Raw genomic sequence first — 51,014 nt, 5'->3', positions numbered from 1 at the left:
TCACCGATCATCTACTACGGCGACGAGATCGGCATGGGCGACAACATCTGGCTCGGCGACCGCGACGCGGTCCGCACCCCCATGCAGTGGACCCCGGACCGCAACGCCGGATTCTCCTCCTGCGACCCCGGCCGGCTCTTCCTCCCCACGATCATGGACCCGGTCTACGGCTACCAGGTCACCAGCGTCGAGGCCTCCATGGCCTCCCCCGCCTCCCTGCTGCACTGGACCCGCCGGATGATCGAGATCCGCAAACAGAACCCCGCCTTCGGCCTCGGCACCTACACCGAACTGCCCTCCTCCAACCCCGCCGTCCTCGCCTTCCTCCGCGAACACGACGACGACCTGGTGCTCTGCGTCAACAACTTCTCCCGCTTCGCACAACCCACCGAACTCGACCTGCGGGAGTTCAAGGGACGGCACCCGGTCGAGCTGTTCGGCGGGGTGCGCTTCCCCGCCATCGGCGAACTGCCGTACCTGCTGACCCTCGGGGGCCACGGCTTCTACTGGTTCCGGCTCACCCGAGTCGCATCCCGCATCGGCCGACGACTGTGAGCGTGGGCCGGCGTAAGGAGGCGTCACCATGACGAAGACCGCATTCCTGCGCCCGCGGAGCGCGCCCGCCGAGCCCATGGAGTCGCTCACCGGGCTGCTGCGCGACTGGCTGCCGCTGCAACGCTGGTTCGCCGGCAAGGACCGGCCCGTCACCGACCTCGATGTGCTGTCGATGACGGAGCTGTTCCCGGGCTGTCTGCACGTACTGGTGCACGCCGCTCACGGCGGAGTGCCCGCGCCCGGCGGGGCCACCCCGGCGGGTGACTGCTACCAGTTGCTCCTCGGTGTACGGGAGCGTCCTTCGCCTCGACTCGGCAAGGCGCTCATCGGCAGGGTGCCGGACGGCCGGCTGGCCGGGATGACCGTCTACGACGCCCTCCACGACCCGCGCGCGGCCCAGCTGCTCCTGGAGCGGTTGCGCAGCCCCGGCACCGCGGGCCCGCTGCGATTCGAGTGCGACGGTGCCCAGCAGGTGCCCACCGGCCTGGTGCCCCGGCTCATGACCGCCGAGCAGTCCAACTCCTCGCTGGTGTACGGCGACGAGTACATCCTGAAGGTGTTCCGACGCATCCAGCCCGGCGTCAATCCGGATCTGGAGGTGCCGGGGGCCCTGGCCCGCCAGGGCTGCCATCGGGTCCCCGCCCCGGTGGCCTGGCTGCGCACGACGCATCCCTTCCGGGCAACGCTCGGGGTGCTCCAGCCGTATCTGCGCAACGCCTCCGACGGCTGGACGCTGGCCCTCGACGCGCTCGCCTCCGGTGACGACTTCACCGCGCAGGCGCACGCGCTGGGCCGGGCCACGGCGGATGTCCATCTGGCGCTGTCCTCGGCGTTCCCCATCGGTGCCCCCGGGGAGAACGGGCGGACGGCGGCGGCGATGACCGAACGGCTGACCGCCGCCGCGCACGCCGTGCCCGCGCTCCAGCCGTTCGTGCCGGGGCTGCGGGCCGCGTTCGCCGCGCTGGCCACCTGCGACGCCGGCCCGCCCGCCCAGCGGATCCACGGAGATCTGCATCTGGGGCAGGTGCTGCGGGCCGGGCGCGAGTGGTTCGTCATCGACTTCGAGGGCGAGCCGTCGCGGCCGCTCTCCGAACGGCGCAGCGCCCACTCACCCGTGCGGGACATCGCCGGGATGCTGCGTTCCTTCGACTACGCCGCCCGTCAGCGCCGGCCCTGGCGTCCGGAGTGGGCGCGTCGCTGTCGCGAGGCCTACTGCGCGGGCTACGCCGCCCGCGCCGGCTGGGATCCGCGCAAGAAGCACGGCCTGCTCCGCGCCTATGAGACGGACCGGGCCGTGTACGAGGTGCTGTACGAGGCCCGGCACCGACCCGACTGGCTGCCCGTACCCATGGCGGCGATCGAGCGCCTCGCCGTGAGAGGAGACTGAAGCCGTGGCCCTGCATGACTCCCCGCTTCCCGAACCGGCCGGGCCCGTCCCGTCCGCCCCCGCGGCCCCGGGGGCCGCACCCGCCCTGGACCCGGCCGTCCGGGGGCGCCTGCTGGCGGGCGCCCACCACGATCCGCACGCCCTGCTCGGCGCCCATCCGGTGCCCGGCGGTGTCGCCTTCCGGGTGCTGCGCCCCTTCGCCCGCGAGGTGGGCGTGATCGTCGACGGCGGTCGCACCCCGCTCGTCTCGGAGGGCGACGGCCTGTTCTCCGTCGTCCTGCCGCTGGACCGGATCCCCACGTACACACTGACGGTGGCCTACGGCGACGACGAGGCCGTGGAGACGCACGACCCGTACCGGTTCCTGCCCGCGCTCGGTGAGTTCGACCTGCATCTGATCAGTGAGGGCCGGCACGAGGAGCTGTGGACGGCGCTCGGCGCGCACCCGATGACCCACCAGGGCGTCACCGGGACCCGCTTCACCGTGTGGGCGCCCAACGCGCAAGGGGTCCGGGTCGCCGCCGACTTCACCCACTGGGACGGTACGGCCTTCCCGATGCGCTCCCTCGGCTCGTCCGGGGTGTGGGAACTGTTCCTGCCGGGCGTCGGCGAAGGCACCTGCTACAAGTTCGAGATCCATTCGCGCCACGGGCACCGGTTCCTCAAGGCCGACCCGATGGCGCGCCGTACGGAGGCGCCGCCGAACACGGCGTCCGTGGTGACGGCCTCGCACTACGAGTGGGGCGACGCCGAGTGGTTCGCGACGCGGGGCAGGACGCCCGTGCACGAGGCACCGTTCTCGGTGTACGAGGTGCATCTGCCCTCCTGGCGCCCCGGACTGACGTACCGTGAACTCGCCGGGGAACTGCCCGCGTACGTCCGCGACATGGGTTTCACCCATGTGGAGCTGATGCCGGTCGCCGAGCACCCCTTCGGCCCGTCCTGGGGCTACCAGGTCACCGGGTTCTACGCGCCCACCGCCCGCCTCGGCACCCCGGACGACTTCAGGTACCTGGTCGACGCCCTGCACCGGGCCGGCATCGGCGTGATCATGGACTGGGTGCCGGCGCACTTCCCGAAGGACGACTGGGCGCTGGCCCGTTTCGACGGGGAGCCGTTGTACGAGCCCGGGGACTCCCGGCGCGCGGAACACCCCGACTGGGGGACGTACACCTTCGACTTCGCCCGCACCGAGGTGCGCAACTTCCTGGTCGCGAACGCCGTGTACTGGTGCCAGGAGTTCCACATCGACGGGCTGCGGGTGGACGCCGTCGCTTCGATGCTCTACCTGGACTACTCGCGCGCGGACGGCGGCTGGGAGCCGAACGCCCACGGCGGCCGGGAGGACCTGGCCGCGATGGCGTTCCTGCAGGAGATGAACGCCACCGTCTACCGGCGCTGCCCCGGCGTGGTGACCATCGCGGAGGAGTCCACGGCGTGGGGCGGCGTGACCCGGCCCACCGACACCGGCGGTCTCGGGTTCGGGCTGAAGTGGAACATGGGCTGGATGCACGACTCCCTGGAGTACGTCTCCCACGAGCCGGTGCACCGCAAGTACCACCACCACGAGATGACGTTCGCGATGGTGTACGCCTACAGCGAGAACTTCTGCCTGCCCATCTCGCACGACGAGGTGGTGCACGGCAAGCAGGCGCTGGTGTCGAAGATGCCGGGCGACTGGTGGCAGCGGCGCGCCACCGTGCGCGCCTACCTGGCCTTCATGTGGGCCCATCCGGGCAAGCAACTGCTGTTCATGGGGCAGGAGTTCGCGCAGGGAGCGGAGTGGTCCCAGGAGCAGGGACCGGAGTGGTGGCTGCTCGACGACGGGTACCACTCCGCCGGTGACCACCGCGGGGTGCAGGACCTGGTCCGCGATCTCAACGCCCGCTACCGGGCGACCCCGGCGCTGTGGCAGCGCGACACCGACCCGTCCGGTTTCCGGTGGGTGTCGGTCGACGCCGCCGACGACAACGTCTTCGCGTTCCTCCGGTACGACGCCCAGGGACGGCCGCTGCTCGCGGTGTCGAACTTCTCCCCCGTGGTCCGCCACGACTATCCGCTCACCGTCGGCGACGACGTGATCGCCTGGCAGGAGGTCCTCAACACCGACGCCGCGCGCTACGGCGGCGGGGACGTCACCGACCCGGCCCCCGTCAAGCCCGAGGACGGCCGTCTCCGGCTCACCCTGCCCCCGCTCGCGACGGTGTGGCTGGCTCCCGTCCCTCTGTGAGACCGGCGACGACGCCCAGGTGTCCCAGGCCCCCGGCGGGGCATTCGGGACCGTACGGCCGAGGGTGTCTCGGCGTCGTCGCGGCAGGTCGCAGAAGGGCGGACACGACGTGCGCACCGTGGGAGTGGAGGAGGAGCTCCTCCTGGTCGATCCGGAGACGGGCGAACCGCGGGCGATGTCCTCGGCGGTGCTCGCCCGGGCCGAGCGGGACGACGCGGAGCAGGACGTCTTCGAGAAGGAACTGCACGAGCAGATGCTGGAGTTCGCCACGCATCCGCAGTCGTCCATGGAGAGCCTGCACGCGGAGATCGTCCGGTGCCGCGGGGAGGCCGCCCGTCACGCGGGGGAGATCGGCTGCGCCGTCGCCGCGCTCGCCACGTCGCCGCTGCCGGTCAGCCCGTCCATCGGGGTCAACCGGCGCTACCGCTGGATGGAGGAGCAGTTCGGCATCGCCACCCGGGAGCAGCTCGTCATGGGCTGCCACGTCCATGTCTCCGTCGAATCCGACGCGGAGGGCACCGCGGTCGTCGACCGGCTGCGGCCCTGGCTGTCGGTGCTGGCGGCGCTGAGCGCGAACTCGCCGTTCTGGCAGGGTCGTGACACGGGATACAACAGCTACCGCAGCCGCGTCTGGCAGCGCTGGCCGTCGGCCGGCCCGACGGAGATCTTCGGCTCGGCCGATCGGTACCACCGGCGGGTGGCCGACATGGTGGCCACCGGCGTCATCCTCGACGAGGGCATGATCTACTTCGACGCCCGGCTGTCCCAGCGGTATCCGACGGTGGAGATCCGCGTCTGTGACGTCTGTCTGCACGCGGAGACCGCGGGGCTGATCGCCACCCTGGCCCGAGCGCTGGTGGAGACCGCGGCGCGCGACTGGAGGGCGGGGCGGGAGCCGCTCGATCCAGGCGTCAGCCTGCTCCGGCTGGCCGCCTGGCAGGCGGCCCGCGCGGGTCTGGCCGGCGAACTGCTCGACCCCCGGACCATGCGGCGCACGCCCGCCGAGGCGATCGTCCACGGTCTCCTCGATCACTGTGCTGAGGCCCTGGAGGCCGCCGGGGACCTGGAGAGCGCGCGCGAAGGGTGCGCCCGGCTGCTGCGCGACGGCAACGGCGCCCGGGTGCAGCGGGATCTGATGCGGCGCACGGACAGTCTGAGGGATGTCGTCACGGAGTGCGTACGGCAGACCCAGGCTTAGCGGGTGGCCGGCGGGTCGCGCCGGTGTCAGAGGATCAGGACCAGGGCGTAGACCAGGAAGAAGGCCGCGACCACGACCGCCAGGGCGAGGATCGCGGTCAGCGGGCCCCTGGCCCAGCCCTTGCCCGGATTCTCCGCCTGATGAGGGCCCGCCTCGGGCATGCTGCTCTCCGCGGGCGGGGTCTCGCCCGGGGGTACCCCGCCGCCCGGTTCGAGGCCGGTGCTGCGTTCCGGTTCGGGATCTGGGTTCACGTAGCTCATGCGGTCCGGGTCCCCCGAAAGCGGCGAGATCATCAGTGCGGACACACTTGTCGCGATCCCGGCGCGGGAACGGGCCGGCTCGACTACATTCAGGCACCGCCGATGACCGTCCTCACCGGCCGAGTCACACCCCGTACATGTCAGGAGCAGTGCATGAGCGATCTCGCTCTCGCTCCCCCGTCCGCCACGCCCCTGACCGGCGGTCTCGCCGACAGTCTCTTCGCGAGGGCGGACGAGAGCCCGAACCTGCCGGTGCTCGCCCGCCGCACCGCCCCGGACTCCTCCACCTGGGAGGAAATCACCGCCGCGGAGTTCCGGGACCGGGTCGTCGACCTGGCCAAGGGCCTGATCGCGTCCGGGATCTCACCGGGCGCGCGGGTGGCGATCATGGCGCGCACCCGCTGCGAGTGGACCCTTCTGTGCCACGCCCTGTGGACCGTGGGTGCCGAGGTCGTGCCGATCTACCCGACCTCCTCGCGCGATCAGGTGGAGTGGATCCTCAGGGACTCCGCCTGTGTCGCCGTCCTGGTGGAGGACGAGCAGAGCGTGATGACGGTAGGGTCGGTGTGCGCCTCACTGCCGCGTCTGAGGCACGTCTGGCAGCTGGACGCGGGCGGGCTGGAGCAGCTGGCGGCGCGCGGCGAGTTCATCCCGTCGGCCACGGTCGACTCCATGCGCCGGATCGTGCTGCCGGACTCCACGGCCGTGATCGCCTACACCTCCGGGACCTCCGGCCATGCCATGGGCTGTGCCCTGAGCCACCGCGGGATGGCGTTCATCTGCGACACCCTGCTGGAGGGCTGGGGACACACCGCGGCACCGCCCGGCGAGCAGGGCGCCGTTCTCGCCTTCCTTCCGTTCTCCCATGTCTACGGTCTGATGATCCAGAGCCTGTGCGTCCGCGGCGGCCTGCTGATGGGGCACGAGCCCGATCTCAGCGGGGAGTCGCTGTCCTCGGCCCTGCGCACCTTCCGGCCCACCTATCTCTACGCGGTTCCGTCACTGCTGGAGAAGGTCTACAAGAACTTTCTGCGCACCGCGCAGCAGCAGGGCCGCGGAGCCCTGTTCGAGCGGGCCGCGGAAACGGCCCGGGACTTCGCCACCGCGGTGGAGCGGCAGCGGCTGGGGCGGGGCTCGGGGCCGGGCCTCGACCTGAGACTGCAGCACGCCCTCTACGAGCGCGCCGTCTACCGCAGGCTGCGGGCCGCGCTCGGCGGCCGGGTGCGACGGGCCACCTCCGGCGGTTCGCCGCTCAACCGCGACCTCTCCCTCTTCTACGAGGGCATCGGCATCTACGTCCACGACGGCTACGGGCTGACCGAGACCAGCGGCGGGGTGACGATGCAGCCGTTCGGCCGGGAGAAGTCGGGCACCGTCGGGCAGGCGCTGCCGGGCATCGGGATCCGGGTGGCCGACGACGGGGAGATCCTGGTGCGCGGCCCGTCGGTGTTCCAGGGGTACGTGGGCGACGAGGCCGCCACCCGGGCGGCGCTGCGCGGCGGCTGGCTGGCCACCGGGGACCTCGGGCGGCTGGACACCGAGGGCTACCTCACGATCACCGGCCGCAAGAAGGACATCATCATCACGAGCAGCGGCAAGAGCGTGGCCCCGGCGGCGCTGGAGCAGCGGCTGCGGATGAATCCGCTGGTCCATCAGGCCGTGGTCGTGGGCGACAACCGGCCGTGTGTGGGCGCCCTGGTCACCCTGGACCCGGACTTCGTGGCCCACTGGCGCGGCACCCTGTCCCTGCCGGGCGACGCGCCGACCCGGGAGGCCCGGGAGGAGAACGCGCTGCGGGAGGAGATCGCGCGGGCGGTCGCCGCGGCCAACAGCAGCGTGTCCCGCTCGGAGTCGATCCGGGTGTTCCGGGTGCTGCCCGAGCCGTTCGACGTGTCCAACGGTCTGCTGACGCCGTCGATGAAGCTGCGCCGGGACGAGATCGTGCAGCGCTACGCGACGGAGATCGACGCGATGTACCAGTCGCGGACCCGGCCGGGGCGCGCCGGGGCGGCCGAGGAGGTTCCCGGCTGGGAGGACTCGGACAACGTGTTCCGTTGAGCGCCCCGGGGCCCGGTGGGCCGGTGGCGGGTTTGTACACGATCCTGCACGGGCATGCGGGCGCGTAGGCTCCGCCCTCACGGGAACCCACAGACGGGAGGATGCAGACAGACGCGGACGACCGCCCCGCTGTGCCGGGGCCTGGAAGGCGAGATGGCACCCGAGCCGTATGGGGACAGGACACTGGCCGGCGAGGAGATCGCGAGCCGCACCGCCAGCTTCCCGGGGAAGCTGCGCGACGTGACGGACGCACGCCTGGTCGCGGAGGAGTTCCTCTTCGATCTGGCCCGTGTGTCGGCGCCGTCGGCTCCGGAACACTGGGACGACATTCTCCTGGTGGTCACGGAACTGGCCGCCAACGCGGTGCAGTACGCACCGGGCCCCTTCCAGCTGCGGCTGCGCAGGACGTTCGACGGGGTGCATGTGGTGATGCACGACACCAGCACCACCGAGCCGGCTCCCCGGCCCTTCCATCCGGGCAGCGGCGGCGGCGGAATCGGCTGGCATCTGGTCCATACGCTGTGCGATCAGGTCAGTGTCGTCGCCGACGACCGCGGCAAGGACATCCACGTCTTCCTGCCGTGGTGAGCCGACGGGCCCCGGAGCTCAGCCGACGGGCCGCTCGCGGGGCGGCAGCCGGTGGTAGTAGTCGCCGACCGCGGTGAGGTACGCCACGTCCATGGTCTCGCTGTCGGTACGGAACCGGGGCGCCGCCTTCACCTCGGCCCGGGTGCAGGACACCGTCAGCCTCCGCTCCCCCGCGTCCACGGCGGCGATCGTGCCGACCGGCACCAGAAGACTGCGGCCGAACACCCACACTCCGGTGTCGACGACGAGATGCCGCATCCCGTGATGGTCGGCCTGCCGGTCGACATGGCCGATGGTGCCGTCGCTCGCGAGGACGGTGTAACCCGTCAGGTCCTGCTCCGCGAGGTGAAGCAGGTCCGGCGCGTAGGACCAGATGCCGTCGATGGTCACTGCTCGTTGCCTCCCCGGTGAACGTGCACTCCGCGAAGTGAGCGGGTCCGGCGTCCCCGCCCGCCCTCCTCCACTGCAGCAAATACCCGGCGGACGCCCGTACATTCGAAGGGCGCCGACCGGAAATCCTGCGCCGGTGGTCCGGCGCCACGCGCTCGGCGAAACCTGGTCCAGTACCCGCCAGAATGCAGGACATGCCTCCGCGCCGCGACTTTTCCGGACCGGTTTCCGGGGCCCTTCGGCGCTTTGTTCCGCGCCCTCGTCGTGGGTTAGCCTTCGGCGTATTTTCTCATCGCGCACATCCGTGAACTGCGGAAACGCGCACTGACTCTGCCGGAACGAGGGTGCGCATGACCAGCAAGAGCACCGAGGGGACCGACGCCGCTCCGGGGGACGAGGAGCTGAAGCGGCTCCTGGCGGGACTGACGGCCGTGCGGGACGGGGACTTCGGCACCCGGCTGCCGGACGACGCCGACGGCCTCATGGGGGACATCGCCAAGGTCTTCAACGGCATGGTGGACCAGTTGTCGGTGTTCACCTCCGAGGTGACGCGCGTAGCCCGCGAGGTCGGCACCGAAGGGGCGCTGGGCGGGCAGGCACAGGTGCCGGGGGTCTCGGGCACCTGGGCGGACCTGACGGACTCGGTGAACGCGATGGCGGGCAACCTCACCGCGCAGGTCCGCAATGTGGCCCAGGTGACGACGGCCGTCGCCAAGGGCGACCTCTCGCAGAAGATCACCGTCGACGCGCGCGGCGAGATCCTGGAACTCAAGAACACCATCAACACGATGGTCGACCAGCTCTCCGCCTTCGCCGACGAGGTCACCCGCGTCGCCCGCGAGGTCGGCACCGAGGGCCGGCTCGGCGGCCAGGCCGATGTGCAGGGCGTCAAGGGCACGTGGCGCGACCTGACCCACTCGGTGAACTTCATGGCGGGCAATCTCACCGGTCAGGTGCGCAACATCGCGCTGGTGGCGACCGCCGTCGCCAAGGGCGACCTCTCGCAGAAGATCACCGTCGACGCGCGCGGCGAGATCCTGGAACTCAAGAACACCATCAACACGATGGTCGACCAGCTCTCCGCCTTCGCCGACGAGGTCACCCGCGTCGCCCGCGAGGTCGGCACCGAGGGCCGGCTCGGCGGCCAGGCCCAGGTACGGGGTGTGTCCGGCACCTGGAAGGACCTCACCGACAACGTCAACGTGATGGCCTCCAATCTGACCGGTCAGGTCCGCTCCATCGCCCAGGTCGCGTCCGCCGTGGGCCGGGGCGACCTGTCGCAGCGGATCAGGGTGGAGGCCGCCGGTGAGGTCGCGGCGCTGGCCGACGTCATCAACACGATGGTCGACACGCTGTCGGCCTTCGCCGACGAGGTCACCCGCGTCGCCCGCGAGGTCGGCACCGAGGGCCGGCTCGGCGGCCAGGCGCACGTGCCCCATGTCGCGGGCACCTGGCGGGATCTCACCGACAACGTCAACTCCATGGCCAACAACCTCACCGGCCAGGTGCGCAACATCGCGCTGGTGACGACCGCCGTCGCCAGGGGCGATCTGTCGAAGAAGATCGACGTCGACGCGCGCGGCGAGATCCTCGAGCTGAAGACGACCATCAACACGATGGTCGACCAGCTCTCCGCCTTCGCCCAGGAGGTGACCCGCGTCGCCCGCGAGGTCGGCACCGAGGGCCGGCTCGGCGGCCAGGCCGAGGTCGAGGGGGTCTCCGGCACCTGGAAGCGGCTCACCGAGAACGTGAACGAGCTGGCCGGCAACCTCACCCGGCAGGTGCGGGCGATCGCGCAGGTCACGAGCGCCGTCGCCGAGGGTGATCTGACGCGCTCGATCGCCGTCGAGGCGTCCGGCGAGGTCGCCGAGCTCAAGGACAACATCAACGCGATGGTGGAGTCCCTGCGCGAGACCACCCGGGCCAACCAGGAACAGGACTGGCTCAAGACCAACCTCGCCCGGGTCTCCGGCCTGATGCAGGGACACCGCGACCTGCCCGTGGTCGCCGAGCTGATCATGGACGAGCTGGTGCCGCTGGTGTCGGCCCAGTTCGGTGCGTTCTATCTGGTGGAGGACGGAGCCGACGGGCCCGAGCTGCGGCTCGTCGGCTCCTACGGCTACCCCGACGACAACGGCCGGCCCACCCGTATCGCCTTCGGCCGCACCCTGGTCGGTCAGGCCGCCCGCAGCCGCCGCCCCATCACGGTCGACGAGCTGCCGCCGGACTACATGACCATCTCCTCCGGGCTCGGCCAGGTGGTGCCGACCGCGCTGGTGCTGCTGCCCATCGTGGTCGAGGGCCAGGTGCTGGGCGTCATGGAGCTGGCCTCGGTGACCCCGTTCACCCAGATCCACCGTGATTTCCTGGTCCAGCTGATGGAGACCATCGGCGTCAACGTCAACACCATCGTGGCCAACGCCCGAACCGACGAGCTGCTGACCGAGTCGCAGCGGCTCACCGCCGAACTGCAGGAACGCTCGGCGGAGTTGCAGTCCCAGCAGGAGGAACTCCAGCACTCCAACGCGGAACTGGAGGAGAAGGCCGCGCTGCTGGCCGCGCAGAACCGGGACATCGAGGCGAAGAACCTGCAGATCGAGCATGCCCGGCAGGAGCTGGAGGCACGCGCCCAGCAGTTGTCGCTGGCCTCGAAGTACAAGTCGGAGTTCCTGGCGAACATGAGCCATGAGCTGCGCACCCCCCTGAACAGCCTGCTGATCCTGGCCCAGTTGCTCGCCCAGAACCCCTCGCGCAATCTCAGCCCGAAGCAGGTCGAGTACGCGCAGATCATCCACTCGGCGGGCTCGGACCTGCTGCAGCTGATCAATGACATCCTCGATCTGTCCAAGGTCGAGGCCGGGAAGATGGACGTCAGCCCCGAGCGGGTGGAGCTGCGCCGGCTCGTCGAGTACGTCGAGGCCACGTTCCGGCCCATGACGACGCAGAAGAGCCTGGACTTCACGGTGACGACGGCCGCGGGCGCGCCGGCGGACCTGCTCACCGACGACTCCCGGCTGCGGCAGGTGCTGCGCAATCTGCTGTCCAACGCGGTGAAGTTCACCGAGCGCGGCGGGGTGGAGCTGCGGATCGAGCCCGCGCCGGACGACGAGGTGCCCGCCGGGGTGCTGCGGGGCGGGCCGGTGGTGGCCTTCCGGGTGCGGGACAGCGGTGTCGGCATCCCGGAGCAGCATCTGGAGTCGATCTTCGGCGCCTTCCAGCAGGCGGACGGCACGACGAGCCGCAAGTACGGCGGCACGGGACTCGGTCTGTCCATCACCCGGGAGATCGCGCATCTGCTCGGCGGCGCGGTCACGGTGGACAGCGTCGCGGGGCAGGGCAGTACGTTCACCCTGTTCCTGCCCGTCGCCCGGCCGGACTTCGAGGATCTGCTGCGGTCCACCCGGATCGCGGACCACGGTCCGGCCCAGGAGCCGGCGGACCCGTCGTCCCGGCACGTGCCCGCGATCGAGACGGGTACCGGATCCGGGCAGCGCCCGCGGCGGCTGCTGGTCGTCGAGGAGCGCCCCCGGGGCCTGCTGACCCTGGTCGCGGAGAGCGTGGTCCAGGACGTCACGCGGGGCGAAGGCACCTCCCGGCCGTCGGTCGACATCATCACGGCCGTCGGCGCCCAGGAGGCGGCCGGTGCGCTGGCCGCCGATCCGTGCCACTGCGTAGTGCTGGAGCTCGGCATGGAGACGGAGGCCGCCCGGTTCCTGGAGGCGCTGCGGGGCGACTCCGCCCTGGCGAGCGTGCCGGTGCTGGTGCACAGCGGGCACCGGGCCGACGCGGCGACGGAGGAGACCCTGCGCTCCCGTGCCGAGGGCACGGCGCTGGAGTTCCTGTCCAGCCTGGACGAGCTGCGCGAGCGCATCGCCCTGCACCTGTCAGCCGAGGAGCCCGGCGACGTGCTGTCACTGGTGCGCGGTGACGAGGCGCACCGGACGACCCCGCAGACGGTCGTGGACGGGTCGTTCTCCGGCCGGACGATCCTCGTCGTCGACGACGACGCGCGCAATCTCTTCGCGCTCAGCGGGATCCTGGAGCTGCACGGCTTCCGTGTCCTGCACGCGGAGAACGGTCGCACCGGCATCGAGAGACTCGTGAGCAACCCCGACGTGGCACTCGTGCTGATGGATGTGATGATGCCCGAGCTGGACGGCTACGCCGCCACGGCGGAGATCCGCGCGATGCCGCAGTACGCCGAGCTGCCCATCATCGCCGTCACCGCGAAGGCGATGCCCGGGGACCGTGAGAAGAGTCTGGCCTCGGGGGCCAGCGACTATGTCACCAAACCGGTCGACACCGAGGCCCTGATCGCCTGTGTCCGCCGCTGGCTGCCCGCATGATCCCCGCCGCAGGTCCCCGCAGCCGCCGAGGAGCGTGCGCACCGTGAGCATCAGGGAACATCCGGACGAACAGCACGAGCCCCGGCTCGGCCACGCCCCGGCGGGGCCCGCCGGGGTGTCCGCCGACTCGCCCGTGGGCAGGCTCGCCGCCACCGTGGACCGGCTCAGCCGTGAGGTGCGGGCCGCGCAGGCGGAGGCCGAGGGCCGGGCACTGATCGAACTCGCCAAGGGCATCCTCGTCGAACGCCTGGGGTGCGGTCCCGCGCAGGCCGACCGCCAGCTCTCCGAGCTGACCGAGCAGGCCGGAACCAACCGGCTGGAGTTCGCGGTCGAGGTCATCAACCAGGCCGCCCGGGACCGAATGTCCGAGGTGACGGACGCGTTCCTGGCCGCCACCCGGGCCGCCGAGGAGGCGGATTCCGAGCGCGCGGCCGTACGGCTGCGCGCGGCCGAGAGCGGGGCGCTGGCGGCGGACGACACCCAGGCCGTGGCCGCGTCCCTGCTCGAACAGGCGCTGCGCCCGCTGGGCGCGGTGGCCGTGGCGATCTGGGCGGCCGGCGCCGACGGGTCGCTCACCCTGGCGGGAAGCGCCGGGTTCTCCCCGGCCGAGGCGGAGCGCTGGCACTACGTACCGCCGGACGTGGCGACGGTCGCCCGGTGCGCCCTGGCGGAGCGCGACGGCCTGTGGATGGCGTCGACGGCCGACCGCGGCCTGCCCAGCGTCGGCCGGCACCACCATCCGGACGGGGGCAGGGCCGCCGTGCCCGCCGGCACCGGAGGGCGGGTGTACGGGGTGCTGGAGATCCTCTGGCCCACTCCGCTGCCCGAGCAGCCGCCGCAGATCGTGCGTCAGGTGGAGGCGCTGGCCGAGCTGTGCGCGCACACCCTGGAGACGTACACGCCACCGAGCGGCCCGGCCCGGCAGCCGCGGGTGCCGGGCGACGCGGCGGAGCTGATGGATCTGGCCGACGGGCTGTACGACCCGGCCCTCGTCCTGGTGCCGCACCTGGACGCCTCCGGGAACCTGGTCGACTTCCGCATCCAGCACGTCAACGGCCGCTTCCTGGACCCGGCCGGCCGGCCCCGTGCCATGGTCAGCGGCGTGCTGCTGCTGGAGGCGTATCCGATGGCCGCCGGGGAGAGCGAGCTGTTCCAGCGGATCGAGCGGGTGTACGCCACGGGTGAGCCGTTCCGGGCCCGGCGCATGAATCTCACCGCGCTGGTCGACCAGGTGCCGCTTGCGGCGGTCGCGGACATCAGCGTCAGCCGGCACGGCGACGCGATCCTGTTCATCTGGCGCATCGAGGACGAGACGGCACGGCTGGCGAGCCTGCTCCAGCACGCCCAGCGGCTGGGCCGGATCGGCGGTTTCGAGGAGAACCTGCTGACCGGGGAGATCACCTGGAACGATCAACTGTTCGACCTGTACGGGCGCTCACCGTCGACCCTTCCGGTGCCGCTGGAGGAGCTGCCCACGCACGCCCATCCGGACGACGCCGTCGCCATCGGCCGGTTCCTGCGCACCCTGCTGCACCAGCGGCGGCCGGCCTCGGTGGCATTCCGGCTGCAACGGCCCGACGGGGTGACCCGGCACATCCGGGTGGTCGCCGAACCGGTGCTGGACACCGACGGCCGGCTGCTGACCACCCGCGGCGCCTACCAGGACATCTCCTCCCAGCACTGGACGGAGGTGGCGCTGGCCGCCACCCGGGACCAGCTCGCGCACACCGAACAGCACGCCAGCGAGCGGGACCGGCTGGCGCTGCAGCTGCAGCGCGCCATCATGCCGCCCACGCAGGACCCGTTGCAGGTACCCGATCTGGACGTGGCCGTGCGCTACCGGCCGGCCGAGACCGAGCAGCTGGTGGGCGGCGACTGGTACGACGCCGTGGTGCTGCCGTCCCGGCTGGTGCTGCTGTGCGTGGGTGATGTGGCCGGCCACGGCATCGAGGCGGCGACGAGCATGGTCGTCCTGCGCAACGCGCTGCGCGGCCTCGCCGTCACCGGGGCGGGCCCCGGACAGCTGCTGGCGTGGCTGAACATCGTGACGCACCATCTGACGGGCGGCGTCACCGCCACCGCCGTCTGCGGCCTGTACGACCCGGCCTCGCGCACGCTGCGGTGGGCTCGGGCGGGTCATCTGCCGCCGGTGCTGGTGCGGGGTTCCGAGGCCGCGCCGCTGCCGCTGACCGGCGGGCTGCTGCTCGGTGCCGTGCCGGAGGCGTCGTACGAGGAGGCGGAGGTGCAGCTGGCCGCCGAGGACAATCTGCTGATGTACACGGACGGTCTGATCGAGCGCCGGGACTGTTCGGTGGAGGAATCCCTGTCGCACCTGCTGACCACCGCCGCCGCGTTTCCGGCCACGCTCGACCAGCGGCTCGACCGTCTGCTCACCTACAGCAGGTCGGACACGGACGACGACACCTGCATCGTGGGGATCCGCGTGGGATGAGCGACGTCGCCCGGACGGCGGGCGCGCGGAGGCATGAGGGGGCGATTCGGGGGTACGCGCGGCTGCGCGACGAAGAGCTTGATCACCTTGTTGGAGGTACTCGTGCACATTGCCCAGGACCCGTTGTCCGTTGAGGTGACCCTTCCACGTGAGGACGTGGCCCTTCTCACGGTGGAGGGGTACTTGGACGTCGACACGGCGACCGAGTTCCAGCACCACCTGGCCAACCAGCTCCATCACGGCCGCCGGCACTTTCTGCTCGATCTGTCGGCGGTCCCCTTCATGGACTCGTCCGGGATGAACATCATTCTGCGCGTGTACCAGGAGGCGAGGGAGCTGCCGGGGAGCGTGCACATCATCTCCCCCACCCCCGCCGTGCGCCGCATCCTGGACCTGACGGGGGTGAGCATCACCGTTCCGGTCTCGTCGAGCGTCGAGGAGGCGCTGGAGCGGGTGGACCGGCAGCCGGACACGCCCCCGGCCGAACCGGAATCCTGAGGACACCCCGCACCCTCCGGTGCCCCAGGCGGGCTCGGCGCGAGACGACGACGAGGAGAGGAATCAGGTGCCGCAGCACGAAACGGGCGGGACACCCGGAACACCGGCGCAGGAGGTCAGGGACTTCCTGTGGCGGCGCGGCGAGCAGATCGCCCAGCGGTGGGCGGACGAGCCCCTGTTCCGTACGGTGTTCACGGTCTCGCGCGAGGAAGCGGTGGAGGCCGGCAAGGCGGTGGTCGAGGCGCTCGCCCGGGTCGCCGACGCGCAGCGGGTCGAGGACCCGGACGCCGCGGGCTTCACCGGCGTGCGCGAGCAGCTGGCGCGGATGGGGGCGACGCGGTCCCGCGCGGGGTTGTCCGCCACCCAGGTGTCGGCCGAGCTGGCCGCGCTGCTGCCGCCGGTGGAGAACCTCCTGGTCTCCGATCTGGAGCAGGAGGAGCCCGAGCGGCTGCGGGAGTGCTCCACCGCGCTCAGCGTTCTGATGGGCACGCTGCGTCTGGTGGCCATGCAGACCGCACTGAGCGAGATACAGGCTCTCACCGACCGGCAGCGGCTCCAGCTGCTGGAGGTCGCGACTCCGGTGATCAAGCTCTGGGACGGCATCGTCGCGGTCCCGCTGATCGGGACGCTGGACAGCGCCCGCAGCCAGGTGGTGATGGAGACGCTGCTGGACGCGGTGGTCGAGCAGCACGCCCGGTTCGCGATCCTCGACATCACCGGTGTACCCACGGTCGACTCGCTGGTGGCCCAGCATCTGATGAAGACGGTCGCCGCGGCCCGGCTGATGGGCGCGGAGTGCGTGGTGTCGGGTATCCGTCCGGCGATCGCGCAGACCATCGTGCACCTGGGCCTGGACCTCGGCACGGTGAAGACCCGGGCGACCCTCGCCGACGCACTCGGTCACTGCCTGCACGAGCTGGGGGCGAACATCGTGCACGCGGCACCCGACGGTGCGGGCCGACGGTGAGCGAAGGGTTCTCCCGCCCGGTCGCGGGACATGTGCCGGTGCTCAGGCTCGGGGACGTGCTGCTGGTCACCCTGCAGGGAGACCTGCACGACAGCATGGCGGACCAGCTCCAGCAGGACCTTTCCGAGACCATCGTCCGCAGCGGGGTCACGGGGGTGGTCATCGACATCTCCGGTGTGGAGATGGTCGACTCCTTCCTTGGCAGGGTACTGGCCGAGATCGCGGCCCAGACCGAGCTGCTGGCCGCGCGGACCGTGGTGGCCGGCATGCGGCCCGCGGTCGCCATCACCCTGGTGGAACTGGGACTGACCCTGCCGGGGCTGCGGACCGCGCTCACCACCGAGGCGGCGATGGAACTGCTCGCGCAGCCCGTCGCGCCGCCGCGGGCCGGCGTCCGCGAGGAGCGCCCGTGACGCACACCGGCGCGGATGTGGAGGCCCGCCTGCCGATCCGGTCGGACATGGATCTGGTGTGGGTGCGTCAGCATGTGCGGCAGGCTGCCGCCAAGCTCGGCTTCTCACTGGTGGACCAGACGAAGCTGGTGACCGCCGCCAGCGAGCTGGCGCGCAACACCCTGGTGCACGGCGGGGGCGGCCGGATGGAGGTGTCGCACGTCACCGCGGGCGGGACCGACGGGCTGCGGCTCGCCTTCAGCGACTCGGGACCGGGCATCCCCGATCTCGACCGGGCGCTCAGCGACGGCTACACCTCCGGCGGCGGGCTGGGAATGGGACTGGGCGGCGCCCGGCGTCTGGTGCACGACTTCGCGGTGGAGACCGTCCCCGGGTCCGGGACCACGGTACGGGTGACCTCGTGGGTGTCCCGGCCGCCGCGGCCGCGCGAGGGCGTCTGATGCCGCGCGTGTGGGACGTACCGGTGCAGGACCCGACCCGGGTGCGTGACGTACGGGTCGCGGCGGAGGAGGCCGCGGCCCTGGCGGGGCTGGACGAGCAGCGCACCGCCGCCGTCTCCCTGGTGGCCACCGAGCTGGCCACCAATCTGCTGAAGTACGCGCAGGCGGGCAGGGTGCTGATCGATGCCGTGGACCCGCCGCTGGCACGGGAGGGCCGACCGGGCCGGGCCGTGCAGATCGTCGCGGTCGACCACGGGCCGGGCATCGCCGATCCCGCCGGTGCGCAGCGGGACGGGTTCTCCTCGGGCGGTTCGCTCGGAGCGGGCCTCGGCACGTGCCGCCGTCTCGCCGACGACTTCGGCCTGCACAGCGTGCCCGGCCGGGGAACCGTGGCGATGGCCCGCGTCGGCCCCGCCGCCGGCCGTCCGGACCGCGGCGGGGAGTCTTCCGGCGACCTCGGGGTGCGTGCCGGCGGCGTGAACGTCCCGTTCGCCGGCGCGGACTTCTCGGGGGACGCCTGGGCCTGGGTCAGGTCCGGCGACCGTACGACGCTGATGCTCGCCGACGGGCTGGGGCACGGGAGCGAGGCGGCCCGTGCGTCGACCGCCGCTGTCGAGGAGCTGCGCCGCTGGGCCCGGCTGCCGCCCGCCGAGGCGCTGCGCAAACTCCACACGGCCCTGGCCGGTACGCGGGGTGCGGCCGTCGCCGTGGCCCAGCTGGACACCTGGACGGGCCGGCTGCGCTTCGCGGGGATCGGCAATGTGTCGGCCCGGTTGCGGGAGGGCGACCGCTGGCGGTCCCTGCTGTCCCGTCCCGGCATCGTGGGGGTGCACCGGCCGCACACGGTGCGTGAGGACGAGTTCCCCTGGACGGCCGGGAGCCTGCTGATCCTGCACACGGACGGTCTGCCCGGCCGCTGGACGCCGCCCCCGGACACCGGACGGCCGCCGGCCGACCCGGCCGTGACGGCCGCCGTGACCGTCCGGGACGCCGGCAGTTCCGCGCGCCCGGTGCGCGACGACACCGCCGTGGCCGTACTGGCCCCCGTCCCCTCGGAGCGCCCATGACGCGCACCTGGCGGATCTGCGATGTCACGGACGCCGGGCGGGCCCGTGCCGCCGTGGCCCGGCTGGCCACGGCCTACGGGGTGACCACCGTGGAACGCGCCCGGCTCACCGCGGCGCTCGGCGGCCACCTACGGCAGTGCCTCACCCGGGGCGGCACCTGGGTGCTCACCCTGGAGGAACCGTCCCCCGCCGGAACGGCGGACCTGCGCGCCGTGGTGACCCCGGCCCCCGGAGCCGGCACGGCCGGCGGCGCCCCGTGGACGGTGACCGTCCGCTGCCCCGAGCCGGGCCGGGTCGTCGGCGAGGACAGCGTGACGGAGGATCCGGACGGTCTGTCCGGGGCGCTCCTGGGCGCCGACGAGGACACGGCCACGGTGCTGGAGCGGCTCGCCGAGCAGGAGGCGCTGGTCGCCTTCCACCGGGAGGAGCTGCACCAGACCAATCAGGGTGTCGTGGCGCTGCACGCCGAGCTGGACGCGGCGGGCCGGGCACAGCAGGAGGCGTTCGCCGCCGAGCGCAGGGCCCGCGAGGAGGCGGAGAACGCGCGGCGCCGGCTGACCTTTCTGGCGGACGCGAGCGCCGCGCTGAACGCCTCGCTGGACCTCGACGAGATCGTGCGCCGGCTGCCGGAGCTGCTCGTGCCGCGGTACGCCGGCGGAGCCGACGTATGGGTGTTCGACCACGAGGACGGCCGGCACCGGCCGACCACCCATTCGGGTGCGGCGGTCCTCGCGGCCCGCACCGGGCGCCCGCAGTACGCCGCCGGGCATCCCGGGGGCCTGCCCGGCGTGGACGACCGGCCGCCGTCGGCCCTGGATCCCGAGCGGCCCCTGCTGTGCGTCCCGCTGACGGCGCGCCGTACGCCCCTGGGTGTGCTGACCCTGTCACCGCCCGGTGAGCGCTGGGACCCGGACGACGCCGTGATGCTGATCGAACTGGCCCGGCGGGCCGGGATCGCCCTGGACAACGCCCGCCGGTTCGAGCACAACCGGGACATCGCCGAGACGCTGCAGCGCGCGCTGCTGACGGAGCTGCCGGCCACGCCGGGACTGAGTCTGGCGGCGCGCTATCTGCCGGCCACGCACGGACTGAACATCGGCGGCGACTGGTACGACGCGTTCCGGCAACGGGACGGCAGTCTGATCACCGTCGTCGGCGATGTCACCGGGCACGGTCTGCACGCGGCGGTGATGATGAGCCAACTGCGCACCGCGCTGCGTGCCTACGCCGTCGACGGCGGAGGGCCCGGCCGGCTGCTGACCCGGCTGCACGGCTATCTGCGCCATCTCCAGCCGGATCTGTTCGCCACCGCGGTCATCGCGCGTTTCCATCCGGACGAGCAGACGCTGACGTGGGCCGCGGCGGGTCACCCGCCGCCGATGCTGCGGCTGCCCGACGGGCGGGTGCGGGTGCTGGACGCCAAGCCGGGCGCGATGCTCGGCATTCCGCTGCACCAGGACATCACCGATCACACCGAGCGGCTGGCGCCCGGTTCGACGCTCGCGCTCTACACGGACGGGCTGGTCGAGCGGCGGGCCCAGGGCATCGACCCGGGCATCGAACGGCTCGCCGCGGCCCTCGGGGCGTACGGGTCCGCCGCGCTCGACGCGCACCTGGAGAAGTCGGCGGACCGGATACTCGATCCGCTGCTGAGCGACTCCGAACGCGACGACGACGTGTGTCTGCTGCTGTGCCATCTGCACGGCTGACACCGGGGCGACGGGTGCGTCCGCCGCGGCCTCCCGGTGCGTCACCTCGTCAGTGAGGGCATCGTGGTGCTGAACAGGGGCACGCGTCAGGCATCGACGCCCGAGGCGGACCGCCTGGAGCCGCAGGAAGGGATGGAGACCGTGACACGACCCAGAATCCTTGTGGTGGGCGCGGGTTTCGCCGGCGTGGAGTGCGTACGACGGCTGGAGCGCAGGCTCGGCCCGAACGAGGCCGACCTCACGCTGGTGACACCGTTCTCGTACCAGCTCTATCTGCCGCTGCTGCCCCAGGTGGCCTCGGGTGTGCTGACCCCGCAGTCGGTCGCCCTCTCCCTGCGGCGCAGTGAGAGGTACCGCACCCGGATCATCCCGGGCGGAGCCATCGGCGTGGACCTGCGGTCCAAGGTCTGTGTGATCCGCATCCTCAACGGCGAGATCGTCGACGAGCCGTACGACTACATCGTGCTGGCTCCCGGCAGTGTGACCCGCACCTTCGACATCCCCGGGCTGACGGACCACGCCTTCGGGTTGAAGTCGCTCGCCGAGGCCGCCTACCTGCGGGATCACGTGATCTCCCAGCTCGATCTGGCCGACGCGTCCCATGATCCGGTGGAGCGGGCCTCGCGGCTGCAGTTCGTGGTGGTCGGCGGCGGTTACGCGGGCACCGAGACCGCGGCCTGCCTCCAGCGGCTGACGCACGCCGCCGTCAGGCGCTATCCCCGGCTGGACCCCGGCCTGATCAAGTGGCATCTGATCGACATCGCGCCGAAGCTCATGCCGGAACTGGGCGAGAAGCTGGGGCGCAGCGCGCACGAGATCCTGACCCGGCGCGGCATCGAGATCTCGCTGGGGGTGTCCATCGCCAAGGCGAGCGCCGAGGAGGTCACCTTCACCGACGGCCGGGCGGTGCCCACCCGCACGCTGATCTGGACCGCGGGAGTGGTCGCCAGTCCGCTCATCGCCACGCTCGGCGCGGAGACCGTCCGCGGGCGGCTCGCGGTGAACGCGGACATGTGCCTGCCGGGGCACGACGGGGTGTTCGCGCTCGGCGACTCCGCCGCGGTGCCCGATGTGGCCAAGGGCGACGGCGCCGTGTGCCCGCCGACCGCGCAGCACGCGCTGCGGCAAGGCAGGCACGTCGCCGACAACGTCATCGCGACCCTGCGGGGCCGGCCGACGCGGCCGTACGTCCACAAGGACCTCGGGCTGGTGGTGGACCTCGGCGGCACCGACGCGGTGTCCAAGCCGTTCGGCTACGAACTGCACGGACTGCCGGCCCAGGTGGTGGCCCGCGGCTACCACTGGTCGGCGCTGCGCACCAACGTCGCCAAGACCCGGGTGCTGACCAACTGGCTGCTCAACGCGGTGGCCGGGGACGACTTCGTCCGCACCGGGTTCCAGACCCACCGGCCCGGCAGTCTGCGGGACTTCGAGTACCTCGACGCCTATCTGACGCCGGCGCAGGTGCGGACGCACGTCGAGGAAGCGGGCCGGGCGGCTCGGTGACCGGCCGGGCCGGGGCCTGTCGTCCGGATCGGGCCGCAGGGCATGAGCGGCTCCTGACCGGCACCGTGAGCGGGGTCCGGTGCGTGCGGCCGAGGTCTGCGACACGCGGGGGTCCTCCCGCTCGGGCGGAGCCGGGAGTGGAGGAGCCGGGAGTGGGGGAGCCGGCGACCGACGACGACGCGGCGCGCGTGCGGGCCGGGGGACCCCGCGTCCGCGGCGTGATCCGCGGGACAGGCCCCAGGGGCGGCTCGCACCGTGCGGCGCCGGGATCCGGACCCGTGACGGCACCCGTGACGACACCGGTGACGACGGGAAAGAGTGCGGCGGAGTGAAGGCGGCGGGACGGTCCGGACGGACACGGCTGCGGGACCGTCTGGCGGCGTCCGACCCCGGTCTGCTGCGGCTGACGGCCGCACTGCGGACGGTCGGAGCCATCGCGCTGACGCTCGCCGTGCTCGCCCTGCTCGGGTTCGGCGTCACCCGGCTGGTGACCGGGGCCATGACGGCGATGGTCGCCACCTTCGCCATCCGGGAGCGGCAGCGCGGCGCCCAGGCGGTCACGCTGGCCCTCGGACTGGTGGTCGCGCTGGTGTCCGTGTCGCTGGGCGCGGTGCTCGGCGAGTGGACGGTCGTCGGGGACGCCTTCTTCGTCGTCCTGATCTTCTGCGCGGTCTACGGCCGCCGGTTCGGGGACCGCGGGACCGGGCTCGGCCTGATCGGCTTCCAGGTCTACTTCGTGTCCCTGTTCGTCGGCGCCTCCGCCGATGAGCTGCCGGGGCTGTGGGCGGCCATGACGGTCGCGTTCGCGAGCAGCGCGCTGATGCGGTTCGCCGTGGTCCCGGTGACTCCCGCCGGTCTGCTCCAGCGGCTGCGTCAGGCCTTCCGGGCCCGGCTGGCGCGGTTGGTCTCCGCGCAGCTGGCGCTGCTCGACGCGGGGCCGGACGAGATCGACAAGGCGCTGGAGGAGGTGCGGGAGGGCAACGCCCGGCTGCACGAGACGGCCCTGATGATCCAGACCCGGCTGGAGGAGGGGACGCCCGACGAGTCGGCGGCGCGGCTGCTGCAGCGCCGGATCGCCGACGCCGAGATCGCCGCCGAGCGGCTGGGGCTGCTGCTGCTGTCGGCCCGCAGTGCCGAACGGGCGGACACCTTGACCCTGCATCTGCCCGGCGCGCCCGCCCCGGAGGTCGCCCGGCTGCCCGGACCGGACGAGGCCACCGACCGGTTGCGCCGGGACCTGCTCGCACTGCGCGCGCTCGTGCTGCGGACGGGGCCGGCCGGGACGGGCCTGGCCCAGGTGCGCAACCGGCTGCTCGCCTACCGGGACGGGGAGAACCTGCCGCCCGCGGCACCGGTCGTGCAGGACGTGTTCCGCGCCGTCGGGGAGAGCGCCCGCGCCGTCATGGGGCTGCGCGTCGCCCTGGACGGGCCCCAGGACGAGTCGGACGACAGCCCGGCGACGGCCAGGTCCCGGGAGGAACTGGACGCCGAGGACGCCGCCATCGACGCCGGCGAGGAGCCGGAACCGGAGGTCGCGCACACGGGGCTGCGACGGCCCACCACGCGGGCCGCCGTTCAGGTGGCCGTGGGCTCCACGCTGGCCATCATCGGTGGTGAGCTGCTGTCCACAGATCGCTGGTACTGGGCGGTGCTGACCTGCTGGATCGTCTTCATCAACACGGCCTCGACCGGCGAGATCCTGGTGAAGGGCTACCGGCGGCTGCTGGGCACGGTGTTCGGGGTGGTCGCGGGGATCGCGCTGGCGGCCGTGGTGGGCCGGCACACCGTGGCGGCGTTCCTGCTGGTGCTGGTGCTGATCTTCCTGATGTTCTACACGGCGCCGCTGTCCTACACACTGATGTCGTTCTTCGTGACCGCGATGCTGGGGCTGCTGTACACGCTGCTGCACACCTACAGCTGGGAGGTGCTGATACTGCGCCTGGAGGAGACGGCTCTGGGCGCAGCGTGCGGGGTGGCCGCGGCGGCGCTGGTGCTGCCGGTGCGCACCGACCGGCGCACCAACGAGTTGCTGGTCACCGTGCTGGAGCGGCTCGGTGAGGTCACCGATGCCGCGGTCGTGCAGCTCAGTGGCGGGCCCGCCGAGGACCTCCTGGACAGGGCGCGGGAGCTGGACCAGGCACTGGGCGACCTGCGCGGCGCCACCCAGCCGCTGACCCATCCGGTCACCCCGCTGCGGGCCAGGCGTACCAACGCGCGCTACGTGGTGGCGCTGCTGGAGACCTGCGCGTACCACGCGCGTTCGCTGGCGGCGACCGCCGAGTTGCTGCCGACCCATCCCTCGATCGCCGCGGATCCCCGGCTCCGGGGAGCGGCGGGGCGCACGGTGCGCAACATCGGCACGATCACGGCCCGGGTCGCGGAGGAGGACGTCTCCGCGCCGGTCGAGACGGGGCCGAGCATCGCCTCCCTGCTGGGCGACGAGGGCACGGCTCGCTACGGCCGCGTCACCGGCCGGGTCCTGCGCCATCTGGAACGCCTGGACGAGGCCGTGGTGGGCCTCGCCCGCCCTCTGAACGTACGGATCTCGACCTCCGACCGCTGACCCTCACCCCGGCGGCCCCTGCACCACGCCGGGACCTGGTGCACCGCACGGCATCCCCCGGCCGGGATCCGGAGCACCCGCTCCGCCGACCGGGCCTCGTGCGGGCCCACCAGCTCTGCCTGCGCCGGGGTCGCGTCCCGCGAGGTGCCGCGAGGTGGTGTAAGCGATCACGCGCTTCGCCCTCCGGTACCCGGCTCGCGATGATCTCCACAGCGGCGCGGCACGCGAAGTGGCCCGGTCAGGCGCCGGGAGTGCCCCAGCCGGTCGACGTACCCGGCGTGACCTGCGAGTCCGGTCCGTTGATCGGCTACACCACCCAGCGGCACCCGGCGGGACGCCATCGGCGCCGGACGGCGGCGCGGACCGGGCGCGCCGGGCCCGGCGAAGCCGCCCTGCCGGCAGGACACCCGCGGCCCCGGGCCGGGGCACGGCGTCCCGTCGGCGCCGGCCGGCGACCGTGACCGGTTCACCGAGGGTGGTGTCGGGGTCAGAAATCCGTGGGGAGGCCACTCGCCTCCGCTATGCCCCGCAGCTCCTCGTTCTGGCGGTGGCGGTCCCTGATGAAGTCGGCGATCTCGCCCAGCCGGGACGGGTCGGCGGCGGTCGCCGCGTCGGTGACCACCCTGACCGGTCCGGTCTCGTCGACGTCCAGCTCGACCACCTCGTTGTCCAGGCGGCCGGTGACGGCGGTCGCGATGACGAGAGCGGCCTCGTCGCGCACCTCCTGGGGCAGTTCGTCGTCCCCGCTCTCCAGCGCCAGGTCCAGGCCGGACAGCCGGTGCTCGTCGATCGCCTCGAGGACGGGCTCCACCACGCGGAGCAGAAGCCGGTAGTCCTCGGTGTCCATCCGGACGCGCAGCAGGTCGAGGTAGACGTCCACGGGCCGGCCTTCCGGGCCAATCTCGGATTCGCTCATCCGCTACGGGTTCCCCGCACCGGGAGAGTCATACGGCGGCCGGCCGGGCGGCGGTCCGGGACCCGTCGGGTCCGGCGGCCGCCAGCCAGCGGTGTGCGGTGGTGAGGGCCTGTCGTACGTCCCGGGTGCCGGTCGACACGCACAGGGTGTACGCCAGGTCACCGGTCCGCGGGTCCGCTTCGCCGGTTCCGGTGGCCGTCAGGGCCTCGTACTCCTCGACGAGGCGGCGCAGCACGGCGGGGTGAGGCTTCAGCATGTGTCTCGTCCCTCTCGCGTTCCTGTCCGGGCGGGCGCCGTTCACGCCGTCGCCGAGTGTCCGCCGCCGCCGTGTGTCGTCTGCCGCTGTCCCATCGCGTCGGCGCGCACCCGGGCGCAGCTGCGGCTGATGAGACGGGAGACGTGCATCTGGGAGATTCCCAGCCGGTCGGCGATCCGGCTCTGGGTCATGTCCTCGAAGAAGCGCATGTAGAGGATGGCGCGCTCGCGTTCCGGGAGCCGGCGCAGGCCTTCCTTGGCGGACTCGCGGTCGACGACGACGTCGTACGAGGCGTCCGCGGTACCGAGGGTGTCGGCGAGGCTGTAGCCGTCGTCGTCGGACGACAGCTCGGCGTCCAGCGACAGGGTGCTGAAGCTCTCCAGCGCCTCCATCCCCGCGGCGACCTCGTCCTCGGTCAGTCCGGTGTGCGCGGCGACGGCCGCCGCGGACGGCTCGGGGCTGCCGGGGCTCTGGGTGAGTTCGCGCCGTGCCACCCGCACCTTGTTGCGCAGTTCCTGCACCCGGCGGGGCACGCGCAGCGCCCACATCCGGTCGCGGAAGTGCCGCTTGACCTCGCCGGTGATGGTGGGGACGGCATAGCTCTCGAAGGCCCCGCGGCTCGGGTCGAACCGGTCGATGGCCTTGACCAGTCCGAGGGCGGCGACCTGGCGCAGGTCCTCGATGGACTCACCGCGGTCGCGGAAACGGCCGGCGATGCGGTGGGCCATGGGCAGCCACGCGGTGACGAGCTCGTCGCGGACCGCGTCCCGCTCGGGTCCGTCCTCCAGCGAGTACAGCCGGTCGAACAGGGCGGCGGTGTCGGGCGCGTCGTCGTGCCGCCGGCGGGGCGGGGCGGTCGTCGTGTCGGCGGGGCCGGGACGGTGGGCGGACGTGTCTATGAGCATACGGTTTCGCTCCCGAACGGTGGTTGCAGAGGGGGGTACCGCGGGAGGATCGCCGCCAGGACACCCGGAGGGTCCTCAGCGGCCGTGATCTCCCGCCGGCGCGCCTCCGGTCCGAAGCACGAACCTCCGATTGCCCCCACCCCGGTAGAACAAACTCCGCTTTCGCCGCGGAATCCGCCCGGGTCTCACACCAGGGGAACGACGGCGGTGATGCACTTGCCGCCGGCGGGCAGATCGGACACCCGGACGTCGCGGGACAGCCGGCACACGATGGGCCAGCCGTGACCGCCGGGGCGGCGGCGTCCCCGCTGGTCGGTATGCGGCACGGCGACGGGCAGTTCGTCGCTGCGGTCGCTCACCGACAGCCGCACCCCGGGACCGCTGACATCGACCCGGAAGTCGGTCACTCCCCCACCGTGCAGGATCGCGTTGGTGGTGAGTTCGGACGCGACGAGCAGGGCGTCCGCCAGCGCCTCGGTGTCACAGGCGGTGTGGGTGGCGCGGCAGCGCTCGGACACCGCCCTCGTGACGGCCTCGCGCACCTCGGCCGGGCGGGCCGGCACCGCCCGGTGCGGACCGGGCGCCCGGGAAAGGGGTTCGGTCGTGTACTCCTCACGCATACTGCGGCTCCCTGCGGTCGGTCCCTGTCGGTGGTCGGCGCATGCCTCGGACTTCCCTTTTCGGCTCACCTGTCCCGTTACCGGCAAACCTCCCGGCCGCTTTCCCGTCCGCTGTCATCCGGACGCCGTACGCGGGTATGTGGTCCGTATGACCGATGTGGTGGACTCGGACGAACTGCTGCGGCGCATCCAGCGGGCAAGGGCGTGCGCGGCGCAGCAGGAGCGGGCCTGGCGCGCCCGGAGCGCGGAGCTGGGGCGGGACAGTACAGGCGATCCGGCCGCCGCGCGCGACGCCGAGGTACGCGGGGTGGCCTACGGGGTGGTGGTGCGGGTACTGGACGAGATCCTGACGCCGGGCAGACACGCGGCGCAGAGCTGAACGGCCGCCGCGTGGATTGCCGCAGTCCGCCCCGGGAACCCGGGGCCCATGACGGTCGATCACAGCCGGGCACCGGTTCTGGAAGCGCTGGAGGACTACCACCGCAAGGGGCGGCTGAGCTTCACCCCGCCGGGCCACAAGCAGGCCCGCGGAGCCGATCCCGCGGTGCGTGAGGTACTCGGGGACGCGGTGTTCCTGGGCGACGTACTGGCGACGGGCGGTCTGGACGACCGGCTCACCCGGGGCCGGGTGCTGCGGGGGGCCGAGGAGCTGATGGCCGACTCGGTCCATGCCGAGCACACGTTCTTCAGTACGTGCGGAAGTTCCCTGTCGGTCAAGGCGGCGATGCTGTCGGTCGCGGGCCCGCACGAGAAGCTGCTGATCGGGCGGGACGCCCACAAGTCGGTGGTGTCGGGGCTGATCCTGTCCGGGATCGAGCCGGTGTGGGTGGAGCCGCGGTGGGACGCCGGCCGGCGCATCGCACACCCGCCGTCGGCCGTCGACTTCGACCGGGCCTTCGAGGCCCATCCGGACGCCCGCGGCGCGCTGGTGACCAGCCCGACCCCGTACGGCGCCACCGCGGCGCTGCGGGCGATCGCCGACGTGTGCCACCGGCGGTCGCGTCCGCTGGTCGTGGACGAGGCCTGGGGCGCGCATCTGCCGTTCCATCCTGATCTGCCCACCTGGGCGATGGACGCGGGCGCCGACATCTGTGTGACCAGCATCCACAAGATGGGCAGCGGTCTGGAGCAGGGCTCCGTGTTCCACCTGCGGGGCGATCTGGTGCCGTCGGCACTGCTGGGCATGCGGGCCGATCTGCTGGGGACCACCAGCCCGTCGGTGCTGATCTTCGCCGGGCTGGACGGCTGGCGGCGGCAGATGGCCCTGCACGGCAAGGAGCTGATGGGGTCGGCGCTGGAGCTCGCCGGCGAGGTCCGGGCGGCGATCGGGGAGATCGACGGGATGCGTGTCGAGGACCGGGACGACTTCTGCGGCCCCGAGCTGGCGGACGACTTCGACCCGTTGCCGGGTGTCATCGATCTCGACGGTCTCGGCATCACGGGCTATCAGGCGGCGGACTGGCTGCGCGAGCACCGGAGCATCGACGCCCATCTGGTCGACCACCGGCGGATCGGGGCGCAGATCACCCACGGCGACGACCGGGAGACGACCGGGGAGCTGGTGTCGGCGCTGCGGGACCTCGGCCGGGCGGCGCGCAGCCTGCCGAAGGCGCCGCGGGTGGAGGTGCCGGTGCCGGGCGAACTGCGGATGGAGCAGGCGCTGCTGCCGCGGGACGCGTTCTTCGGTCCGGTCGAGGACGTGCCGGTGTCGCGGGCCGCCGGGCGGGTCTCGGCCGAGATGATCACTCCGTACCCGCCCGGGATTCCCGCCGTCCTGCCGGGCGAACGGCTCACCGCGCCGGTTCTCCGGTATCTGCGTACGGGACTGGACGCGGGCATGTATCTGCCCGATCCCTCGGATCCGGCGCTGGAGACGGTCCGTGTGGTGGACGAGCAGGCCGCGTGAGGCCGGAGTGAAAGAGGTCACGCGACCTGATGGCCGAATCCTTCGACAAATGGTTTATCGTTCATCCATACGTGGTGGCGGGGTCGACACACCGTCCTCCGGACACCACCGCTTACGGCCCTGGCTGGCTTCCCCCGTCCAGCCAGGGCTTTTTCATGCCCGGCCGCGCAAGCTCAGGCCCGTCGAGGTGCCCCGGACAGCGGCAGCGGCTGAAATGAACGTAGGGAAAGCACCGGAACCGATTGCCCGGCGAGGAGCCCCGCGCCATGACCAAAGCGATCAAACTCCTGACGGCCCTCCCCCCTCCGCAGCGCGAACGTCTGATGGCACTCGCTCGGGAGGTGTCCTTCCCGGAGGACACCCGGATCTTCGAATCGGGAGGCACCGCCGACCGCTTCTGGGTGATCCGCTCCGGCGCAGTCTCGCTGGATCAGCCGGTGAACGCGCTGCGCCCGGTGACGGTCGCCAGTCTCGGCTCGGGAGATCTGCTCGGCTGGTCCTGGCTCTTCCCGCCGCACGAGTGGGACTTCGGCGCCGTGGCCTTCAGCCCGGTGCGCGCCTACGAGTTCGACGCGGGGGAGGTGCTGCGGCTGTGCGAGGAGGATCCGCAGCTCGGGCTGACGCTGGTGCGCAAGGTCGCCGAAATCCTCGCCCATCGGCTGGAGGCGACCCGCGGCAAGCTGATGGAGCAGTACGCGGTGCAGCGGCGCGGCGGGCCGGTCTGAGCGCGGGCCGTGCGGATCGCACCGGGGACGCGGGGCGGGCACGCGGCGGCCCCGCCGCATGCCCGCGGCTCCCCGGCGGAGCTCGCGGCGCCGGCCCCGGGCGGACAAACCGGTGATGTGGATCTGCCGCGGGACGGCGGCGGCGGGCCGGCCGCTGTGACGACGGTGGAGGACCGCAGTCGGCGGCAGGCGGGGCGGCGTGGCCGGCGGGTGTCCATCGCCCACGGTCGCGGCACGGGCGGCGCCGCGCGCTCAGGCTCCCGCGACGAGTGAGACGCCCAGGACGATCATGGTCGTGGCGACCAGTGCGTCCAGGACGCGCCAGGCGGCGGGGCGGGCCAGGAAACGGCTCAGCAGGCGGGCGCCGAAGCCGAGCGCCGTGAACCAGCAGAGGCTCGCCGCCACGGCGCCGAGGCCGAAGGTCCAGCGCAGCGGGCCGTGACCGGCCGCCACCGAGCCCAGCAGGAACACCGTGTCGAGATAGACGTGCGGGTTGAGCCAGGTCATCGCGAGGCAGGTCAGCACGGCCCGGCGGCGCGAGCCCGCGACCTCGCCCGCCGTCCGCAGTCCGGTGGTGGCCGGGCGGACCACCCGGCGGGCCGCCAGAGCACCGTAGCCGAGCAGGAACGCGCCCCCGATCCAGCCGACCGCCGTCAGCACGCCCGGCCATGTCACCACCACCGCGCCGACTCCGCCGACACCCAGGGCGATGAGCGCCGCGTCGGACAGGGCGCAGATGCCCACGACGGCGAGCACGGCGTCGCGCCGGATGCCCTGGCGCAGCACGAAGGCGTTCTGGGCGCCGATGGCGACGATGAGGGAGAGGCCGGTGCCGAATCCGGCGGCGGCGGTGGTCAGGGCGCTGGTCATGCCGGGGACGCTACGGGCCAGGTGGCGATGCAGTACAGCTAATGATTCTTACGTACCCTTAGTTCTCGTGATGACGGACCTTCCCCTGGACCAGGTGCGGACCCTGCTCGCGGTGGTGGACGAGGGGACCTTCGACGCGGCGGCGGCCGCGCTGCATGTGACCCCGTCGGCGGTGAGCCAGCGGGTGAAGGCGCTGGAGCAGCGCACCGGCCGGGTCCTCCTGCTGCGCACCAAGCCGGTACGGCCGACCGAGTCGGGCGAGGTGCTGGTGCGGCTGGCCCGCCAGGTGGCCCGGCTGGAACAGGACGCGTACGGCGAACTGGGGCTGAGCGGTGCCGGGGAGCCGACCCGGGTGTCGGTGGCGGTGAACGCGGACTCGCTGGCCACCTGGTTCCTGGGGGCGCTCACCCGGCTGCCCTCCCGGGCGGGGCTCTGCTTCGAACTGCGCCGGGAGGACGAGGCGCACACGGCCGCCCTGCTGCGTGAGGGGACGGTGATGGCCGCGGTGACCTCGTCACCGGATCCGGTGCCGGGCTGTTCCGTGCGGCACCTGGGCAGCATGCGCTATCTCCCCGTCGCGCACCCGGAGTTCGCCGCGGAACATCTGGCGGGGCCGCTGCGTGAGGCGCTGCCCGGGGCGCCGGTGGTGGTGTTCGACCGGCGGGACGACTTCCAGGACGGCTTCGTACGCCGGCTCACCCGTGGCCGTGCCGAGGCGAGCGCGCGACGCCACCACGTACCGACGTCGGAGGGCTTCGCCGCGGCGGTCGCCGCCGGTCTGGGCTGGGGCATGGTCCCCGAGGTCCAGGCGGAACCGCTGCTGCGCGCCGGTCGCCTGACGGTGTTCGCCCCCGACCGCGCGGTCGACGCTCCCCTGTACTGGCAGCAGTGGAAGCTGGACTCCCCCGCCCTGGCAGCGGTGACCGACGCGGTCACCGAAGCGGCGGCGGAGGCGCTGCGCCGCCAGGGCCCGTCCGGCGGCTGACGCAGGAGACGCGGGAGACGCGGGGTCCGGCACACTCCCCCGCACGGTCCGAAGGACGTGGGAGGCGCCCCCGGCGGCGTGCGTCTACGACCCCGCCAGGCTCCTCTCGGCACTGGTCAGGAGCATGTCCAGGGCCGTCGGGTAGGCACTGGTGACCATGCGGGTGGCCAGGAGCGGGGCGGCCTCGGCGAGACGGGGATGGGTGGCCGCGGGAAGGCGGGCGTAGGTCGAGCGCCACATGTCCTCGTCGGCCCTCCGCGCGGCGCTGGGCAGCGTCAGCGACGCGGCGTCGAGGGCGGCGAAGGCCAGCGTGGTGTCGATGAAGGCGTGGTAGACGCGCACCGCCTCCGGCAGGGGGAAGCCCGCGGTGCGCAGCACGTCCAGCACCGCCTCGTCGGCCGCGAGTTCGCATCCGCGGCCGGAGACCCGGCCGGCCGTGAGGACCGCCGCCTGCGGATGCGAGAGATAGGCGGTGTGGATGCGCAGCCCGATGGCCCGCAGGTCGTCCTGCCACGGTCCGGCCGGGCGCCACCCGTGCATCGCCTGGCCGATCAACGCGTCACCGATGGCGAGGGTCAGCGCGTCCATGCCGCGGAAGTACCGGTAGAGGGTGCTCGGGTCGCAGTCCAGGGCGAGACCCAGCCGACGGGCGGTCAGGCCCGCACTGCCGTGTTCGCGCAGCAGCCGCAGCGCGGCCTCGACGATGAGCGTCTCGGACAGTACGCGTCCGCTCCTGGTGGGCCTGCGGCGGCGCCGCCGCTCCTCGGGGACCACACGTTTCGGCATGCCCTCTCCCGCTCCGCTCTTATGCCAACACCATTGACCTTACGTCGGCGCACGGCGTTGTATCCCGTCAGGGGCCCCGTACGCATCCGAGATCCATGACATCCATTGAGGAAAGAAGAGGGAGTGCGCCGTCATGCGTGTACTGCTGGTGGGAGCGGGCGGAGTGGGTACCGCCATCACCCGGATCGCGGCCCGGCGGCCGTTCTTCGACCGGATGGTCGTGGCCGACTACGACCCGGCCCGGGCCGAGGCGGCGGTCACGGCCCTCGGTGCGGACGGCGACCGGTTCCGGGCCGAGCGCGTGGACGCCGGCGACGAGGACCAGGTGACGGCGCTGCTCGGACGGCACGGCTGCGACGTCCTGCTCAACGCCACCGACCCCCGGTTCGTGATGCCGCTCTTCCGTGCCGCGCGGAACACCGGTGTCACGTATGTCGACATGGCGATGTCCCTGTCCCGGCCGCACGCCGAACGGCCGTACGAGGAGTGCGGGATCAAGCTCGGCGACGAGCAGTTCGCGCGGGCCGCCGAGTGGGCGGAGGCCGGGGCGCTGGCCCTGGTCGGCATGGGCGTGGAGCCCGGCCTGTCGGACGTCTTCGCCCGGTACGCCGCCGACGAACTCTTCGACGAGATCGAGGAGATCGGCGTGCGTGACGGCGCGAACCTCACCGTGGACGGCTATGACTTCGCGCCCTCCTTCAGCATCTGGACCACCATCGAGGAATGCCTCAACCCGCCGGTCGTCTACGAGAAGGGCCGCGGCTGGTTCACCACCGAACCCTTCAGCGAGCCCGAGGTGTTCGACTTCCCCGAGGGCATCGGACCGGTGGAGTGCGTGAACGTCGAGCACGAGGAGGTGCTGCTCGTCCCGCGCTGGGTCGACGCCCGCCGGGTCACCTTCAAGTACGGTCTGGGCCGCGAGTTCGTCGACACCCTCAGGACGCTGCACCTGCTGGGTCTCGACCGCACCGAACCGGTGACCGTGCCGGGTCCCGACGGGCCGGTGAGGGTCTCCCCCCGGGACGTCGTCGCTGCCTGTCTGCCCGACCCCGCGACGCTCGGCGGGCGGATGCACGGCAAGACCTGCGCCGGCACCTGGGTACGGGGCACGAAGGACGGGGCGCCGCGCGAGGTGTACCTCTACCACGTGGTCGACAACCAGTGGTCCATGGCCGAGTACGGCTGCCAGGCCGTGGTGTGGCAGACCGCCATCAACCCGGTCGTCGCCCTGGAACTGGTCGCCGCCGGTGTGTGGACGGGCACGGGCGTGCTCGGTCCTGAGGCGTTCCCCGCGAGCCCGTTCCTGGAGCTGCTGACGGCGTACGGCTCGCCCTGGGGGCTGCGCGAACAGTGACCGCTCGCACACGGCCGCGCTGTTTCACCTCGTATCGGCAGGTGACCCGAGAGGGACCGACGCATCCGAAGGGGTGTGCACCGACTCCGATTGCAGGTGACTTCCGATGGACCACTGGCGAAGCGGCGCGGCCTGCCGGACCGAGGATCCCGAGCTCTTCTTCCCGATCGGCACCTCCGGGCCCGCCCTGACGCAGACGGAACAGGCCAAGGCGGTGTGCCGGCGGTGCCCCGTGCAAGAGCAATGCCTGCAATGGGCGCTGGAGACGGGGCAGTCCATCGGGGTGTGGGGCGGTACGAGCGAGACGGAGCGGCGGGCGCTGAAGCGGCGCATCGCCGCGCGGCGCGCCGGCGGCGGCTCGTGAGGCGCTGTCCGCGCCCGGTCGCCCCGCGGCAGTAGGCTCGTCCGACACCACCGGAAGGGACAGATCATGAGCGTGCGCGTGCGCCGGGTCTACGAACCGCCCGAGCCGGACGACGGCGTCCGCGTCCTCGTCGACCGGCTGTGGCCGCGCGGTCTGGCGAAGGACGCGGCACAGGTGGACGCGTGGCCCAAGGGACTGACGCCGTCGACGGAACTGCGCCGCTGGTACCACGGGGGCGAGGGCTCGTACGAGGAGTTCCGCGGGCGCTACGAGGCGGAGCTGGCCGCTCCGGAGGCGGCCGAACTCCTGGACCAGGTGAGGGAGCTGGCGGGGAAGGGCGCCGTGACCCTGCTGACCGCGTCCAAGGACACCGAGCACAGCCACGCCGGGGTGCTGGCCCGCCTCCTCGGGGACTGAGGGGGCGGGCCGGCACCGCGCCCGGCCTACGCCGTCTGCGCGGCCGCCGCCCGGCCGGCCGCGCGGCCCGAGAAGAGGCAGCCGCCGAGGAAGGTGCCTTCCAGGGCGTTGTAGCCGTGGACGCCGCCGCCCCCGAAGCCCGCCACCTCGCCGGCCGCGTACAGTCCTTCGACCGGCCGGCCGTCGGCGCCGAGCGCGCGGGAGTCCAGATCGGTCTGGATACCGCCGAGGGTCTTGCGGGTGAGGATGTGCAGCTTGACGCCGATCAGCGGGCCGGCCGCCGGGTCGAGGATGCGGTGCGGGGTGGCGACGCGGCCGAGGCGGTCGCCGATGTAGCGGCGGGCGTTGCGGATGCCCTGCACCTGGGCGTCCTTGCTGTAGGCGTGGGCCAGTTGCAGGTCACGGGCCTCGATCTGACGCCGTACGACGGCCGCGTCGAGCAGGGGTTCGTCGGTGAGGGCGTTCATCTTCTCGACGAGCTGTTCGACGGTGGGCGCGGTCACGAAGTCCGCGCCCTTGCGCAGGAACGCGTCGACCGGTCCGGGGGCGCCCTTGCCCAGGATCCGTTCACGCAGGAAGCCGGTCCGGTCCTTGGCGGTGATGTCGGGGTTCTGTTCGGAGCCCGACAGGGCGAACTCCTTTTCGATGATCTTCTGGGTGAGAATGAACCAGGAGTGGTCGTGCCCGGCGATGTCCTCGGTGGTGCGCAGATGCTTCAGCGTGCCCAGGGTGTCGTAGCCGGGCAGACAGGGCTCGGGCAGCCGGCGGCCGAGGGCGTCGAACCACAGGGAGGACGGTCCGGGCAGGATGCGGATGCCGTGGCCCGGCCAGACGGGGTCCCAGTTCCGCAGGCCCTCGGTGTAGTGCCACATGCGGTCCCGGTTGACGAGCCGCGCTCCCGCGCGGGCACTGATGTCCAGCATGCGTCCGTCGACATAGGCCGGGACGCCGGTGACCATCTCGCGGGGCGGGGTGCCAAGACGCTCGGGCCAGTGGCGGCGGACGATGTCGTGGTCGGCGCCGATGCCGCCACTGGTGACGACCACCGCCTGGGCGGTGAGTTCGAACTCGCCGAGGGTCTCGCGGCTGGAGGCCACACCACGCGGTGAGTCGTCCTGTGCCAGTACGGTGCCGCGTACCCCCCGCGCGGCACCGTCCTCGACGACGAGTTCATCGACCCGGTGACGGTGGTGGACGGTGAGCAGCCCGTCGCGCGAGGCCTGCCGCGCGTACCGCACGAACGGTTCGACGACGCCGGTCCCGGTGCCCCAGGCGATGTGGAAGCGGGGCACGGTGTTGCCGTGACCGTCGGCGCGCAGATCGCCGCGCTCGGCCCAGCCGACGGTGGGCAGGAAGGTGATGCCGTGACCGTTCAGCCAGGACCGCTTCTCCCCCGCCGCCCACTCGACGTAGGCGCGCGCCCAGCGCACCGCCCAGGTGTCCTCGCCGTCCTCGCCGTCGAGCCGGTCGAAGCCCGCGCTGCCCCGCCAGTCGCTCCAGGCCAGGTCGAAGGAGTCCTTGATGCCCAGGCGCCGCTGCTCCGGTGAGCCCACCAGGAACAGCCCACCGAAGGACCAGAAGGCCTGGCCGCCGAGGTTGGCGGCGTTCTCCTGGTCGACCAGGGCGACCCTGCGGCCCTGGCTGGTCAGCTCGTGGGCCGCGACGAGGCCCGCGAGTCCCGCTCCGACGACGATGACGTCGGCATCCATGGCGACCGTCCCTTCCTTCATCCGGTGAGCAGCGCGGTGAGCAGTTGTTTCAGCCAGACCCGGGCGCGCGTGACGTCCCGGTCCAGCAGCAGTTGGGTGGTGACCCCGTCGTAGGCGGCGACCACGGCGTGCGCGGCGCCCTCCGTCCCGCCGAGCACGGCGGGCAGCGCGGTGTGGCCGCGGGCGCGGGCCAGCCGGTCCGCGATGGTCCGGCGCAGCCGCGCCCGGTGCTCCAGCAGACCGCGCGCCACCTCGGGGTCGCGGGCGGCGTGCACCAGGAAGTCGGTCTTGACCAGCAGCCAGTCCCGGTCGAGCAGCAGGACGTCGGCGACACGGTCCACGGCGGCGGCCACGTCGAGATCCGGGCCGTCCTGGGCGAGGGCGCCGGAGACCTGCTCCGCGATCAGCTCGGCGCGCTCCGCGTACAGGGCGAAGAACAGCTCGTCCAGGCCGGCGAAATTGGAGTAGAAGGCGCCTCTGGTGTACCCGGCGGCCTCGCAGATCTCCTCGATCGAGACATGTCCGAAGCCCTTGGCGGCGAACACGGTGAACGCCGCCCGAAGAAGGTTCGCGCGCGTGCGCAGCCGGCGTCGGGTGACGCGCCCCGTCGTGCCGTCCACCGCCATGGCCCGTCCTTCCGTTCGATACGGGAACGTATCCGATACACCCGCGTATCGAACAGACCCGGCATGGATCTAGAACACATTTTCGAATAGGGAGTACGATGGCTCCATGACCACGCACCGCTCCCCGCCGCTCCAGGCATCTCTGTTCGACCAGGACGACGAACTGCGACTGGGCCCGCTGACCGGGGTGCGCCGCACCGAACTGGGCCGGGGCGCCTGGATCGACGTCCTGCCGGGATGGCTCGGCGGGTCCGACGCGCTCTTCGCCCGGCTGGCCGCCGAGGTCCCCTGGCGGGCGGAGCGGCGCCAGATGTACGACCAGGTCGTGGCCGTGCCCCGGCTGCTGTCGTACTACCGCGCGGGCGATCCGCTGCCGCACCCGGTGCTGGCCGAGGCACGCGAGGCCCTCGGCGCGCACTACGCCGGGGAACTGGGCGAACCGTTCGCCACGGCCGGGCTGTGCTACTACCGCGACGGCCGGGACAGCGTCGCCTGGCACGGCGACCGGATCGGCCGGGGCGCCCGCGAGGACACCATGGTCGCCATCCTCTCCGTGGGCGCGCCACGCGATCTGCTGCTGCGCCCCGTGGGCGGCGGCGACACCGTGCGCCGTCCGCTCGGGCACGGCGACCTCATCGTGATGGGCGGATCCTGTCAGCGCACCTGGGAACACTGCGTGCCCAAGAGCGCCCGCGCCGCCGGACCCCGCATCAGCGTCCAGTTCCGCCCGCGCGGCGTGAACTGACCGGCCGGACGTCCTTTTTGGTCCGGCCCTCCCCCGCGTCCGCACCGTGATCTGCTTTCCTTCTCGCGTCGGACGGCGACAACTCGGCCCGGAGTCAGGACGATCATGCGAGCGACGGTGCGGCACGTCACGGACGGCACCTGTCTGGTGCACGGCACGAACACCAACTGGGTGCTCCTCACCGAGGGGGACGCCGTCACACTGATCGACACCGGCTACCCCGGCGACCGCGAGGGGCTGCTCGCTTCCCTGACCGAGGTGGGGAGTTCGCCGGAGGCGGTGACGGCCGTGCTGATCACCCACGCCCACAACGACCACCTGGGCTCCGCCGAGTACCTGAGCGCCGCGTACGGCACGCCCGTGTACACCCATGAGGCCGAAGTACCGCACGCGCGGCGGGACTTCCTGCACCAGGTGGGCGTCGGGCAGGTCCTGCGGGCCGGCTGGCGGCCGGGCGTGCTGCCCTGGGCGGCGCACGCCCTGCGCAGCGGCGGGACGGTGGATGTCGCGGTCACCGCGCCCGAGCCGTTCCCGACGGCGGGTCCGCTCGACCTGCCCGGCCGGCCCGTGCCCGTGCACACGCCCGGCCACACCGCCGGGCACTGCGCCTTTCACCTCCCGCACCTCGGTGTGGTGGTGTCGGGCGACGCCCTGGTCAGCGGTCACCCCACGTCACGGACCGAGGGGCCGCAGATGCTGACCGACATGTTCCACCACGAGCGCGCCACCGCCATGGCCTCCCTGGACGTCCTGGCGGAGCTGGACGGGGACCTGCTGCTGCCCGGACACGGCCCGCTGCACCAAGGGCCGGTGCGGGACGCCGCCCGGCTGGCCCGGGAGCGCGCCCAATAGGGTGAGGTGACGATCACCCGCGAGACGAGGACACCCCAGCCATGGCACTGCAGATCAACGCCACCAACCCGGAGCATCCCGCGCTCCTGTTGGAACTGCCGTGGCACCTGCCGCTGGAGGAGTGGCCCGAGAAGTACCTGGTGCCGCTCCCGCGCGGCATCTCCCGGCACGTGGTGCGCTACGCGCGCGCCGGCGACGAGGTGATCGCGGTGAAGGAACTCGCCCAGCGGCCCGCGCTGCGGGAGTACGAACTGCTGCGCGATCTGGACCGGATCGGCATCCCGGCGGTGGACCCGCTCGCCGTGGTCACCGGCCGCACCGACACCGGCGGGGAGCCGCTGGAGAGCGTCCTGGTCACCCGGCACCTCGGTGGCTCGATGCCGTACCGGTCGATGTTCGAGACGACACTGCGCCCGGCGACCATGCACCGCCTGATGGACGCGCTCGCCGTGCTGCTGGTGCGGCTGCACCTGGCGGGGTTCGCCTGGGGCGACTGCTCGCTGTCCAACACGCTGTTCCGGCGCGACGCGGGCGCCTACGCCGCCTATCTCGTGGACGCCGAGACCGGCGATCTGCACCCGGAACTGAGCGTCGGCCAGCGCGAGTACGACCTCGACCTCGCGCGGGTCAACATCAGCGGCGAACTGCTCGACCTGGAGGCCTCCGGAGCACTGCACCCCTCCGTCGACCCGATCGAGTTCGGCACCGAGATCTGCGCCCGCTACGAGGGCCTGTGGCAGGAGCTGACCCGCACCTCCGTCTACCCGGCGGGCAAGTACCACTACATCGAGCGCCGTATCCGGCGGCTGAACGACCTCGGTTTCGACGTGGCCGAGATGCAGATCGAGTCCGCCTCCAACGGCGACACGGTCACCTTCGTGCCCAAGGTCGTCGACGCCGGCCACCACCAGCGGCAGTTGCTCCGGCTGACCGGTCTCGACGCCGAGGAGAACCAGGCCAGGCGGCTGCTGAACGACCTGGAGAGCTGGATGGCCACCCAGGACGACTTCGCCCCCGGCGATCCCCTCGGCGCCCGTCCGGAAGTCCTCGCCCACCGCTGGGTGCGCGAGGTCTTCCGGCCCACCGTGCGTTCCGTGCCCCCGGACCTGCGCGGCGCGATGGACGCCGCGGAGATCTACCACGAGCTCCTCGAGCACCGCTGGTACCTGTCCGAACGGGCCCAGCAGGACATCGGTCTCGACACGGCCGTCGAGGACTACATCAGGAACATCCTGCCCACGGCCCGGACGACCCTGCGGCCGACGGGCGACTGAGCCGGCGGCGGACTCAGGCGGGCGGCACGACCGCCACCGGGCAGTCCGCGTGATGCAGCACGCCGTAGGCCACCGACCCGATCCGGGTGCCCACCGCCGTACGGCGGGCGCGCCGGCCGACGACCATCAGCTGGGCGGTGCCCGCCACCGACAGCAGCACCTGTCCCGCGCTGCCCATCTCCACGTGCTCGACCACGTGCACGTCCGGGTAGCGCTCCCGCCAGGGTGCGAGGGCCGCCACCAGCGCCTTCTGCTCGTACGGCTCCAGTCCCCCGGCGTCGTCGAGAAGCTGCAGCGAGGCGGGGCTGTAGGCGAACACCGGCGGCAGGGTCCAGGCACGCACGGCGCGCACGGTGGCCCCGCGCCGGGCGGCGGTCTCGAAGGCGAAGCCGAGCGCGGCGGCGCTGTCCTCCGGGTCGCCCTGCTGGCCGACCACGATCTCGTGCCCGGCGACCTCGTTCGACGGCTGGTCCCCGGCCCGGACGAACACCACCGGCCGCCGCGCCCCGACGATCACCTGCTGGCCGACCGAGCCGACCAGGAAGCCCATGATCCGTCCGTGCCCGCGTGAGCCGAGCACCAGCATCTCCGCCTCCGCGGCGACGGCCGTCAGCATCTCCACGGCGTCGCCCTCGGGGACGTCCGTGGTCACGGACAGCTCCGGGTGCCGCTCCCGGACGGTACGGACCGGCTCCCCTGCCGCGTCGCGCACCCACTGCTCCTGGGTCGTTCTGTCCCCCGTGTCCACCGTGTCGTGGGCCTCGAACCGCCAGGCATGCACCACCCGGAGCGGCAGTCCTCGGCGGACCGCCTCCCTGGCCGCCCAGTCCAGCGCGGCGAGGCTCTCCTCGGTTCCGTCGATCCCTGCCGTGATCGGGCGCGTCATGCGGTTCCTCCCGGTGTTGTGTCCACTGCGCGGGGTCCAGTCTTCCCTACACCCTTCCCGCGACCCGGGGTGGGAGTCCGGGAGCACCGCGTTCCTGAGCGAATCGACGCGAACACCCATACGATGGGCACGGCCGGTGCGGTGGCCGCGACGGATCCGGGTCCGCCGTGCCGGGGAGCCGACGCCGACGTGGGGGACGTATGACCGAGGCCGCCGACGCAGCGCGGACCATACCGGCGGTCGGCGGCGCCGACGTCCCCCACGGGCCCGCGCCGGCCGAGGATGCCGTCGCCCGCCAGGGGCACGGCGTGTGCATCGTCGGGGGCGCCACCTCCGCGGAAGGTCGACCGCACGCCGCCGCGCGTCCCCACGGACACCCGGGACCGCGTTCTCCACCCTTTCCTCTTCCTCACCCGTGAGGGCACCGGCCCCCGGCCGGGACTCTCCTGACGGATCGTTGCGACCCGCGCACCGCACCGGCCCCCCGACGACACCCCTGAGGAGACCGCATGACCAGCGAGCACACCATCGACCCCGGCGTCCCGCCCACCGGAGCGGGATGCGCCGACTGCGACACCTCGGGCGGCTGGTGGTTCCATCTGCGACGCTGCGCGAGTTGCGGCCACATCGGCTGCTGCGACAGCTCACCCGGACAGCACGCCACGGCGCACTACCGGTCCACCGGGCATCCCGTGGTCCGCAGTTACGAGCCGGGCGAGGCCTGGTTCTGGAACTACGCCACCGAGGAGCTCCACGAGTCCGGCCCCGAACTCGCCCCGCCCGTGAGCCGCCCGGCCGACCAGCCGGCGCCCGGCCCCGGCCGGCCGGGTGCCCGTCGACTGGGTGGAGAAACTGCACCGCTGAGCCGTGCGGACGGGAACCCGCGTCCCCTGCTCGTCGTTCTCCGGACACCCCCACCGGTCCGCGTGTACGACGACATCAGGACGGCGTGATGAGCGAGTTGGTTCCCGGCGGCAATCTGGCCCTTCCGGGCGGGGCGGTGACCGTCCGGGTGGCCGGGCCCTTCGACGTGTCCGCGTTGATCACGGACGACGGCGGAAAGGTGCGCGGGGACGGCGACTTCGTGTTCTACAACCAGCCGTCCGCGCCGGGCGCCCGGCTGAGCGGGACGGCACCCTCGGGCACGCTCACCGTCGACCCGCCGGCGCTGCGCCCCGGCGCCGCCCGCGTCACGGTGGCCGTCAGCCCCACCGCGCCCGGCACACCGCTGAGTGCCCTGCCGGCACCCGTACTCCAGGTCACCGACGCCGGCGGACGCCTGCTCGCCCGGTTCACGCCGCCACGCGCCCGGGAGGAGACCGTCCTGCTCCTCGCGGAGCTCTACCGGCGCGGCGAGGGCTGGAAACTGCGTGCTCTCGGGCACGGGTACGCCGACGGACTGGCCGGTCTGGCCCGGGACTTCGGTGTGGACGTGGCGGACGACGACGGGGGCGTCGCCGCACGGCCGGTGCCCGTCGCCCCGCCGCCGGCCGGACCGCCGTCCGCCGGGGACGGGTTCCTCGCTCTGGTGAACTCGGCACGCGCCGCCGCCGGTTCACCACCGGTCGCGCACGACCCGCGGCTGGCCGGCGCGGCGCGGGAGCACGCCGGCGTGATGGCGCGGGGCGGACGCCTCGGGGTCGAGGGCATGGACGGCGTCTCCGTGCACCAGCGTGTGGTCGCCGCCGGATACCCGTATCTCACCGTCGGCGAGCACCTGGTCTCCGGCCCGCGCACCGTCGACCGGTTCGTCGACCACTGTCTGCGCCACGAGGCGGCCCGCCGCACCGTGTGCGACCCGGCCTTCACCCACGCAGCCGTGGCGTCGGCCGGCGGCGCCGGGTCCTGTGACATGTACTGGACGGCGCTGTGGGCCGCTCCGCTGACCCCGGACGGCCTGGACCGCGCGGCCGGCGAGGTCGTCGACCTCACCAACCGGGAGCGTGCCCGGGCCGGGCTGCCACTCCTGTCCCGTGATCCCCTGCTGACCGCGGCCGCCCAGGCGCACAGCGCCGACATGGTGGCCCGTGACTTCTACTCCCACACCGCTCCCGACGGGAGCCGGCCCTGGGACCGGGCCGCCGCGGCGGGCTCCGCGCGGCGGACGGTCGGCGAGAACATAGCCTGCGGGCAGCGCTCGCCCGCCGAGGTCGTGGAGGGATGGATGAACAGCCCCGGCCACCGCGCCAACATCCTCAAGGCCGACTTCACCCATATCGGCGTCGGGTTCGCGGGCGGCGGCCGGGCGGGCACCTACTGGACCCAGCTCTTCGGGGCATGACGGCGGCCCCGCTCGCCGTGCCGTCCCCGCCCGATCCTGGCGGAGCGGACGCGTCCGGGTGAGGATGCCTCTATGAAGGGTGACCTGTTTTCCAGTCAGCACATGGTGCAGCCGGCCACGGCCGCGGGCATGTCCGTCGAGAACGCCAAGTGCATCCGCTACACGGTCGACGGCGAGATGCTCGCCCGCCAGGGCGCGATGGTCGCCCATCGCGGCAGCCTCCGGTTCGAGCGCAAGGGCCAGGGCGTGGGCGGCATGCTCAAGCGCGCGGTGACCGGCGAGGGGCTGCCGCTGATGACGGTGAGCGGACAGGGCGAGGCCTGGTTCGCCCACGAGGCGCAGAACTGTTTCATCGTCGAGGTCGACCCCGGCGACGAGTTCACCGTCAACGGCCGCAACGTCCTGTGCTTCGACTCCTCGCTGTCGTACCGGATCGCGACCGTGAAGGGCGCCGGCATCACCGGCGGCGGCCTGTTCAACAGCGTGTTCACCGGGCATGGCCGGCTGGGGCTGGTGTGCGACGGCAACCCGCTGGTCATTCCGGTGTCGCCGGGGTGGCCCGTCTTCGTGGACACGGACGCGATCGTGGGCTGGACGGCGGGGCTCGCCACCTCGCTGCACCGTTCGCAGTCGATGGGCTCGATGCTGCGCGGCGGGTCGGGCGAGGCCGTGCAGCTGAAGCTGGAGGGTGAGGGGTATGTCGTGGTGCGGCCCAGCGAGGCGACACCGCAGAAGGCCCAGCAGCACTGAGCGTTGTTGACCTCGGCCCCCCGCGCGGTTCAGGGTGGGCTCGGCGCGGATCACCAGCCCCCGCGCCGGAGAGGTGACAGTCGTGATCGGGATCGGCGACATCAAGACCGCGGCCGAGCGGATCGCCGGGCACGTGGTGCGGACCCCGACGGTGCCGAGCCCCGGGCTGTCGGCGCTCCTGGGCGTGCCGGTCACGGCGAAACTGGAACTGCTGCAGCGCACCGGTTCGTTCAAGGTGCGCGGCGCGGCGGCGAAACTGCTGGCGCTGAGCGAGGCCGAGCGGGCGGCCGGGGTCGTGGCGGTGAGCGGCGGCAACCACGGGATCGCCCTCGCGGTGATGGCCGCCGCCCTCGAGGTGAAGGCCACGGTGGTGATGCCCCGTTCGGCGCCCGTCCGGGCCGTGGAGATCGCGGAGTCCGCGGGCGCCTCGGTGCGGGTGACCGACGACATGGACGGCGCGTTCGGGCTGACGGGGCGACTCCAGGAGGAGGGTCTGACCCTGGTCCACCCGTTCGACGACCCGGTGGTGATCGCCGGTCAGGGCACCGTGGGGCTGGAGTTCGCCGCCGACGCGGGCGACCTCACGGACGTCCTGGTCAGCATCGGGGGCGGCGGACTGATCTCCGGCGTCGCGTCGGCGCTGGGGGCACTGCGGCCCGGGGTGCGGGTGTGGGGGGTGGAGACCGAGGGCGCGCAGGCGATGTCCGAGGCGCTGGCGGCGGGCGGTCCGGTGCCGGTGGAACTGACGTCGATCGTCTCCACGCTCAGCGCACCGGCCGTCTCGCAGCTGACGTACGCGCATGTGTCGGAGCTGGTCACCGAGGTGCTGGTGGTGCCGGACCGGGAGGCGGTACGGGGCTCCCTCGACCTCGCGGACCACGCCAAGGTGTGGGCCGAGCCGGCCGCCGGCTGTCTGCTGCCCGCCGCGCGGCAGGTGCTGGAGCGGGTCGGCGAGGGCGCCCGGCTCGGTCTCGTGGTGTGCGGCGGCAACGCCACCACCGGCGACATGATCGCCTGGACGGAACACTTCGAGCTTCGCTGAGCCCTTCTTTGAACGGACCCCGCCCGCTCCCCCGTACCACTGGGGACAGCGGGATCCAGCGGTTCGACGAGGGATGGCCATGGGCAGGGCGCACGTCTCCACAGACCGGCCGGTCGCCGGCCGCTACCGGCTGATCGAGATCACGCACCAGGAGACCAATCGCGTCAGCTGGCACGCCCAGGACCTGCGTTCGGGCCGCCCGTGCCTGGCCACCCGGACCGAACTGCCGCAGGCGACCGGTGAGGCCGCCCGCCGGGTCCTGCGGGCCGCCGGGAGCGTGGTCCGGCTGTGCCCCGGCCGGATCGCCACGGTCGTGGACGCCGTCGAGGAGGACGGCTCCCTGTGGACCGTCACGGACTGGATCGACGGCACGCCCCTCGTCGAAGTCCTCGCCGGGCGGGGCACGTTCGACCACGCACGGGCCGCGCGCATCGCGCTGGAACTGCTCGACGTGCTGGACGCGGCGCACGCCGAGGCCGTCACGCACGGGGAGCTCAGCCCCGGCCAGGTGTTCCTGCGCGACGACGGCCCCGTCGTCGTCACCGGGTACGGCCTGGCCGGCACCACGTCGGCGCCCCGGCTCACGGCACCGTCGTACGCCTCGCCCGAGCAGGCCCGCGACCAGCGGATCGGTCCGGCCGCGGATCTGTGGGCGCTGGGCGCGATCCTCTACACGATGCTCGAGGGCCGCCCGCCGTTCCCGGACCGCGGACGGCCGGAGGCCACACTGAAGGGAGTAGACCGGCTGCCGCTGCGCGCGCCGGTGCGGTCCGGTCCGCTCACCCGGGTCGTCCAGGGGCTGCTGCGCAAGGACGCGCGCGAGCGGCTGACCCGCCAGGTGGTCCGTGCGGCGCTCACCCGGGCGCTGCGCGAGGACCCCGGCGCCCTCGAGAACACGGCGCCGGGTCGCCGGCCGCATGGTGCCCGCGCGGCCGCGCTGCGTCGCGCGAGCCGGGAGTGGAGCAGGAGAACCCTGGTGCTCGGCACCACCCTGGCCGTCGTCACCGTCGCCGTCGCCGTGCTCGCCGCGACCCAGGGACTGCCCGGCACCGGAGCCGGAACCGCCGCCGACGCGCCGCGGGCCTCGGTGTCCGCGCCGGCCGGTTCCGAGGCACCCGGAGGGTCGGGCGGCCCCGGTGACCGGGACACGGCCCCGCCGTCCGCCCCGGCCTCACCGACCGCCGCACCGACCGCGACCCCGTCCCCGTCGGGCACGGGAGGCCTCCCGCCCGGTTTCCGGACGTACCGTGCCCCGGAGGGGTTCTCCGTCGCGCTGCCCGAGGGCTGGGAGCGGCTGGACACCTCGGGCACCCCCGGACTGGCCTATCGCGTCACCTTCGGCGCCGAGGGGGATCCGCGCACGCTCGCCGTGACCTACAGCGAGCGGGTGGGGTCGGACGCCGTGGCCGTGTGGCGGGACGACGTGGAGCCGCTCCTGGCGCGGTCCGGCGGCTACGAGCGGATCGGCGGCATCGAGGCGAGGACCTATCAGGGGCGCGAGGCCGCCGACATGCAGTGGTACGCCGAGGACGACGGCGCCCGGGTGCGCACCTTCGGCAGGGGCTTCCTCCTGGGCGGCGGCCGGGGCTTCTCGCTGCGCTGGACGACGCCGGCCGCCGACTGGGCGGAACCCGCCGGCCAGGAGGCGCTACGCACCTTCCTGCGGACGTTCCGGCCGGGCCCGGGCTGAGCCGCGCGGGGCGCGCAGCCCGCTGAGAGGCCAGTCGTGCAGCGGCCGGGTGAGCCAGCGGGCGGTGAAGGTCCGGTGGGTGAGGGAGCACGTGACCCTCAGCCGGTGCGGTGTCTCCACGAACACCACGTCCGCGGTGAGGGTGCCGTCGCCGGTCCAGCCGCCGCTCACGGCCGCCGGGGCGGGCTCCTCGGTGACGGTCCAGCCCTGCCCGTCGAACCGCGCGTCGAACGGCTCGCCGTCCTCCGTGAGGCGCAGCGTCCAGCCGCCGCCGGCGTCCGCCACGGTCTGGGCTGCGGTCAGCTTCGGCTGGTCGGCGCAGATCCCGCCCTCCGGGGTGAACACCGCGCCCCGCCAGTCCCCGGCCCGCTCCGGCGGTACGGGACCGCCCCCGGCCGGGGGCAGCGCGAGGCGGCCGAAGCGCCCGCGCAGTGCGGTGTCCGCGGCCTGACGGCCGGTCAGCGGGGCAGGGCGGAAGGCCGGCACGAGGTGTCGCCAGACCAGGTCCAGATACTCCTGCATCCGCTCGGTCGCCGTGGTCACCGCCACCACGGCGTCGTGCTCCGGCAGGACCAGGCAGAACTGCCCGTACGCGCCGTCGCCGCGGAATCCGTGCCGGGACATCCAGAACTGGTGGCCGTACCCGCGGTCCCAGTCCTGCCTGTCCCCCTCCCCCATGGCGCCGGCGGTCGCGATGTGCGGGTGGGAGGCGCGGGCCACCCACCCCTCGGGCAGCAGCCGCTCGCCCTGCCAGACCCCGTCGTTCAGGTACAGCAGGCCGAGCCGCGCGACGGCGTCGGTCGCGGCGTACAGTCCGCTGAAGCCGATCTCGCGGCCGGCACGGTCCCGCTGCCACACCGTCTCGCCGATGCCCAGCGGGTCGAACAGCCGGGGCCGCAGATAGTCGGTGAGCGACTGCCCGGTGACCCGCTGCACGATCGCGCCGAGCGTGTAGGTGCACGGCTGGTTGTAGGCGAAGACGGTGCCCGGGTCACGCTCGGGCGGCTGGAGCAGGAAGCCGCGCACGGGTTCGACGCGGTCGGTGGCGTACGTCGCGTCGATCATCTCGCCCTCGTGGCCACTGGCCATGGACGCCACGTGCCGGACCAGGATCGACCGGCTGCGGGGGTCGGTGATGTCGGCCTCGAACTCCGGGAAGTACGACAGCACCGGGGCGTCGAAGTCGACCAGTCCCTCGCCCTCGGCGAGAGCGGCGGCGGTCGCCGTGAAGCTCTTGCTGAGCGAGTACAGCAGGTGCGGACGCCGCGCGGTGTACGGCGCCCACCAGCCGGAGGCCACGAGGTGTCCGTGGCGCAGGATCATCAGGCTGTGCGGCTCGATGCCGGGAGCGGCTTCGAGGGCGTCGAGGAAGGCGTGGACACCGGACGCGTCGACGCCCTGGGCGGCGGGGTCCGAGGCGGGAAGAGGACGGGCGGTCATGGAGCCATCCTGCCCGGACGGCCCGCGGGTGATCCACCGTTTTCACCGGGCGTACCGGTTCCGCTCACGGGTCCCTTCCCTGCGGCGGCGACCCGGCGGACTTCGTCGGGGCCGTACTGCCCTGCGCGGAGGCCGGTTTTACCAGGAGGACGCTGTCGCCGGCCCCGCGGGACGCCTTCGGCCGACGCCGGCCGGCGGCACTGTGCGAGGCGAATCACCCGCCCGGCTGAGCATCTCGCGCGAATGCGGGGTACTAGAGGGCTCTACGCCGGTACTGCCCGAAAGGCCTTCACGTGAACTCGTTCGTGCACAAGACCCTGGTGGTGGAGCTCCAGGCGGGCGTCACGGACCGCTTTCCCGTGCTCGCCCATCTGAGCTACGACCCTTCCGACCCGTTCGCCGTCACCCTCGTCTTCAGTCACGACGGCCGGGTCCTGGCCCGCTGGCAGCTGGACCGCGAGATGGTCACCGATGGTCTCACCCGCCCGGTCGGCATCGGAGACGTACGGCTGTGCCCGGAGTCCCGGGGGGTGGGGCGGGAGCTGCGGATGGAGTTCCTCGGTGAGGCCCACGCGGACGGCGGACGGCATCGCGCGGTGGTGTTCGCCTGGGCCGAGACCGTCGGGGAATTTCTGCGGGAGACCCACCGGGTGGTGGCGCCGGGGTGCGAGGAGGTGCACGTGGACGACTTCCTCGCGGACGTCCTGGCCGGGAGCTGAGCCGTCGGGCGCGCGGACCCCGCCGTCGCGCGCGCCCCCTGCCGTCACCCCGTCGTGTGACGGTACCGGGCCCACATCGGCAGGCCCAGCCAGCACAGCAGGTACCAGCCCACCACCCCGACCACCAGGTACGGGACGAAGCCGTCGTGCGTGGCCACGCGCAGGATGAGCAACAGGGAGCAGCTGGTGGTGGCGAGCAGGAGCAGCAGACCGAGCAGGGTGAGACGGGACGCCCAGCGCACCGCCTGCGGTTTGATGCGCCGTCCGGAGACGAGCCGGTGCAGCGACACCGGGCCGATGAGCGCACCGGTGGCGCACGCACCCAGAACCACCGTCACGATGTAGATCGTCTGATCGGTGTCGGACAGTTCGGCGTATTTCGGGGTGAAAACGACGGTCAGCAGGAACCCGAACAGAATCTGTACTCCCATCTGGGCGACGCGGACCTCCTGGATGAGTTCGGTCCACATCCGGTCCGCTCTCTCCTCCTCGCTCTCGTCGCGTCCCCGGCGCCTGGCCCCGCCCCGCTCCGTGTCCGACACAGTGCCTCCCTGTATGTGCGGCATCGGCAAGTCTTCTAGCTGCTTCCCCGAAAACGACCGTCATCCCCGGCGGTCGCCGTTTCGCCGCGCGGGGCACGGTTACCCGGACGGCGATGACACCGAGGCCAGGAGGTCGTGGGACGTATGCCGGACACTCAGCTCACCGTGACGCTCAGCGGCGGGGACGTCGACGACGCCCGGGCGGTCGTCCGGGCCCTCGAGGGCACGTTCGGGGCGGCGGAACAGCGGCCCTCCGAGAAGCGCGCGACGGTCCGCGTGGCCACGTTCACCGGGGAGGGGCAGGGGCCGGCGGCCGGGCACGGGGACACGGAGTCGCTGTCGGCGCCGGTGGAGGTCACCGTGCAGGGCACTCCGGAGGCGGTGCGGCGGGCGGGCGACACGCTCATGCGGTCCTTCACCACCCATGACGTGGGCATCGCCTCCGGCGACCAGGAGCAGGAGAGGCAACTGCTTCTGGAGCCGTGATCCCCGCTGTTACCAGCGGCCCTCCACCTGGTCCCTGATCCGCCGGTCGTAGAGGTCCGCGATCGCCGTGAGCGTCGTGCCGGACAGCTCCGGCAGCCGGGCGGCGGCCGCGTTGGCGCGGGCCTGCTCGGGCGAGCGGGCGCCGGGGATGACGGTGGTGACCCCGGGCTGCTGGACGATCCAGCGCAGGGCCAGCTGGGCCGGGGTGTATCCCTCGGGCGTGAGCGCGGCGAACTCGGCGGCCGCCTCGATCCCCGTCGTGTAGTCGACGCCGGAGAAGGTCTCGCCCTGGTCGAAGGCCTCGCCGTGCCGGTTGAAGTGGCGGTGGTCGTTGTCGGCGAAGACGGTGTCCCGGGTGTACTTGCCGGACAGCAGCCCGGAGGCGAGCGGGACCCGGGCGATGATGCCGACGCCCGCCTCCCGGGCGGCCGGGAGCACCTCGCGCAGCGGCTTCATGCGGAAGGGGTTGAGGATGATCTGCACGCTCGCCACGTTCGGCCTGGCGATCGCCGTCAGTGCCTCCGCGCAGGTCTCCACGCTGACGCCGTAGGCGGCGACGCGCTCCTCCTCGACCAGGGTGTCGAGCGCGTCGAACACCTCGTCGGTGGAGTAGACGGAGGTCGGCGGGCAGTGCAGCTGCACCAGGTCGATGCGGTCGACGCCGAGGTTGCGTCGCGAACGGTCGTTCCAGGCGCGGAAGTTGTCCAGAACATAGTTCTGGGGGAGCTGGTCGACCCGGCGGCCCATCTTGGTGGCGACCAGTACGTGCAGATCGGGCCGCCCGCTCAGGAACGACGCGATGGTCTGCTCGCTGCGTCCGTCGCCGTAGACATCGGCGGTGTCGAAGAAGGTGACGCCCGACTCCGCGGCAGTCTCCAGGACCGAGAGGGCTTCCTTCTCGTCGACGTCGCCCCAGTCCGCTCCGAGTTGCCAGGTGCCGAGACCGATCACCGATGCGTGCTGACCCGACCTGTCGAATGTGCGCTCGTCCATGGGGGCCAGTGTGTCATCCGTGCCGCAGGGGCGACGGGCGGCTCCCGCCGGCGCCCGCTCAGACGTTCTGGACCGTCCGGCACTCGGGGTGGCCCCAGCCCTTGTCGTTCTTGGCGATGGCCTCGCCGGCCGCATAGCCCCGGCCGCACGGGCAGCGGCCCGGGAACTTCGCCTTGATGGTGCGGGCCGAGGAGCCGGCGCGCTGCCGGGGTGTCCGCTGTCCGCCGGACGCACGCTTCGCCGCGCCC

General features: G+C 72.7%; 47 protein-coding genes and 1 pseudogene (1 of these 48 cut by a window edge). 33 read left to right on the top strand and 15 right to left on the bottom strand.

Features of this window, described 5'->3' with window-relative positions; genetic code table 11:
- The 4 genes from ACIF9R_RS22970 to ACIF9R_RS22955 form a co-directional block, all read left to right on the top strand.
- A partial coding sequence (locus ACIF9R_RS22970; protein WP_399983079.1) for an alpha-glucosidase C-terminal domain-containing protein occupies positions 1 to 555 on the top strand: 555 nt, incomplete at its 5' end.
- A 28-nt stretch (positions 556 to 583) separates the two neighbouring features.
- Complete coding sequence (locus ACIF9R_RS22965) at positions 584 to 1,942, top strand: maltokinase (protein WP_399983077.1); 1,359 nt, start codon at positions 584 to 586, stop codon at positions 1,940 to 1,942.
- A 4-nt stretch (positions 1,943 to 1,946) separates the two neighbouring features.
- Positions 1,947 to 4,172: a 1,4-alpha-glucan branching protein GlgB gene (gene glgB / locus ACIF9R_RS22960; protein WP_399983075.1), complete on the top strand. Its 2,226-nt coding sequence runs from the start codon at positions 1,947 to 1,949 to the stop codon at positions 4,170 to 4,172.
- A 109-nt stretch (positions 4,173 to 4,281) separates the two neighbouring features.
- A complete protein-coding gene (locus ACIF9R_RS22955) occupies positions 4,282 to 5,370 on the top strand; it encodes a glutamate--cysteine ligase (protein WP_399983073.1) in 1,089 nt (362 codons plus the stop codon).
- A gap of 26 nt (positions 5,371 to 5,396) precedes the next feature.
- Here the strand turns inward: ACIF9R_RS22955 and ACIF9R_RS22950 are convergent, their stop codons facing one another.
- On the bottom strand, positions 5,397 to 5,630 hold the full coding sequence (locus tag ACIF9R_RS22950) for a DUF6480 family protein (RefSeq protein ID WP_399983070.1): 234 nt from the start codon (positions 5,628 to 5,630) through the stop codon (positions 5,397 to 5,399).
- A gap of 153 nt (positions 5,631 to 5,783) precedes the next feature.
- Between ACIF9R_RS22950 and ACIF9R_RS22945 the strand changes: the two genes are divergently transcribed.
- Positions 5,784 to 7,688 carry an AMP-dependent synthetase/ligase gene (locus tag ACIF9R_RS22945; protein ID WP_399983067.1) on the top strand — a complete coding sequence of 635 codons (1,905 nt, stop codon included), beginning with the start codon at positions 5,784 to 5,786 and terminating at the stop codon, positions 7,686 to 7,688.
- A gap of 153 nt (positions 7,689 to 7,841) precedes the next feature.
- Positions 7,842 to 8,276 carry an ATP-binding protein gene (locus tag ACIF9R_RS22940; protein ID WP_399983064.1) on the top strand — a complete coding sequence of 145 codons (435 nt, stop codon included), beginning with the start codon at positions 7,842 to 7,844 and terminating at the stop codon, positions 8,274 to 8,276.
- Positions 8,277 to 8,294: 18 nt separating this feature from the next.
- On the opposite strand, the gene ACIF9R_RS22935 is transcribed toward ACIF9R_RS22940, so the two are convergent.
- A complete protein-coding gene (locus ACIF9R_RS22935) occupies positions 8,295 to 8,666 on the bottom strand; it encodes a PRC-barrel domain-containing protein (RefSeq protein ID WP_399983061.1) in 372 nt (123 codons plus the stop codon).
- Between the two features lie 350 nt (positions 8,667 to 9,016).
- Here ACIF9R_RS22935 and ACIF9R_RS22930 point away from each other — a divergent pair, with 350 nt between their 5' ends.
- The 10 genes from ACIF9R_RS22930 to ACIF9R_RS22885 all read left to right on the top strand — a co-directional run bounded on the left by ACIF9R_RS22930 (position 9,017) and on the right by ACIF9R_RS22885 (position 24,627).
- A complete protein-coding gene (locus tag ACIF9R_RS22930) occupies positions 9,017 to 13,012 on the top strand; it encodes a HAMP domain-containing protein (protein WP_399983058.1) in 3,996 nt (1,331 codons plus the stop codon).
- Positions 13,013 to 13,055: 43 nt separating this feature from the next.
- Entirely contained in the window at positions 13,056 to 15,464 is a 2,409-nt protein-coding gene (locus tag ACIF9R_RS22925) for a SpoIIE family protein phosphatase (RefSeq protein WP_399983055.1), read from the top strand.
- A 102-nt stretch (positions 15,465 to 15,566) separates the two neighbouring features.
- Positions 15,567 to 15,962, top strand: coding sequence for an STAS domain-containing protein (locus ACIF9R_RS22920; protein ID WP_399983053.1), 396 nt, complete (start codon positions 15,567 to 15,569; stop codon positions 15,960 to 15,962).
- Between the two features lie 67 nt (positions 15,963 to 16,029).
- Positions 16,030 to 16,929, top strand: coding sequence for an STAS domain-containing protein (locus tag ACIF9R_RS22915; RefSeq protein WP_399983051.1), 900 nt, complete (start codon positions 16,030 to 16,032; stop codon positions 16,927 to 16,929).
- Positions 16,926 to 17,342, top strand: coding sequence for an STAS domain-containing protein (locus ACIF9R_RS22910; protein WP_399983049.1), 417 nt, complete (start codon positions 16,926 to 16,928; stop codon positions 17,340 to 17,342). Before ACIF9R_RS22915 ends, ACIF9R_RS22910 begins: the two co-directional genes overlap by 4 nt.
- A 47-nt stretch (positions 17,343 to 17,389) precedes the next feature.
- Positions 17,390 to 17,782 carry an anti-sigma regulatory factor gene (locus ACIF9R_RS22905; RefSeq protein ID WP_399983093.1) on the top strand — a complete coding sequence of 131 codons (393 nt, stop codon included), beginning with the start codon at positions 17,390 to 17,392 and terminating at the stop codon, positions 17,780 to 17,782.
- A complete protein-coding gene (locus ACIF9R_RS22900) occupies positions 17,782 to 18,849 on the top strand; it encodes a SpoIIE family protein phosphatase (protein WP_399983090.1) in 1,068 nt (355 codons plus the stop codon). The genes ACIF9R_RS22905 and ACIF9R_RS22900 overlap by 1 nt, the downstream gene beginning before the upstream one ends.
- A complete protein-coding gene (locus ACIF9R_RS22895; protein ID WP_399983046.1) occupies positions 18,846 to 20,558 on the top strand; it encodes a PP2C family protein-serine/threonine phosphatase in 1,713 nt (570 codons plus the stop codon). The genes ACIF9R_RS22900 and ACIF9R_RS22895 overlap by 4 nt, the downstream gene beginning before the upstream one ends.
- A gap of 132 nt (positions 20,559 to 20,690) precedes the next feature.
- Entirely contained in the window at positions 20,691 to 22,064 is a 1,374-nt protein-coding gene (locus tag ACIF9R_RS22890) for an NAD(P)/FAD-dependent oxidoreductase (protein ID WP_399983087.1), read from the top strand.
- A gap of 328 nt (positions 22,065 to 22,392) precedes the next feature.
- Positions 22,393 to 24,627 (top strand): FUSC family protein, encoded by a 2,235-nt coding sequence (locus tag ACIF9R_RS22885; protein WP_399983043.1) that lies wholly within the window; start codon positions 22,393 to 22,395, stop codon positions 24,625 to 24,627.
- 487 nt (positions 24,628 to 25,114) lie between these two features.
- Here ACIF9R_RS22885 and ACIF9R_RS22880 read toward each other — a convergent pair whose 3' ends face one another.
- The 4 genes from ACIF9R_RS22880 to ACIF9R_RS22865 form a co-directional block, all read right to left on the bottom strand.
- Complete coding sequence (locus ACIF9R_RS22880) at positions 25,115 to 25,543, bottom strand: hypothetical protein (protein WP_399983042.1); 429 nt, start codon at positions 25,541 to 25,543, stop codon at positions 25,115 to 25,117.
- A gap of 28 nt (positions 25,544 to 25,571) precedes the next feature.
- Entirely contained in the window at positions 25,572 to 25,799 is a 228-nt protein-coding gene (locus tag ACIF9R_RS22875; RefSeq protein WP_399983040.1) for a DUF5133 domain-containing protein, read from the bottom strand.
- Positions 25,800 to 25,840: 41 nt separating this feature from the next.
- Complete coding sequence (locus ACIF9R_RS22870; RefSeq protein WP_399983038.1) at positions 25,841 to 26,704, bottom strand: SigB/SigF/SigG family RNA polymerase sigma factor; 864 nt, start codon at positions 26,702 to 26,704, stop codon at positions 25,841 to 25,843.
- A 185-nt stretch (positions 26,705 to 26,889) separates the two neighbouring features.
- A complete protein-coding gene (locus tag ACIF9R_RS22865) occupies positions 26,890 to 27,324 on the bottom strand; it encodes an ATP-binding protein (RefSeq protein WP_399983036.1) in 435 nt (144 codons plus the stop codon).
- 148 nt (positions 27,325 to 27,472) lie between these two features.
- Between ACIF9R_RS22865 and ACIF9R_RS22860 the strand changes: the two genes are divergently transcribed.
- The 3 genes from ACIF9R_RS22860 (at position 27,473) to ACIF9R_RS22850 (ending at position 29,955) form a co-directional block, all read left to right on the top strand.
- Complete coding sequence (locus tag ACIF9R_RS22860) at positions 27,473 to 27,703, top strand: hypothetical protein (RefSeq protein WP_399983033.1); 231 nt, start codon at positions 27,473 to 27,475, stop codon at positions 27,701 to 27,703.
- A gap of 48 nt (positions 27,704 to 27,751) precedes the next feature.
- Entirely contained in the window at positions 27,752 to 29,230 is a 1,479-nt protein-coding gene (locus ACIF9R_RS22855) for an aminotransferase class I/II-fold pyridoxal phosphate-dependent enzyme (RefSeq protein WP_399983031.1), read from the top strand.
- Positions 29,231 to 29,496: 266 nt separating this feature from the next.
- Complete coding sequence (locus ACIF9R_RS22850; RefSeq protein ID WP_399983028.1) at positions 29,497 to 29,955, top strand: cyclic nucleotide-binding domain-containing protein; 459 nt, start codon at positions 29,497 to 29,499, stop codon at positions 29,953 to 29,955.
- A gap of 252 nt (positions 29,956 to 30,207) precedes the next feature.
- On the opposite strand, the gene ACIF9R_RS22845 is transcribed toward ACIF9R_RS22850, so the two are convergent.
- A complete protein-coding gene (locus ACIF9R_RS22845; RefSeq protein ID WP_399983025.1) occupies positions 30,208 to 30,825 on the bottom strand; it encodes a LysE/ArgO family amino acid transporter in 618 nt (205 codons plus the stop codon).
- Between the two features lie 70 nt (positions 30,826 to 30,895).
- Here ACIF9R_RS22845 and ACIF9R_RS22840 point away from each other — a divergent pair, with 70 nt between their 5' ends.
- Positions 30,896 to 31,810: a LysR family transcriptional regulator ArgP gene (locus tag ACIF9R_RS22840; RefSeq protein ID WP_399983022.1), complete on the top strand. Its 915-nt coding sequence runs from the start codon at positions 30,896 to 30,898 to the stop codon at positions 31,808 to 31,810.
- Between the two features lie 84 nt (positions 31,811 to 31,894).
- Here ACIF9R_RS22840 and ACIF9R_RS22835 read toward each other — a convergent pair whose 3' ends face one another.
- Positions 31,895 to 32,596, bottom strand: a complete 702-nt coding sequence (locus tag ACIF9R_RS22835) for a TetR/AcrR family transcriptional regulator C-terminal domain-containing protein (protein WP_399983020.1) — start codon at positions 32,594 to 32,596, stop codon at positions 31,895 to 31,897.
- A gap of 133 nt (positions 32,597 to 32,729) precedes the next feature.
- Between ACIF9R_RS22835 and ACIF9R_RS22830 the strand changes: the two genes are divergently transcribed.
- The 3 genes from ACIF9R_RS22830 (at position 32,730) to ACIF9R_RS22820 (ending at position 34,731) form a co-directional block, all read left to right on the top strand.
- Complete coding sequence (locus ACIF9R_RS22830) at positions 32,730 to 33,950, top strand: saccharopine dehydrogenase family protein (protein WP_399983018.1); 1,221 nt, start codon at positions 32,730 to 32,732, stop codon at positions 33,948 to 33,950.
- A 106-nt stretch (positions 33,951 to 34,056) separates the two neighbouring features.
- Positions 34,057 to 34,314 carry a WhiB family transcriptional regulator gene (locus tag ACIF9R_RS22825; protein WP_399983016.1) on the top strand — a complete coding sequence of 86 codons (258 nt, stop codon included), beginning with the start codon at positions 34,057 to 34,059 and terminating at the stop codon, positions 34,312 to 34,314.
- 66 nt (positions 34,315 to 34,380) lie between these two features.
- Positions 34,381 to 34,731: a DUF488 domain-containing protein gene (locus ACIF9R_RS22820; protein WP_399983013.1), complete on the top strand. Its 351-nt coding sequence runs from the start codon at positions 34,381 to 34,383 to the stop codon at positions 34,729 to 34,731.
- A gap of 26 nt (positions 34,732 to 34,757) precedes the next feature.
- Here the strand turns inward: ACIF9R_RS22820 and ACIF9R_RS22815 are convergent, their stop codons facing one another.
- Together ACIF9R_RS22815 and ACIF9R_RS22810 are read right to left on the bottom strand one after the other, a co-directional pair.
- Positions 34,758 to 36,440, bottom strand: coding sequence for an FAD-binding dehydrogenase (locus ACIF9R_RS22815; RefSeq protein ID WP_399983085.1), 1,683 nt, complete (start codon positions 36,438 to 36,440; stop codon positions 34,758 to 34,760).
- Positions 36,441 to 36,457: 17 nt separating this feature from the next.
- Entirely contained in the window at positions 36,458 to 37,066 is a 609-nt protein-coding gene (locus ACIF9R_RS22810) for a TetR/AcrR family transcriptional regulator (RefSeq protein ID WP_399983011.1), read from the bottom strand.
- Positions 37,067 to 37,172: 106 nt separating this feature from the next.
- On the opposite strand from ACIF9R_RS22810, the gene ACIF9R_RS22805 reads away from it, so the two are divergent.
- From ACIF9R_RS22805 to ACIF9R_RS22795, 3 genes are all read left to right on the top strand, one after another.
- A complete protein-coding gene (locus ACIF9R_RS22805; protein ID WP_399983008.1) occupies positions 37,173 to 37,811 on the top strand; it encodes an alpha-ketoglutarate-dependent dioxygenase AlkB in 639 nt (212 codons plus the stop codon).
- A 105-nt stretch (positions 37,812 to 37,916) separates the two neighbouring features.
- Entirely contained in the window at positions 37,917 to 38,663 is a 747-nt protein-coding gene (locus ACIF9R_RS22800; protein WP_399983005.1) for an MBL fold metallo-hydrolase, read from the top strand.
- A gap of 41 nt (positions 38,664 to 38,704) precedes the next feature.
- Entirely contained in the window at positions 38,705 to 39,937 is a 1,233-nt protein-coding gene (locus tag ACIF9R_RS22795; RefSeq protein ID WP_399983003.1) for a DUF4032 domain-containing protein, read from the top strand.
- A 13-nt stretch (positions 39,938 to 39,950) separates the two neighbouring features.
- Here ACIF9R_RS22795 and ACIF9R_RS22790 read toward each other — a convergent pair whose 3' ends face one another.
- Positions 39,951 to 40,823, bottom strand: coding sequence for a universal stress protein (locus ACIF9R_RS22790; RefSeq protein ID WP_399983001.1), 873 nt, complete (start codon positions 40,821 to 40,823; stop codon positions 39,951 to 39,953).
- 509 nt (positions 40,824 to 41,332) lie between these two features.
- On the opposite strand from ACIF9R_RS22790, the pseudogene ACIF9R_RS22785 reads away from it, so the two are divergent.
- From ACIF9R_RS22785 to ACIF9R_RS22765, 5 genes and pseudogenes are all read left to right on the top strand, one after another.
- Positions 41,333 to 41,687, top strand: a pseudogene (locus ACIF9R_RS22785) (UBP-type zinc finger domain-containing protein).
- Positions 41,688 to 41,775: 88 nt separating this feature from the next.
- Positions 41,776 to 43,104 (top strand): CAP domain-containing protein, encoded by a 1,329-nt coding sequence (locus ACIF9R_RS22780; protein ID WP_399982999.1) that lies wholly within the window; start codon positions 41,776 to 41,778, stop codon positions 43,102 to 43,104.
- Positions 43,105 to 43,176: 72 nt separating this feature from the next.
- Positions 43,177 to 43,854: an AIM24 family protein gene (locus ACIF9R_RS22775; RefSeq protein ID WP_399982996.1), complete on the top strand. Its 678-nt coding sequence runs from the start codon at positions 43,177 to 43,179 to the stop codon at positions 43,852 to 43,854.
- A gap of 82 nt (positions 43,855 to 43,936) precedes the next feature.
- Positions 43,937 to 44,896 (top strand): threonine/serine dehydratase, encoded by a 960-nt coding sequence (locus tag ACIF9R_RS22770; RefSeq protein ID WP_399982994.1) that lies wholly within the window; start codon positions 43,937 to 43,939, stop codon positions 44,894 to 44,896.
- A gap of 79 nt (positions 44,897 to 44,975) precedes the next feature.
- A complete protein-coding gene (locus ACIF9R_RS22765) occupies positions 44,976 to 46,586 on the top strand; it encodes a protein kinase (RefSeq protein ID WP_399982991.1) in 1,611 nt (536 codons plus the stop codon).
- Here ACIF9R_RS22765 and ACIF9R_RS22760 read toward each other — a convergent pair.
- A complete protein-coding gene (locus tag ACIF9R_RS22760) occupies positions 46,545 to 48,026 on the bottom strand; it encodes a serine hydrolase domain-containing protein (RefSeq protein WP_399982989.1) in 1,482 nt (493 codons plus the stop codon). The two genes, ACIF9R_RS22765 and ACIF9R_RS22760, sit on opposite strands and share 42 nt — an antisense overlap.
- A 293-nt stretch (positions 48,027 to 48,319) precedes the next feature.
- On the opposite strand from ACIF9R_RS22760, the gene ACIF9R_RS22755 reads away from it, so the two are divergent.
- Complete coding sequence (locus ACIF9R_RS22755) at positions 48,320 to 48,745, top strand: SsgA family sporulation/cell division regulator (RefSeq protein WP_399982986.1); 426 nt, start codon at positions 48,320 to 48,322, stop codon at positions 48,743 to 48,745.
- Between the two features lie 44 nt (positions 48,746 to 48,789).
- Here ACIF9R_RS22755 and ACIF9R_RS22750 read toward each other — a convergent pair whose 3' ends face one another.
- A complete protein-coding gene (locus ACIF9R_RS22750) occupies positions 48,790 to 49,311 on the bottom strand; it encodes a DUF6328 family protein (RefSeq protein ID WP_399982984.1) in 522 nt (173 codons plus the stop codon).
- A 120-nt stretch (positions 49,312 to 49,431) separates the two neighbouring features.
- On the opposite strand from ACIF9R_RS22750, the gene ACIF9R_RS22745 reads away from it, so the two are divergent.
- Entirely contained in the window at positions 49,432 to 49,773 is a 342-nt protein-coding gene (locus ACIF9R_RS22745; RefSeq protein ID WP_399982981.1) for a hypothetical protein, read from the top strand.
- Between the two features lie 9 nt (positions 49,774 to 49,782).
- Here ACIF9R_RS22745 and ACIF9R_RS22740 read toward each other — a convergent pair whose 3' ends face one another.
- Entirely contained in the window at positions 49,783 to 50,766 is a 984-nt protein-coding gene (locus ACIF9R_RS22740) for an aldo/keto reductase (RefSeq protein WP_399982979.1), read from the bottom strand.
- A 58-nt stretch (positions 50,767 to 50,824) separates the two neighbouring features.
- Positions 50,825 to 51,014: the 3' end of a ribonuclease H gene (locus tag ACIF9R_RS22735; RefSeq protein ID WP_399982977.1), read on the bottom strand. It continues 506 nt past the right edge of the window; the window shows 190 of its 696 coding nt (coding positions 507-696); the start codon falls outside the window, past its right edge; the stop codon is at positions 50,825 to 50,827.

Source organism: Streptomyces sp. NPDC086080, assembly GCF_044540255.1.
Taxonomy (GTDB): Bacteria; Actinomycetota; Actinomycetes; order Streptomycetales; family Streptomycetaceae; genus Streptomyces.
Note: the sequence above shows the minus strand (reverse complement) of the source record. Positions and strands in the feature narration are given on the sequence as shown.

Coding starts and splice junctions, on each gene's coding strand:
- ACIF9R_RS22965 (WP_399983077.1), top strand. CDS start 584: ATGACGAAGACCGCATTCCTGCGCCCGCGGAGCGCGCCCGCCGAGCCC.
- ACIF9R_RS22950 (WP_399983070.1), bottom strand. CDS start 5,630: ATGAGCTACGTGAACCCAGATCCCGAACCGGAACGCAGCACCGGCCTC.
- ACIF9R_RS22945 (WP_399983067.1), top strand. CDS start 5,784: ATGAGCGATCTCGCTCTCGCTCCCCCGTCCGCCACGCCCCTGACCGGC.
- ACIF9R_RS22940 (WP_399983064.1), top strand. CDS start 7,842: ATGGCACCCGAGCCGTATGGGGACAGGACACTGGCCGGCGAGGAGATC.
- ACIF9R_RS22930 (WP_399983058.1), top strand. CDS start 9,017: ATGACCAGCAAGAGCACCGAGGGGACCGACGCCGCTCCGGGGGACGAG.
- ACIF9R_RS22905 (WP_399983093.1), top strand. CDS start 17,390: ATGGATCTGGTGTGGGTGCGTCAGCATGTGCGGCAGGCTGCCGCCAAG.
- ACIF9R_RS22900 (WP_399983090.1), top strand. CDS start 17,782: ATGCCGCGCGTGTGGGACGTACCGGTGCAGGACCCGACCCGGGTGCGT.
- ACIF9R_RS22895 (WP_399983046.1), top strand. CDS start 18,846: ATGACGCGCACCTGGCGGATCTGCGATGTCACGGACGCCGGGCGGGCC.
- ACIF9R_RS22890 (WP_399983087.1), top strand. CDS start 20,691: ATGGAGACCGTGACACGACCCAGAATCCTTGTGGTGGGCGCGGGTTTC.
- ACIF9R_RS22880 (WP_399983042.1), bottom strand. CDS start 25,543: ATGAGCGAATCCGAGATTGGCCCGGAAGGCCGGCCCGTGGACGTCTAC.
- ACIF9R_RS22875 (WP_399983040.1), bottom strand. CDS start 25,799: ATGCTGAAGCCTCACCCCGCCGTGCTGCGCCGCCTCGTCGAGGAGTAC.
- ACIF9R_RS22870 (WP_399983038.1), bottom strand. CDS start 26,704: ATGCTCATAGACACGTCCGCCCACCGTCCCGGCCCCGCCGACACGACG.
- ACIF9R_RS22865 (WP_399983036.1), bottom strand. CDS start 27,324: ATGCGTGAGGAGTACACGACCGAACCCCTTTCCCGGGCGCCCGGTCCG.
- ACIF9R_RS22860 (WP_399983033.1), top strand. CDS start 27,473: ATGACCGATGTGGTGGACTCGGACGAACTGCTGCGGCGCATCCAGCGG.
- ACIF9R_RS22855 (WP_399983031.1), top strand. CDS start 27,752: ATGACGGTCGATCACAGCCGGGCACCGGTTCTGGAAGCGCTGGAGGAC.
- ACIF9R_RS22850 (WP_399983028.1), top strand. CDS start 29,497: ATGACCAAAGCGATCAAACTCCTGACGGCCCTCCCCCCTCCGCAGCGC.
- ACIF9R_RS22845 (WP_399983025.1), bottom strand. CDS start 30,825: ATGACCAGCGCCCTGACCACCGCCGCCGCCGGATTCGGCACCGGCCTC.
- ACIF9R_RS22840 (WP_399983022.1), top strand. CDS start 30,896: ATGACGGACCTTCCCCTGGACCAGGTGCGGACCCTGCTCGCGGTGGTG.
- ACIF9R_RS22835 (WP_399983020.1), bottom strand. CDS start 32,596: ATGCCGAAACGTGTGGTCCCCGAGGAGCGGCGGCGCCGCCGCAGGCCC.
- ACIF9R_RS22830 (WP_399983018.1), top strand. CDS start 32,730: ATGCGTGTACTGCTGGTGGGAGCGGGCGGAGTGGGTACCGCCATCACC.
- ACIF9R_RS22825 (WP_399983016.1), top strand. CDS start 34,057: ATGGACCACTGGCGAAGCGGCGCGGCCTGCCGGACCGAGGATCCCGAG.
- ACIF9R_RS22820 (WP_399983013.1), top strand. CDS start 34,381: ATGAGCGTGCGCGTGCGCCGGGTCTACGAACCGCCCGAGCCGGACGAC.
- ACIF9R_RS22815 (WP_399983085.1), bottom strand. CDS start 36,440: ATGGATGCCGACGTCATCGTCGTCGGAGCGGGACTCGCGGGCCTCGTC.
- ACIF9R_RS22810 (WP_399983011.1), bottom strand. CDS start 37,066: ATGGCGGTGGACGGCACGACGGGGCGCGTCACCCGACGCCGGCTGCGC.
- ACIF9R_RS22805 (WP_399983008.1), top strand. CDS start 37,173: ATGACCACGCACCGCTCCCCGCCGCTCCAGGCATCTCTGTTCGACCAG.
- ACIF9R_RS22800 (WP_399983005.1), top strand. CDS start 37,917: ATGCGAGCGACGGTGCGGCACGTCACGGACGGCACCTGTCTGGTGCAC.
- ACIF9R_RS22795 (WP_399983003.1), top strand. CDS start 38,705: ATGGCACTGCAGATCAACGCCACCAACCCGGAGCATCCCGCGCTCCTG.
- ACIF9R_RS22790 (WP_399983001.1), bottom strand. CDS start 40,823: ATGACGCGCCCGATCACGGCAGGGATCGACGGAACCGAGGAGAGCCTC.
- ACIF9R_RS22780 (WP_399982999.1), top strand. CDS start 41,776: ATGAGCGAGTTGGTTCCCGGCGGCAATCTGGCCCTTCCGGGCGGGGCG.
- ACIF9R_RS22775 (WP_399982996.1), top strand. CDS start 43,177: ATGAAGGGTGACCTGTTTTCCAGTCAGCACATGGTGCAGCCGGCCACG.
- ACIF9R_RS22765 (WP_399982991.1), top strand. CDS start 44,976: ATGGGCAGGGCGCACGTCTCCACAGACCGGCCGGTCGCCGGCCGCTAC.
- ACIF9R_RS22760 (WP_399982989.1), bottom strand. CDS start 48,026: ATGACCGCCCGTCCTCTTCCCGCCTCGGACCCCGCCGCCCAGGGCGTC.
- ACIF9R_RS22750 (WP_399982984.1), bottom strand. CDS start 49,311: ATGCCGCACATACAGGGAGGCACTGTGTCGGACACGGAGCGGGGCGGG.
- ACIF9R_RS22745 (WP_399982981.1), top strand. CDS start 49,432: ATGCCGGACACTCAGCTCACCGTGACGCTCAGCGGCGGGGACGTCGAC.
- ACIF9R_RS22740 (WP_399982979.1), bottom strand. CDS start 50,766: ATGGACGAGCGCACATTCGACAGGTCGGGTCAGCACGCATCGGTGATC.